We start from the raw sequence: 56958 nt of genomic DNA, 5'->3' as shown, positions 1-56958 counted from the left end.
TCCTGACAAGAGTTCGCCCTTTGGCAAGGGTAATCAACGCGCTATCTTGTTTAATTTCGGAGGAAATAATGAGTCTGATTCAAGAGTTCAAAGCCTTTGCCGCCCGCGGCAACGTCATCGATATGGCGGTCGGTATCATCATTGGTGCCGCCTTCGGCAAAATTGTCTCCTCTTTTGTCGGTGACGTGATCATGCCGCCCATCGGCCTGATCCTGGGCGGCGTGGACTTCAGCGACCTGGCGGTCACCCTGAAGGCCGCTGAAGGTGCAACACCCGCCGTGGTCATCGCCTATGGCAAGTTCATTCAGACCATCATCGACTTTCTGATCATCTCTTTTGCCATCTTTATGGGACTGAAGGCCATCAACACCCTCAAGAAAAAGCAGGAAGAAGAAGCCGCCGCTCCGGCAGGCCCGACCAAGGATCAGGAGCTGCTGACCGAGATCCGTGATCTGCTGAAATCCCAGCAAGGGAAATAAGCGCCATCTCCTGTCGTGTAGAGATAAAAAAACCGCCTGCTGGCGGTTTTTTGTTTTTGGGAGGACAGCCACTCAAGCTCTGGGGTGATGCTCCCCGTGCAGCGCCTTGAGTCGCTCGTTGGCCACATGGGTGTAGATCTGGGTAGTGGAGAGATCCGCATGGCCCAGCAGCATCTGTACCACTCGCAGGTCGGCGCCGTGGTTGAGCAGATGGGTGGCAAAGGCGTGGCGCAAGGTATGGGGGGAGAGCTCGCCATTAATCCCGGCCCGCAGGGAATAGAGTTTGATGCGATGCCAGAAGGTCTGGCGGGTCATCATACGGGCCTGCTTGGAGGGAAACACCACATCCGAGCTGGTGCCCCCCAGCAGCAGGGTGCGGGCCTCGCGGTAGTAACGCTCCAGCCAGTGCATCGCCTCCTCGCCCATCGGCACCAACCGCTCCTTGTTACCCTTGCCAATAACCCGCACCAAGCCCTGCCGCAGGCTGATATGCTCGGCGGTGAGCCCCACCAGCTCGGAAACCCGCAGCCCGGTGGCGTAGAGCAGCTCCAGCATTGCCTTGTCCCGCAACTCCAGCGGGTCATCCACCAGCGGCGCACTCAGCAACGCATCCACCTCCGTTTCGCTTAAATCTGAGGGGAGTTTTTTCGGCAGCTTGGGCCCCTCCAGCAGCACGGTCGGATCATCGCTGCGCAGCTTCTCACGGTTGAGATACTGATAGAAACGGCGCAGGGCCGACAGGAAGCGGGCGGTGCTGCTGGCCGCAAACTGGTGATCGACCCGCCAGGCGAGGTAGTGCTGGATCTCGTCCATCCCCGCCAGCAGCAGCGAGCTCCCCTGCTCGTCGAGCCAGAGGGAGAACTTCTCCAGATCGCTGCGATAGGAGCTGACCGTGTTGTCAGACAATCCCCGCTCCAGCCAGAGGGCGTCGAGAAAGGGTTCAATCAGGGGATGGGGGTCGGGTTTGCTCATGGTGCGCTGCAATCAGGGGATCGATGGCCCATTGTAACGCGCCAACTCCTTGGAAAGACAAGGCACTTTCATTGGAAAGATAAGGCACGTTTGCCACGCACCTTGCCGGGCGGTGAAGGTCGAATGGCAATCTGCTAGACTGGCGCCCTCCCCTTACGTTACCCATCGTGTTGCCAACATGGCGCAGCCCACACGAGCATGCGAGAACGCGCCAAAAGCAAGCGAGAAAGCGCCAACAGAGAGTAGAGCGATGAAGATTGGTCTGTTTTACGGTTCCACCACCTGCTACACCGAGATGGCTGCCGAGAAGATCCGCGCCCTCATCGGCCCCGAGCTGGTGGATATTCACAATATCAAGGATGTCTCCCTGCGCCGGATGGAGGATTACGAGATCCTGATCCTCGGCATATCCACTTGGGATTTTGGCGAACTGCAGGAGGACTGGGAGTCCCGCTGGGAAGATATCGCCGATCTCCATCTGGAGGGACGCATCGTGGCCCTGTTTGGCCTCGGCGATCAGCTCGGTTATGGCGAATGGTTCCAGGACGCCCTCGGCATGCTGCACGATCAGCTGGTGCCAAAAGGGGTCAAGCTGGTGGGCTACTGGCCCAACGAAGGGTACGAATTCGATGCCTCCAAGGCACTGATCGACGATGGCCGTCACTTCGTCGGGCTGGCGCTGGACGATGCCAACCAATATGACCAGACCGATCCGCGCATCGAGCAGTGGGTCGAGCAGATCCTGAGCGAAATCCACGCCCTGCTCTGACCTTTCCCACGTTTTGGCAAAACGACCCTGAGCGCCTGGCCCTGGCCGCCGGGCGCAGTTATCGCACCGATTTTCTCAATCGGTATCATCGCATGACGCTATAGCGACTTTTTTGTGCTGGTCTGCAACAATGGACTCGACATCCCATAACAATCAGAGCCGGATGTCGGAAGCAAACGGACAGACCAGAAAAGGATATTCTATGACTCCATTCTCCCTGTTGGCCCCCGCCATCGCCCGTGACGTGCTCGATCACGCGCTGGCGCTGGGTGCCGATTTTGCCGAGCTGTTTGTGGAGCGCAAGCGCCGCAGCCAGCTCAGCCTGCTCTCCAGCCAGATAGAGAACATCAGCGGCGGCCTCGATTTCGGTATCGGCGTGCGCCTCTGTTACGGCCACAAGGTGCTCTACGGCTACACCAATCTGGCCAGCCGCGACGAGCTGCTGCGCATTGTCACCCTGCTGGCGGCCAAAGACCGCCGCGACCCCGTGGTGACCGCCACCGCCTTCGATTTCACCCGCCTGAGCGATCGCAACCCGGTGGCGCTGCCCCTGTCGGCAGACAAGCTGCTGGAGCAGAAGATCGCCTATCTGCACGCCATGGATGCAGCGGCCCGCTCCGAGAGCGACAAGGTGAGCCAGTTCTCCGGCAACGTGCTGGGCTGGGAGCAGGAGGTGGAAATCTTCAACAGCGAAGGAGTGCAAGTAGCCGATCGCCGCCACTACAACCGCATCATGGCCCAGACCATCGCCATGGAAGGGAGCGAGCAGAGCGTCGGTTACGAGGCCCCCGGCGCCCTGATGGGGTGGGAGCATGCCGATCGCATCGATCCGCGCGAGATGGCGCTCACCGCCACCCGTCAGGCACTGGTGAAACTGGGCGCGGCTCCCTGCCCGAGCGGCACCCTGCCGGTCATCATGGAGAACGGATTTGGCGGCGTCATCTTCCACGAGGCGTGCGGTCATCTGCTGGAGACCACCTCAGTGGCCAAGAAGGCATCGGTGTTCCACGACAAGATGGGCCAGCTTATCGCCAATCCGGTGGTCAATGCGGTGGATGAAGGCTTGCAGAGCAACGCCTGGGGCTCCATCAACGTCGATGACGAGGGGATGGCTACCCAGCATACCCAGCTCATCAAGGACGGGGTACTGACCGGCTTTCTGGTGGACAGAATGGGTGCCCTCAAAACAGGCTACGCACGCACCGGCTCCGGGCGGCGCGAATCCTACAAGTACGCCCCCACCTCGCGCATGCGCAACACCTATATCGAGCCGGGCCACCACAGCCTCGACGACATGTTGGCCACGGTAGAGCACGGCATCTACGCCAAGAAGATGGGGGGCGGCTCGGTACAGCCCGGCACCGGCGAGTTCAACTTCAATGTGCAGGAGGCCTACCTCATCGAGCACGGCAAAATCACCAAGCCGCTCAAGTCTGCCACCCTGATCGGCACCGGCCCGCAGGTGCTGAAAGAGATCTCCATGGTGGGCCGCAACCTGGCACTGGCCGCCGGTATGTGCGGCTCGGTCTCGGGCTCGGTGCCCACCTCGGTGGGCCAGCCGGCGCTGAAAGTGGACAATATTCTGGTGGGAGGGAACGCCTGATGAGCCAGCTCGACATGAACCAACTGCTCACCCGCCTGCTCGACAAGGTGGCCGACCTCAACGCCGAGGCAGACATCATCGCCAATCAGGAGAAGGCCTTCTCCCTCAAGGCAGACAAGGGCGAGCTGGGTGAATACAAGGTCACCAGCAGCCAGCAGCTCGGCATTCGCCTGATCAAAGAGGGTCGGGTCGGCATCGCCTACTCGGAATCCCTCGATGAGCTGGCGCTGGATGCAATGCTGCAAGATGCGCTCGATGCCAGCCGCTTTGCCAAGGTGGATCCGGATCAGCGCATCTCGGTGGCCAATAGCCGGATCACCACAGATTGCGCCGAAATCAACCAGCCCGATACCACGCCGGTTGAGGAGAAGATCGCCCTGGCCCTGCGCCTCGAATCTGACATGCTGGCCATGCCCGATGTGAGCGGCGCCCCCTACAACAGCTTCTTTGAAGGGGAGAGCCAGCTCTGGCTCGCCAACAGTCAGGGCACCCTCTGCCAGCACGGCGAGTTTAGCGTCGGCTGCTACACCTCGGCGCTGGTGGAACGGGATGGCCGCCAGTCGATGCACTCGCAGGGGCAGTATGGCCGTCGCTTCGACGAGCTGGATAGCCAGCGACTCATCGAGCAGATCTACGCCATCGCCGATGGACTGCTGCCCGGTGAAGCGGTGCCGAGCGGTCGCTACAGCGTCATCTTCAGCACCAACTGCTTTGCCAGCCTGTTTGGCTGCTTTCAGGGCGTGCTGTCGGGCAAGTGGGCCCAGCAGGGGATCAACCCCTGGCGCAGCAAGGTCGGCCAGAGCGTGGCGTCACGCTGGCTCACTCTGGAGAGCAGGGTCTATATGCCGGGCGGCATGAACATCAAGGCGTTTGATGGCGAGGGGGCGGCCAGCTCGGATCTGCTGCTGATTGGCGAAGGGGAGCTGAAGACCCTGCTCCATAACAGCGCCACCGCCCGCCACTTTGGTGTGGCCAGCAACGGCTCGGCCGCCCGCGGTGCCCGCAGCGCCCTCGATGTGACCGCTCGCCATCTGGTGTTTGGCGCGGGCCCTCACTGTGAAGCGGAGGTGCAGAGCGGCGACTATCTGGAGCTGGTCAAGCTGGACGGTCTGCATTCGGGTGCCGATGCGGTGAGCGGTGACTTCTCCTTTGGCGCGTCGGGCTTCCTCTGCCGCGATGGGGTGCGACTGCAGCCGGTGCGCGGCATCACGGTAGCAGGCAACTTCTACCGCCTGCTGGGCGAGCTGGAAGCGGTCGGCGATACCCTGCACCACAACGACAGCAAGGGCTTCTACGCCCCGCTTATCCGTTTTGGTGGCCTCTCCGTCGCAGGCAAGTAAACGCCCCGACGAAACCTGCAAGCAAGAAAAAGGCGCCTGATGGCGCCTTTTTACTCGTTATCTCGTCCGCCTTGATGGCATGACTCAGGGCGAGAGCGGCTCGCGATGATACTCGGCGCAGCCGCATTCGGGGCAGGTATCGAGCTGCTGGGGATGCAGCACGGTATGGCGCCAGCCACACTGGTCGCACACCATGACCCCGAGCCCCACCCAGTCGCCCGCCTCATAGACCCCCTTGTGCTCCAGCTCGTCGGCCAGCTCCCGCCACTCCACCTGGGCGCGGTCGGTCACATCCGCCAGCCAGGACCAGGCGGTGTCTTTCAAGGCCAACATAAAGGCAGACTCTTCCACCTGCGCACTATCGTCATGGCGCCCCTCGTCATAGTTGCCCAGATCCCGCTTCACGTACTCGGCGATGAGCGCCAGTTCGTCCTGAGTGAGGTCACTTGCTGCCTCCAGATAGGCCTGCACCTTGGCAATCATCCGGTTGAGGCGCTCCCCCTGGAACTCTTCAGTCTCTTGCCACTGTTTTTGCAGCTCGGCAATGAAGGCTTCGTACCCTTTTTGACGTTTGTCCATGGCTCTAACTCCTCTACTAAACCCTGATCTGGCCCGGCTTAAGGCCCAAGGGACGCTGGCGGTTGTTGCCGCCGCAGGATATGGGTATTCTATTGCGATTTCCCAGCTGATTTATCTATTCATTTCACAGATCCGGATGTCACCAATGCAAGAGCAATACGTTCCCCAATCAATCGAACCAGCAGTGCAAAAGCACTGGGATGCCAAGAAAACCTTCAAGGCCGTGGAGAAGGTAGACAAGGAGAAGTTCTACTGCCTGTCCATGTTCCCCTATCCGTCTGGTCGACTACACATGGGGCACGTTCGTAACTACACCATAGGTGATGTGATCTCCCGTTATCAACGCCTCAATGGCAAGAACGTGCTGCAACCCATAGGTTGGGATGCATTCGGTCTGCCGGCCGAGAACGCCGCGATCAAAAACAATACCGCGCCGGCGCCCTGGACCTACGAAAACATCGAATACATGAAGAACCAGCTGAAGATGCTGGGTCTGGGTTATGACTGGGATCGTGAAATCGCCACCTGCAAACCGGATTACTACCGCTGGGAGCAGTGGTTCTTCACCAAGCTCTACGAGAAGGGTCTGGTCTACAAGAAGACCTCCTCCGTCAACTGGTGCCCGAACGACATGACGGTGCTGGCCAACGAGCAGGTGGTCGACAACTGCTGCTGGCGCTGTGACACCCCGGTGGAACAGAAAGAGATCCCCCAGTGGTTCATCAAGATCACCGACTACGCCGAAGAGCTGCTCAACGACATCGACAATCTGGAAGGCTGGCCGGAAATGGTCAAGACCATGCAGCGCAACTGGATTGGCCGCTCCGAAGGGGTCAACATCAGCTTTGCCATCGAGGGTCAGGCTGATCAGCTGGAGGTCTACACCACCCGTCCGGACACCTTCATGGGCGTCACCTATGTCGGTATCGCTGCCGGTCACCCGCTGGCGCTGCAAGCAGCCCAGAACAATCCGGAGCTGGCCGCCTTTATCGAAGAGTGCAAGAACACCAAGGTAGCCGAAGCAGAACTGGCCACCATGGAGAAGAAGGGCATGGCCACCGGCCTCTATGCCATTCACCCGCTGGATGGCCGCAAGGTACCGGTCTGGGTCGCCAACTTCGTGCTGATGAACTACGGCACCGGCGCCGTAATGGCGGTTCCGGCCCACGATCAGCGTGACTTCGAATTCGCCACCAAATATGGACTCGACATCAAGGCGGTGATCAAGCCGGTTGATGGCGACGTCGACGTGAGCGAAGCGGCTTACACCGAGAAGGGCGTGCTGTTCAACTCCGGCGAGTTTGACGGTCTCGACTTCCAGGGTGCCTTCGATGCCATCGCCAGCAAGCTGGAAGGGCTCGGCAAGGGCAAGCGCACCGTCAACTACCGTCTGCGTGACTGGGGTGTCTCCCGTCAGCGTTACTGGGGTGCCCCCATCCCGATGCTGACCCTGGCTGACGGCTCCGTGGTGCCGACGCCGGAAGACCAGCTGCCGGTACTGCTGCCGGAAGACGTGGTGATGGACGGTATCCAGAGCCCGATCAAGGCTGACGCCGAGTGGGCCAAGACCACTTACAACGGTCAGGAAGCGTTCCGCGAGACCGATACCTTCGACACCTTTATGGAGTCCTCCTGGTACTACGCGCGCTACTGCTCCCCGGACTACGACAAGGGCATGCTGGATCCGGCTGCTGCCAACCACTGGCTGCCGGTGGATCAGTACATCGGCGGTATCGAGCACGCCTGTATGCACCTGCTCTACGCCCGCTTCTTCCACAAGCTGCTGCGTGACGCGGGTCTGGTCAACAGCGACGAGCCGTTCAAGCGCCTGCTCTGCCAGGGCATGGTGCTGGCCGATGCTTTCTACTACAAAGACGAGAAGGGCGGCAACGTCTGGGTCAGCCCGACCGACGTCAAGGTAGAGCGTGACGAGAAGGGTCGCATCACCAAGGCCATCGACAACGAAGGCCGTGAGGTAATGCACTCCGGCATGACCAAGATGTCCAAGTCCAAGAACAACGGCATCGACCCGCAGCTGATGGTCGAGCGTTACGGCGCCGATACCGTCCGTCTGTTCATGATGTTCGCCTCTCCGGCAGAAATGACGCTGGAGTGGTCCGACTCCGGCGTAGAGGGTGCCCAGCGCTTCCTGCGTCGCCTGTGGCGCGTCACCTTCGAACACGTTTCCGGTGGCGCCGTTGCCGCACTGGATGTAGCGGCTCTCACCAACGAGCAGAAAGCGGTACGCCGTGAACTGCACAAGACCATCGCCAAGGTGAGTGATGACGTGGGTCGCCGTCAGACCTTCAACACCGCCATCGCAGCCATCATGGAGCTGATGAACAATCTGGCCAAGCTGGGCAACGACGAGCAGGACCGCGCCCTGATGCAGGAAGCGCTGGAAGCTGTGGTAGTCATGCTCTACCCCATCACTCCGCACATCGGCTTCGAGCTGTGGAAGATGCTGGGCAAGGGCGACGACATCGATCACGCAGCCTGGCCGGTGGCCGATGAAGCGGCCATGGTCGAGACCGAGAAGCTGGTGGTGGTACAGATCAACGGCAAGATGCGCGGCAAGCTGACCGTGCCGGCCGAGATCAGCCAGGCCGACGTCGAGAAGCTGGCGATGGCTGATGCCTCGGTACAGAAGTTCACCGACGGTCTGACCGTGCGCAAGGTGATCTATGTACCTGGCAAGCTGCTCAATATTGTCGCTAACTGATCGGCTGCCAACTGATCATTGCCAATCTGTGACAGCAAACGGATGATAACGGCGGGCCCTGCGCCCGCCGCTTTCCCTTAATGCAAAGAGGATTTTCTATGGGCACCATCTTCACCCGCTGGATGGCCATCGTGCTGGCTGGTCTGCTGCTGCAAGGCTGCGGTTTTCACATGCGCGGCACCGGCATTCCGGCCGAGCTGATGACCATGAAGGTCGTGGGCGACAACAAGAGCGACTTCTACCGGATGGTCACCACCCGCCTGAAGGCCTCTGGCGTAACTCTGGCCGACAAGGAGGGTATTCCGGTGCTCACTCTGGGCGGCATAGGCAGCACCAGTCAGGTCGCCTCGGTCAACGCGCTGGGGACGGACACCGAATATGTGCTGGGCTTCACTACCCAGTTCACCATCTCGGCCCCCGGCAAGCCGACCCAAGTCTTCCCCATCAACTTCAACCGCAGCTTCCTCAACAAGCCGGATGCCGCGCTCGCCTCCTCCCGTGAGCAGGAGCAGCTCAACCGCGAGATGCAGGAGCAGGCGGCCAATCAGGTGATCCGGCAGTTGAGCCAGGTCAGCTTCTGATGCGAGTATTTTGATGAGAGTCTACCCGGAACAATTTGGTGACCACCTCAAAGCAGGGCTTCGGCCCTGCTATCTCGTTTTTGGCGACGAGCCCCTGCTGCGACTGGAGGCCATCGATGCCATCCGTCAGGTCGCCCGCAAGCAGGGTTTCGATGAGCGCCACACCTTCGTGGTGGAACAGGGGCTGGACTGGAATCAGGTCTACGATGCCTGTCAGGCCATGAGCCTCTTCTCCGCCCGCCAGATCATCGAGCTGGAGCTGCCCGCCAAGGTGGACAAGGATCTGGCCGCCCGCATCAGCGAAATTGGCAAGCAGCTTCATCCCGACCTGCTGCTGGTGCTGAGCGGCGGTCGCCTCAACCAGACCCAGATGAAAGCAGCCTGGTTCGACAAGCTCTACCAGATTGGCACCTATGTGCCGGTCAACCATCCGGAACCCAAGTTCTTTCCGCGCTGGATGAGTGCCCGTTTTGCGCGTTTCGGCCTCAAGGCGCTGCCGGATGCCATCAACTTCATGTGCCACTCCTACGAGGGCAACCTGCTGGCCGCCAGTCAGGAGATCGAGAAGCTGACCCTGCTCTCGCCGCCCCAGCCCATCAGCGTCACCTATCTGCAAGAGACCATTATCCGCCACGCCCACTTCACCCCGTTCCAGCTGGTCGATACCCTGCTGGAGGGGAAGGTGAACCGGGCCCAGCGCATTCTGGCAGCTCTGCGGGCCGAAGGCACCGAGCCGGGGATGCTGGCCTGGACCCTCTGCCGCGAGCTGGAGCAGCTGACCGAACTGTCGCTGGCGATGCGCAACGGCCAGCCGCTGGGGGAGCACTTCAGCCGCCTGCGCATCTGGCAGAGCCGCCAGCAGCTCATTCAACAGGCGCTGACTCGTCTCCCCTTCGCCAAGTTGCAACAACTATGGCAGCTGATGGCGCAACTGGATGGCGCCCAGCGCCGCTTTGATACCGAACAGGCGTGGCTGATGCTGCAGACCATTGCCCTCGGCTTTCGTGATGGCACCCCGCTGCCGCTGGTGATGGAGAGCAGCCCGTGCTGAAGGCGCCTGTCGGTTTGCTTGGCGGCACCTTCGACCCCATCCATATCGGTCATCTTCGCCCGGCGATCGAGGCGCGCGATGCTCTCGGGCTGGCCGAAATGCGGCTGATCCCGAACCATATCCCGCCCCACCGCGCCAATCCGTTCTGCTCCAGCGAACAGCGTCTCGCCATGGTCAAACTGGCGGCGGCAGAGAACCACCACTTTGTGGTGGATGAGCGGGAGCTGAGACGGGACAAGCCCTCTTACACCATAGATACCCTCATCGAGCTGCGTCATGAACTGCCCGATACGCCGCTCTGTTTTCTGATGGGGATGGATTCCCTGCTGAGCCTGCCAAGCTGGCACCGCTGGCAGGAGCTGCTCGACCATGCCCATCTGGTGGTGAGCGTACGGCCGGGCTGGCAACCGGAGTATCCGGCCGAAGTAGCGCAGCTGCTGGCGCGCCATCACACCACGGATGCCAACGCGCTGCATCAGCGTCTGGCCGGTCATATCTGGCTGGCGGACAACCAGCCCATCGAACTGTCAGCCACCCGACTGCGGGCCTTGCTGGATGCGGGGAAAGACACCCGCTACCTCTTGCCCGAGTCGGTTGCGCACTATATTGATCAACAGGGGCTCTACCGCGCCAACCGCCGCTAGCCCCTGTCGTAATCCCGCCCCGCCCGATGGGAAACGGGAGTGACCATGATATAATCCGCCGCCCTGACGCAAACGCTGCGCGCCGGAATACAGGAGAGACTCATTGCAAGGCCAAGAATTGCATGCCTTTATCATCGACAAGATCGATGACATGAAAGGCCGCGACATCATCACCCTCGATGTACGCGGCAAATCCAGCATTACTGACACCATGATCATCTGTTCCGGCAACTCCAGTCGTCACGTCAGCGCCATTGCCCACCATCTGGCCAGCGAGGCCCGCCACGCGGGTCTGGATCTACTGAGCGTGGAAGGGCAACTGAGCGGTGAATGGGTGCTGGTAGATATGGGCTCGGTGATCGTGCATGTGATGCAGGATGAACACCGTGACTTCTACCAACTGGAAAAGCTGTGGAGCGGTGCCGCTCAAATGAATACGCAATAAGAGCACAAGTGTAACGACCATGAAGATCCAGTTGATTGCGGTGGGCACCAAGATGCCCGCCTGGGTAGAGCATGGCTTCGAAGAGTATCGTCGCCGCTTCCCCAAAGACATGCCATTTGAACTCGTCGAGATTGGCGCAGGCAAACGGGGCAAAAATGCCGACATTCCGCGCATCCTGCAGAAGGAAGGGGAAGCCATGCTGGCGGCTGCGGGGCGCTCGCGCATCGTCACCCTCGACATTCCGGGCAAGCCCTGGACCACGGAGCAGTTGGCTACCCAGCTGGAGGCGTGGAAACTCGATGGCCGCGATGTCGCGCTGCTGGTAGGCGGGCCGGAAGGCTTGTCCCCCGAGTGCAAGGCTGCAGCCGAACAGAGCTGGTCACTGTCACCGCTCACCCTGCCCCATCCGCTGGTGCGGGTGCTGGTGGCAGAGAGCCTCTACCGTGCCTGGAGCATAACGACCAATCACCCTTATCACAGAGAGTGAACCATGCCGCTCCTGCTGTTATTGCCCCCCACAAACCCGAGGTAAAGGCATGCTGAAACAACGCATCGAAATGCGCGATCACAGTGCCGAGGGCAATCTGTTCTTCCGGCGCACCCTGGTAGCCTACATCGGCATCGTCGTGCTGATGCTGGTGCTGCTGGGCAATCTCTATTATCTGCAGGTCGAGTCCTACGACACCTACCAGACGCGTTCCAACTCCAACCGCATCCGTGTAGTGCCGGTGGCGCCACCCCGGGGTCTCATCTACGACACCAACGGCGTGCTGCTGGCGGAGAACCGCCCTGTCTACAGTCTGGAAATCGTCCCGGAAGAGACTAGGGATCTTGAAAAAACCGCTGATCAGCTGATCACCCTGCTGGGTCTGCCGGAAGGCACCAAAGAGAAGTTTCTGACCGAGGTGAAACGCCAACGTCGCTTCAAGCCGGTCCCTCTCTACGAAAAGCTGACCGAATATCAGGTGGCACTCTTCTCGGTCAACCAGCACAACTATCCGGGAGCCAGTATCGAGGCTTACCTCAAGCGCTACTACCCGTTTGGCGACACCCTGACCCATGCGCTGGGTTATGTGGCCAAGATCAACACCCGCGACGTGGAGCGTCTCGAAAAAGAGGACAAACTCGCCAACTATGCCGCCACCAAGGATATCGGCAAGCAGGGGGTGGAGAAGTATTACGAGGATGAGCTGCACGGGGTGGCGGGTTATCAGGAGGTCGAGGTCAACAACCGCGGCCGGATTGTCCGCACCCTCAAGTTCCAGCCTCCGGTTCCGGGCAAGGATATCTACCTCAATATCGACGTCCGGATGCAGCTCAAGGCCCAGCAACTGCTGGCCGGCCAGCGTGGTGCCATCGTGATGATGAACCCGAAAACCGGTGCCATCCTGGCGCTGGAGTCGAGCCCGAGTTATGACCCCAACCTGTTCGTGACAGGCATATCCAGCGCCAACTACTCGGCACTGCTCAACGATCCGGCACGGCCGCTGGTGAACCGCACCACTCAGGGCATTTATGCCCCTGCCTCCACCGTCAAGCCCATGATGTCCATCATGGGTCTCAACGAGGGGGCCATCACCCCGGGCTACCGCTATTTCGGCGGCCCGAGCTTCTCCATTCCCGGTACCACCAAGAAGTTTCGCGACTGGCGCCGCTGGGGTCATGGCTGGCTCGACGTCTATCGCGCCATCGAGGTCTCGGCAGATACCTACTTCTACGATCTCGCCTATCGGGTCGGCATCGACAAGATCCACAGCTATATGACCAAGTTCGGCTTCGGCCAGTACACCGGGGTCGATCTCTATGAAGAGACCAAGGGTGTCATGCCGTCCCGTGACTGGAAAATGGCCCGTTGGCGCCAGCCCTGGTATCAGGGTGACACCATCTCGGTCGGTATCGGTCAGGGCTACTGGAGCGCCACCCCGCTCCAACTGGCCAAGGCGATCAGCATCCTGACCCAGAATGGTCACGACGTCACCCCGCACCTGCTCAAGAGCACAGCCTCCCAGGCGGGGGTAGTCGATGCCCCCATCAACCCCAATATCGCCCTCAAGCTCAAGAACGACAGCTTCTGGAAAGTGGCGCAGGATGGGATGTGGCGAGTCAACCATGGCAGTGAAGGCAGTGGCCGTCACTCGTTTGCCAAGGCGCCTTACTCCTCAGGCGGCAAATCGGGCACAGCCCAGGTAGTCGGTTTGAAGGAAAATCAGGTTTACAACATCAAGACGGTCAAGGCAGAGCATCGCGATAACGCTTTGTTCGTTGCTTATGCCCCCTTCGAGGCACCCAAAGCGGTGGTAGCTCTGGTACTGGAAAACTCCATCGGAGGTGGTGGTGGTCGAGCTGCATCGCCCATTGCACGCCAGATGCTGGATGCCTATCTGCTGCCCCCTGATCCGCAACTGCCACCGGCACCGGAAAAGCCGTCCCAACCGAGTGAGGTCGCTCCCAATGAGTAATTCTGCCCGCCAGCAGAGCATCTGGTACAAGCTGCATATCGACTTGCCCCTGCTGCTCGGTCTGCTGGCCGTGATGACCCTCTCCATGGTGGTGCTCTACTCCGCCTCCGGTCAGGATATGGACTCCATCGTGCGCCAGCTGGTGCGCGGCGGTCTCGCCTTTGCCCTAATGATCGGCCTAGCCCAGCTGCCCCCCTCCCTCTACGCCCGCTGGTCGGTGCCGCTGTTCGCCGTGGTGGTGCTGATGCTGATTGCGGTGGACGTGTTTGGCCACATCGGCAAGGGGGCCCAGCGCTGGCTCGATCTGGGCTTTATGAAGTTCCAGCCCTCCGAGGTGATGAAGCTTTCCATGCCGATCATGGTGGCGGCCTGGCTCAGTCGCCACTCGCTGCCACCCAAGTTCAGCCATGTGGTGATCGCCCTCATCATGGTGCTGCTGCCCACCCTGCTGATCGCCGCCCAGCCGGACCTTGGCACCTCCATTCTGGTGGCCGCCTCCGGCTTCTTCGTGATCTTTCTGGCGGGGCTCAGCTGGTGGCTGATCGGCTTGGCGGTTCTACTGATGCTGGCCTTTATGCCGGTGCTCTGGTTCTTCCTGATGCACGACTACCAGCGCCAGCGGGTGCTGATGCTGCTCGACCCGGAGAAAGACCCGCTCGGCCGCGGCTACCACATCATCCAGTCCAAGATTGCCATCGGCTCCGGTGGCGTCTTCGGCAAGGGGTGGCTGCAAGGGACCCAGTCCCAGCTGGAGTTCTTGCCAGAGCGCCACACCGACTTCATCTTCGCGGTATTTAGCGAGGAGTTTGGTCTGGTGGGGGTTGCCCTGCTGCTGGTGCTCTACCTCTACGTCATCAGCCGCTGTCTGTTTATCTCGATGCAGGCCCAGAACAGCTTCGAGCGACTGCTGGGCGGCGCCATCACTCTCACCTTCTTCGTCTATGTGTTCGTCAACATGGGCATGGTGAGCGGCATCCTGCCGGTGGTGGGGGTTCCCCTGCCGCTGGTGAGCTATGGCGGCACCTCCATGGTGACCCTGATGGCCGGCTTTGGCATACTGATGTCCATCCAGACTCATAGAAGACTGCTCGCCTGATGAGACGGGTTGGATTGCTGCTCTCGCTCGCCACCACGATGGCGACCGCCGCCGTGGCGCCGGATCGGTTGGCCCTGCTCGCCGACCAGCAGCAGGTGCCGCTGGCGGAGCTGCAAGCGGCCGTCGCCCGAGCCCAATTACGGCAGGAGGTGCTCGACACCATCAGCAAGCCGTGGGAGGCCAAGCCCTGGCATCGCTACCGGCCGCTGTTTGTTACCCCGGATCGGATCCGTGATGGCCAGCAGTTCTGGCAACAACATGCCGAGACGCTGGCCCGCGCGGAGCTGACCTATCGGGTGCCCGCCTCGCTCATCGTGGCCATCATAGGGGTCGAGACCTTCTACGGTCGCCAGATGGGCCGCCATCCGGTGCTCGATAGCCTCTACACCCTTGGATTTCACTACCCGGAGCGGGCGGACTTCTTTGCCAAGGAGTTTGCCCAGCTGGTGGTGCTGGCCAAAGAGGAAGGGTGGCAACTCGATGCCCTCAAGGGCTCCTATGCCGGCGCCATGGGGATGGGGCAGTTCATGCCCTCCAGCTACCGCCACTACGCCGTCGACTTTGACGGGGATGGCAAGCGGGATCTGTTTGCCAACCCGGTCGATGCCATCGGCAGCGTGGCCAACTATTTTGCCAGCCACCAGTGGCGCTGGGGCGAATCCGTGGTGGAACCGGCCCAGATCGGGTTGATGGCAGTCGAACCTCTACTCAGGCCTGAGCCCGAGTTAACACAACAGTGGTCAGAACTGGCGGCGGCAGGGATTGAGCTCGCCACGCCGCTGGCCCCACAGACGCCGGTCAAGTTGCTGGCGTTTGCCCAAGCCGATGGACCGGAATACTGGGTCGCACGGCATAACTTTTATGTGATCACCCGTTACAATCGCAGCCCACTCTATGCGATGGCGGTGTATCAACTTAGCCAAGCCATTCAGGAAGCGTATGCATCTTCGTCACAAACTCCTCCCGCTCAGCCTGAGCTTGTTGCTGGCCGCCTGTAGCAGCCAGCCGGAACAGAGCGCCCCCGTAAAGCCGCAAGCACCAGTCAGCAAGCCACCCGTTATCGAGATCCCGCAAGCCACCGGCGCCATTCCGCGCCCCGAGCCCCTGAGTGCCAGCGGCAACCGGGACTACTGGATCGGCAAGCAGAAGCACGAGGTGTGGCGCGACATCAAACACTACAGCGAAGAGGGCACCGCCAGCTGGCTGTCGCCGGATCTGGACGGCCAGAAGACCGCCAACGGCGATGTGCTGGACAGCAAGCTGTTCAGTGCCGCCCACCGCAACCTGCCCATCCCGAGCTATGTGAGGGTCACCAATCTGGACAACGGGCTGGAGACCATAGTGCGGGTCAACGATCGCGGTCCATTCAACAGCCCGCGCCTGATCGACCTCTCCTACGCAGCAGCCAAGCAGCTGGAGATGGTCGACAGCGGTGAGGCCCGAGTACGGCTGGAGCTGATCAGCGACACCCCGGATCAGATGGTGATCATGGAACCGATGAAGCCCATCGAAATGACTCCGACCACTCCGGCTGCGGCCTCCAACACGCTGTCGCAAGATGGCTTCCTGGGTGAACCAACCGCACTGGCGATGGCCACTCCCGCTGCCGAACCCGCTCCCGTCAAGGCGCCCGCGACCACGCCCGCCAAAGCGGCACCTGTCAAGCCAGCTCCCGCCAAGACCGCAGCTCCTGCCAGCAGTGGTGATGGCAAGATGATCCAGGTACTGGCCAGCGGCTCCCGGGATCGGGCCGAGGCGATGGGCAAGGTGATGACCCAGCGTTACGGCGTGCCCTACCGGATCGATGCTCATGGCGCCATTTTCCGGGTGCTGATTGGCCCGGTGGAGGCGGATAAACAAGCCGTACTGCTGGAAAAAGTACGGCAAGGGGGACTGGAACAGGCCTTTATCGTGCCCTGATCCCTCCTCTGACAGCGGTGGTGACCAATCTCCCGGCCCCGCCATCACGTCGCTTTATGGCGTGATGGCAGGGATTGATGGATAAAAAACCAGTCATGATCGCCATGTCGGACTATAACCTGCGGGCGCATCTGGTATAGTTAGGCCCGCATTTTATCCCCATCTGGCTCGCAGGAATTTCAAGATGTCCAAATTTGCCCGTTCAGTTCTTCTGGCCTCACTGATCAGCGTAACCGCTCAGGCCAATACGCCGGTGCCGACACCCACGCCGAACGCCAACCCAGTGGTGGTTCCCGCCGCGCCGGAGATCTCCGCCAAGGCCCATATCCTGATCGACTACTACTCCGGTCAGGTGCTGGCCGAGCAGAACGCCGACGAGCGTCTGCCCCCTGCCAGCCTGACCAAGATGATGACCTCCTACATCGTTGGCGACGAGCTGCACAAGGGGAACATCAAGGGCACCGACATGGTGACCATCAGCCAGAACGCCTGGTCCAAGAACTACTCAGACTCCTCCAAGATGTTCATCGAGGTGGGCAAGCAGGTCTCTGTCGATGACCTGAACAAGGGCATCATCATCCAGTCCGGCAACGATGCCTGCGTCGCCATGGCCGAACATCTGGCCGGCAGTACCGACTCCTTCGCCAGCCTGATGAATGCCTGGGCCGCCAAGCTCGGCATGAAGGACACCCAGTTCAAGAACCCCCACGGTCTGGATGAAGAGGGTCACTACAGTACAGCCCGTGATATGGCCCGCCTGGGTCAGGCACTGATCCATGATCAGCCGGAGGAGTACAAGATCTACTCCCAGAAATCCTTCGTCTTCAACGGTATCACCCAGCACAACCGCAACCGCCTGCTGTGGGATCAATCCCTGCAAGTGGATGGCATCAAGACCGGCCACGTCAGCCAGGTCGGCTATAACCTGGTCTCCTCTGCCACCAACAACGAAGGCATGCGCCTGATCGCCGTGGTACTGGGCGCCAGCAGCGAAGCCTCCCGCGCCGCCGAGAGCAAGAAACTGCTCACCTACGGCTTCCGCTTCTTCCAGAGCCTGACTCCGTACAAGGCAGGCACAGAGCTGGTCACCCAGAAGATCTGGATGGGCGACAAATCTGAAGTGAAACTGGGCGTCGACAAGGATGTCTCCGTGCTGGTCACCCGCGGTCAGGGCAACAACCTCAAGGCAGACTTCCAGCTCGACAGCGAGCTGAAAGCCCCGTTGGCCAAGGGTCAACGCGTTGGTACCGTGTTCCTGAAGCAGGGTGACAAAGAGATCAAGCAGGTACCGCTGGTCGCCCTGGAAGAGGTGCAGGAAGGTGGCTTAATGAGCCGTCTGTGGGACTACCTGGTACTGCTGGTCACCAGCTGGTTCAAGTAATCCGACGCACAATCCTCACCAAACAGCGGCGCCAACAGGCGCCGCTGCTGTCTGCGCCGGACAATGGCAGTGAATAACCCTGTAAACTGCTGGTTCCGCCTTACCCTGATTTGTGGTAAAAAGCAGCACTTCCATCCTTGTCTGACCGCTCCCGGCCTTGATCCCGGAGTGTGCGGCGCCCATATAGGGTTTAGCCGCACCCATACAGACTTGAAATGGCGGCCTCCACGGGCCATCGGCCACTAGCCATCCAAGATGAAGTCATCATGCTGATGACGAAAAAGGTGAGTAAATGAATACCAAGTTTGATGAACTGCTGGAGTTTCCCTGCAAATTCCCGTTCAAGGTACTCGGCATCGCGGATCCTGCGTTGCCGGATATGGTGGTTGAAGTGCTGCAGCAGCATGCTCCGGGCACCTACAGCCCGACCGTCCAGCCCAGCTCCAAGGGCAACTATCACTCGGTTCGCGTGACCGTGACTGCCCAGAGCAAAGAGCACATCGAAGCGATGTACACTGCGCTTGGCAAGATCGAGCTGGTGAAATACGTACTGTAATTTCTCTCTCGCCCCGTTCTGCGGGGCGACTGTTTTTGGCCGCAGCACGCCACGAGGACACCATGTCATCCCAGATCCCCGCTCAGCACAGCCTGATAGTCAGGCAGCTGGGTCGCCGCCCCTACCAGCCGGTATGGGACGCCATGAAAGCCTTCACCGACAACCGCACCAGCGACACCCCGGACGAGTTCTGGGTGGTCGAACATGACCCCGTCTACACCCAGGGCCAGGCCGGCAAGGCCGAACACCTGCTCAATCCGGGCAATATCCCGGTGGTGCAGAGCGATCGCGGCGGTCAGGTGACCTATCACGGCCCGGGCCAGCTGGTGCTCTACGTCCTGGTGGATGTCCGCCGCTGCAAATTCTCGGTGCGCGAGCTGGTGACCGCGCTGGAAACAGCCATCATCAACACCCTGGCCAAAAGCAATATCCAGGCCTATGCCAAGGCAGATGCCCCCGGGGTCTATGTGAAAAATGACCTTGGCATGGAGGCCAAACTGGCCTCGCTGGGACTGCGCATCCGCAAGGGTTGCTCGTTCCACGGGCTGGCCCTCAACATCAACATGGACATGACCCCCTTCCTGCACATCAATCCGTGCGGCTATGCGGGCATGGCCATGACCCAGACCAGCGCCCTGGGCGGCCCGCAGAGCGTGGCCGAGGCGCAATCCATTCTGGTGGCCGAACTGGCCAGCCTGATTGGCTATCAGACAATAACAAACACCGAGAGTGAATCATGAGCAAACCCGTTCGTATGGAGCCGGGCGTCAAGCTGCGCGATGGCGACAAGATGGCCCTGATCCCGGTGAAATTCATGCCGGATCCCAACGAAGAAATCCTTCGCAAGCCGGACTGGATGCGGATCAAACTCCCCCCTTCCAGCCAGAAGATCGAACACATCAAGAGCACCTTGCGCAAGAACAAGCTGCACTCGGTCTGTGAAGAGGCTTCCTGCCCCAACCTGGCGGAGTGTTTCAACCACGGCACGGCCACCTTCATGATCATGGGCGCGATCTGCACCCGTCGCTGCCCCTTCTGCGACGTGGCCCACGGCCGCCCGCTGGCACTCGATCCGGAAGAACCGAAGAAGCTGGCGCTCACCATCAAGGAGATGAACCTCAAGTATGTGGTGATCACCTCGGTGGACCGCGACGATCTGCGCGACGGCGGTGCCCAGCACTTCGCCGACTGCATCCGCGAGATCCGCGAGCACAGCCCGCAGACCCGCATCGAGATCCTGACCCCGGACTTCCGTGGCCGGATGGAGCAGGCCCTTGAGGTGTTCCGCGAAACGCCGCCGGACGTATTCAACCACAACCTGGAAACTGCGCCGCGCATGTATCGCGTCGCTCGCCCGGGTGCCGACTACAAGTGGTCGCTGGAGCTGCTGCGCCGTATCAAGGAGATGCACCCCCATGTACCGACCAAGTCCGGTCTGATGATGGGCCTTGGCGAGACCAACGAAGAGATCGTCGAGGTGCTCAAGGATCTACGCGCTCACGGCGTCAACATGCTGACCCTGGGTCAGTATCTGCAGCCAAGCCGCCACCACCTGCCGGTCAAGCGCTACGTGCCGCCAGCAGAGTTTGACGAGCTGAAAGATGTCGCCATGGAGCTGGGCTTTACCCACGCCGCCTGCGGTCCTTTCGTGCGCTCCTCCTATCACGCGGATCTGCAAGCCAAGGGCGAAGAGGTCAAGTAACCTCGCACGATAGAGCGGCCAGTAACCGCCACCCTCGCAATGAAAAAGAGCGCCTATTGGCGCTCTTTCTGTTGGTGTCACTGACCGTTGCAGCTTGATCTACTCATCAGCCGTGGTCGAAGACCCCCTGCTGATGCCAGCGTTGCAACTGGGCCAACACCCGGGTCTCTCGCGCCGTCCACTGGGGACAGGGCCCCGCCAGCTGGGTCTTGTTGGTCTGCAGCGCTTCGTCGAGGCCAAACCAGCCGGGCACGAAGCCAAGGCGGATCTCGTAGGGCTGTGGCTGTGGCTCCACCAGTTGATCACCAATCCGGCACAAGTAGTACAGCGAGCGGATGCAGTAGGCATCGAACCCCGGCTCGCGGGCGGCGCGGTATTCCCGGGTCTCGCCAAGCAGGGTCCCTACTTCCAGCAACTCTGCACCGCACTCCTCCTTCAGCTCGCGGGCCAGCGCCACATGGTGGTTTTCCCCCGCTTCAACGCCGCCGCCAGGAAACATCAGATCACCGTTGACCCGGGAGTGGACCAGCAGCAACTCGTCGCCACGGAGTACTACGGCACGTACCGTAAGGCGTTCCAGGGTATGGCCATCGGTGATCACCTCGCCATGGACAAACGAGAGGGAAAAAGGTGCGGGCCAGCAGCTGGCCGGGGATAGTGCAATCATCAGAGCCTCAGTGCCGATAGCTGCCATGTTTCAGTTGATCGACTATTTCAGCCGCTCGCACGTCGTAGGCATCCTGATCTGTTTTGCTCAGGGTGTGATAAATACCAAAACGCCTGGCAGAGACCTCTGGCGCATCCTGAAAAGACTCACTCACCTTGCCCCACAGATAGGCCAGCCCGTACTGCTTCTGGCCCATATAGAGGGTGCTGAGGGAGGTGAGCAGGCGGCTGTTTATCTTGTCACCTTCCCGATAGAGGGAGAGGCCGTGATGCATGATGGAAATAGCTTTCTCGGGGTCGCTCTTGGCGTAGGCTCCGCCAAGGGCCAGCTGAAGTTCCGGTTCGTCGAGCACCTTGTTACCTTCCAGCGCCATAAACTGCTGACGGGCCAGCTCGTTGGTGTTGTTGGTCCAGTGCCAGAGCAGCAAGTAGGGATCCTGCGAGTTGCGGGTGGCCACATCGAGCTGGGCCAGCTGTTCGCCAGCCGCCAGCATCCCCTCCACCCGTGGGCTCTTCTGCTCGCGGGCATTCTTATACTCGATGTTGGTAGAGCGCTCGGCACACTTAAGATAGCGCTCAAGGTTGCGCATCAGCTCGTACTTGCGCCGATCCGTTCTCTCCTCCTTGAGATAGAAGCGGCTGCGGATCACATCGGTACGCTCGTAGCGACACCAGCCATCGTCCACCAGATCCTGACAGAGCTCGGCATGGTTGCTGCAGATATTGTGGATCCGATCGTCATTGCAGCCAGCTACGGCAAGGCCGACTGAAAGCATGATGAAGGTCTGTCGCAGGAGGAAATTGGCCATGATTCACATCTTGTTGGTAACGCGGGTTGGTAACAACTGAAGCCTCTGTCGGCCACCACCGGCTAGCAAACCGGTTACATATCCATTACAATGCGCGCGCCATATAAGGCCGCGATTGCAGAATAATATAACGAAATATAGACCCCTACACTGATCTGCATTCGACGAATTTTCTATTTACACCAACAACGTGAAATAAAGGATCTGGTCAATGACCCACGAGCACTACTTGCAAGCGTGGCAGGAGAGCCAGGAGCTCGCCGAAACCATGCAGCCCTTGATTGGTCGCCTCTACCGACAACAAGGGGTCGAGATCACCCTCTACGGCCGCCCGCTGCAAAACGCCTCCACCATCGATATCCTCAAGGCCCACCGGGTCGTCCGCCGCCACCAGGGCGCGCCCCTCCCCATCCAGCAAAGCTTCCCCCTGCTTCAGGCCATCGTGGCCCTCAAACCCACCGCCGCCGAGGTTGACCTTGGCAAGCTGGCAGTCGGCTACTGGCAGGATCATCAGGATGAAGCGGGGATCGAGGACTATATGCAAGCGCGACTGGCACCGGCCCTTGGCCGCAACCAGATGCCGCAACCGACCGACGTGGTGCTCTACGGCTTTGGCCGTATCGGCCGCCTGCTAGCCCGCCTGCTGATCGAGCGCACCGGCGCTGCCAATCCGCTGCGTCTGCGCGCCATCGTGGTACGCGGTGGTCGCAACGGGGATCTGGAGAAACGCGCCAGCCTGCTGCGCCGCGACTCGGTGCACGGCCCCTTCAACGGCTCCATCGAGGTGGATGTGGAGCGCAGCGCCATCATCGCCAACGGCACCTTCATTCAGGTGATCTACGCCAATAGCCCGGCCGACATCGACTACACCGCCTACGGCATTCACGATGCGCTGATCGTCGACAACACCGGGGTATGGCGTGACGAGGCAGGCCTCTCCGAACACCTGAAAGCACGCGGTGCCGGCAAGGTGCTGCTGACTGCCCCCGGCAAAGGGGAGATGAAGAACGTGGTGTTCGGGGTCAACCATGAGGTGATAGGCCCGGATGACAGGATCATCTCCGCCGCCTCCTGTACCACCAACGCCATCACCCCGGTGCTCAAGGTAATGCAGGAGCGGTTCGGCATCCGCCACGGCCACGTGGAGACGGTCCACTCCTACACCAACGATCAGAACCTCATCGACAACTACCACAAAGGCGAGCGCCGCGGTCGCAGCGCGGCCCTCAATATGGTGATGACCAGCACCGGCGCCGCCAAGGCGGTGGCCAAGGCGCTGCCCGAGCTCAAGGGCAAGCTGACCGGCAACGCCATCCGGGTACCGACCCCCAACGTCTCGCTGGCGATTATCAATCTGTCGCTGGAGCAGGCCACCGATCGGGAGAGCCTCAACGCCTATCTGCAGCAGATGGCGCTAAGCTCGGCCCTCCATCGCCAGATCGACTTCAGCGCCAGCACCGAGCTGGTCTCCTCCGACATGGTAGGTTCCCGTTATGCGGGCATCGTTGACTCCCAGGCGACCATCGCCGAGGGGGATCACTGCGTGCTCTACGTATGGTATGACAACGAGTTCGGGTACAGTTGTCAGGTAGTGAGGGTGATGGAGCAGATGGCTGGCGTAGTCCGCCAGGATCTACCTGCATAGACCCCGATAGGGTTTACCTGCACAGCCCGCCAGGATCTGCCGGGCTAACCCCGCAGTTTATGGCTCAATAGTTCAAGGAGAGGTCGAATGTCGTTTCAACAGGGTGAGTTTTTGCAAGCAATCAGGCAGATGCCCGCAGAGGTGTACGAGCGGCTCAAGACCGCAGTCGAGCTGGGCAAGTGGCCCGATGGCAAGCCCCTGACCGACGAGCAGAAGGCCACCTCCCTGCAAGCCGTGATGGCCTGGCAGGCGATGCACATCGACAATCCCGAGCACATGAACATAGGTCGTGACGGCGAGATCGTGATGAAGAGCAAGAGCGAGCTCAAGCGTCAGTATCGCGACGAGGAAGAGATAGTGCGGGTCGACCTTAACCATTGAACCTGACTCGGCAGGCCGCTCGCGGCGGCCACAGCAAAGAGGGGAGCCATTATGGCTCCCCTCTTTTTTCCTATCGATGCCGGGTGACTCATCCCCCTCATCCCCAACCCTTCTCCCGCTAGGGGGAGAAGGGAGCAGGCTCGCACCTGCGAACAGTGAACGGGCCACCTGCCGGCGATCTTCATGGCAAACCTCGCCACCTCGATCTATCCCCTCTCCCCCATGGTAGGGAGGTCAGAAGCTGTTCACGACCTGTCGCGAGAAGGCGTCAGCAAGGTGAAGAGCAGCGCAGGAACCGGAGTGTATACGCATACATGAGGATTCCGAGCAGCACATGAGCCTTGATCACGGCTTCGCAGTAAGGTCATGGACAGTTTCTCAGGGGGTCAGCTCACCACGCAGGGATTGCTGCATCAACTCGCGAATGCGGTGGGAGGGCAAGTCCTGGCTCAGCAGGAAGTGCAGCTTGGTGAGCGCCGCTTCGGCGGTCATATCAAAGCCCGAGATCACCCCGGCCCGCGACAGGGCGTTGCCGGTGGCATAGCCCCCCATATTGACCTTGCCGTGCAGGCACTGGCTCAGGTTGACGATGATGACGCCGCGGGCCGAAGCCTCGGAGAGCAGCGCCAGCATGGCCGGGTTTTGCGGCGCATTGCCCACCCCGAACGAGAGCAGGATCAGCGCCTTCACCGGCTGTTGCAGGATGTTGGCGATCACCTCGCTGGAGATCCCCGGATAGAGGGTCACCACGCCGATGGGCTGGGGGGTGATGTCGTGCAGCACCAGCGGCCGCGCGGAGGGCACACCCAGCTCACCCGCTTCCAGCGAGATGGCGATCCCGGCATTTAGCAGCGGTGGATAGTTGGGGGAGTCGAAGGCGTGGAAGCCGTCGGCGTGCACCTTCTTGCTGCGGTTGCCGCGATAGAGCTGGTTGTTGAAGAACAGCGTCACCTCGTGGATCGGGTAGTTGGCCGCGATATAGAGGGCGTTGAGCAGGTTCTGCTGACCGTCGGAGCGCAGCTCGGCCAGCGGGATCTGGGAGCCGGTGATGATGACCGGCTTGTGCAGATCTTCCAGCATGAAAGAGAGCGCCGAGGCGGTGAACGACATGGTGTCGGTACCATGCAGGATCACGAAGCCATCGTATTTCTCGTAGTTGTCGCGAATATCCTCGGCGATACGCTGCCAGTCCGCCGGGGTCATGTCGGAGGAGTCGATGAGGGGCGCATATTCGTGGATATGGTAATCCGGCATCTCGGGGCGGTGAAACTCGGGCATCCGCGCCAGACAGTCTTCCATAAAGCCCGCCATCGGCACGTAGCCGTGATCGGAACGCTGCATCCCAATGGTGCCGCCTGTGTAGGCAATGTAGATAGACTTCTTCACACCCTCTCCTCTTGATGAAGTGAACACCGCCGGAACATGAACCATGTCGGAGTGAACCACAATGTCAACGCCCGCCAGCGCCTCTGCGTGCAGCGGAAACCGGCGAATTATAGAGACTGGCGCCCCAAATGACAGCCGTTCCATGCACCCTTTTCGGCTTTTCTGCCCTCTACCTACATAGTGCTAAATGTCACAATAAACCACTAAAACGAGCATTAATACGACAAAGATGGAATTAAACGATGCTTTTTGCTACAATCCGCCGAATTTTACTAAAATCTCATCTGGATGCCTGAGCATTTCAGGCCCGCACAAGCCCCATCTTTCCTGGGGCGGGGAGATGTTTCCCCTTCTTTGTTGGCGCATGAGCCACACTGTTTTCATCCCGGCTGAATCTGTAAGTCTTTTGCTATGAAAGACACAGCCAATCAACATGGGAGTACTGAATGTTACAACTTGATTCCTACGCAACGCTGGTCGCTGCCACTCTGGTATTGCTGCTTGGCCGGGTGTTGGTTACCCGAGTCGGGCTGCTGCGTACCTTCAACATCCCCAAACCGGTAGCCGGCGGCCTGGTGGTCGCGCTGGTACTGCTGCTGCTGCGCTCCACCCTGCAGATGGAGCTGCAATTTGATACCAGCCTGCAAACCCCGCTGATGCTGGCCTTCTTCGCCTCCATCGGTCTCTCCGCCGATCTCGCCAGCCTGAAACGCGGCGGCAAGGCGGTGGTTACCTTCCTGATGGTGGTCACCGGCCTGCTGCTGGTGCAGAACAGTCTGGGTGTCGGTCTGGCGACCCTGCTCGGTCTGGATCCCCATATGGGGCTGCTGGCCGGCTCCATCACTCTCTCCGGCGGCCACGGCACCGGGGCGGCCTGGAGTGCCACCTTCTCCGAGAAATACGGCGTGCAATCCGCTGCCGAACTCGCCATCGCCTGCGCCACCTTCGGTCTGGTGCTGGGCGGCCTGATCGGTGGCCCGGTGGCTCGCTATCTGGTGAAGAAAGTGCAGGTGCCCGGTGAGGAGCACAATCAGGATGAGGCCCCCCAGGGCTTCGAAATGCCAGATATGGAGCGCCCCCTCACCACTTTCAGCGTTATCGAAACGCTGGCATTGATAGCCATCAGCCTCAAGGGTGGCGAGCTGCTCTCGGCCTCTCTCAAAGGGGGCGCCTTCGAGCTGCCGATCTTTGTCTGCGTGCTGTTTGTCGGCGTGCTGCTGCGCAACGTCCTGACCCTGCTGAACTGGCATGAGGTGAGCGATCGCGAGGTCTCCCTGCTGGGCAACGTCAGCCTGTCGCTGTTCCTCGCCATGGCACTGATGAGCCTGAAATTGTGGGATCTGGCCAGCCTGGCCCTGCCCATCTTCATTCTGCTGGCCGCCCAGACCGTGGCAATGGCGCTCTACGCCATCTTCGTCACCTTCCGGGTCATGGGCAGCAACTATGATGCAGCCGTGCTGGCGGCAGGTCACTGCGGCTTTGGCCTCGGGGCCACCCCGACCGCCATCGCCAACATGCAGGCCATCACCCAGCGCTTCGGTCCCTCCCACCTGGCGTTTCTGGTGGTGCCCATGGTGGGCGCCTTCTTTATCGACATCATCAACGCCATGGTGATCAAGCTGTTTATGGCGATGCCATTCCTGTAATTCCCTTTCCGTCAGACGTATATGATCAGAGCCCACCTTTCGGTGGGCTCTTTGTTTGTTATCGACTCGCCAGGTGACGCAGGCAGAGCCGGGGCTCGTATCCGCCACCAGGGTGACCCGCGAGCAACCCGGAATCCCTATATCCCGCACTTCCCCGAACAACAAAAAGCCCCGCACTCGACAGAGGGCGGGGCTTTTTTATCTCAGCCGGAACAGGCCGAGAGTTGCACCTTACAGGATAAAGGTCGACACCTGCTGGTTAAGGTCAGCTGCCCGTCCCTTGAGACTCTGGGCCTGATCCAGATCGCGCATGGCGGCGGCGGTGATCTCGTCACTCACATCCTTGATGGCGGTGGTGTTCTGGGTGATCTCGCCGGTCACCTGGGTCTGCTCCTCGGCGGCAGTGGCGATCTGGCCCGCCATGTCGGAGATGAGGGAGATGGCACTGGTGATCTCTTCCAGTGCGCGCACCGCCTGATCCGCATCCTGCACGCTGTTGTCCGCCAGCCCCTGACTGGTCTGCATCAGGCTCACCGCGCGGGCGGTGGTCTGTTGCAGGGTCTCGATGGTGGACTGGATCTGCTGGGTGGAGTCCTGGGTACGGCGCGACAGCACCCGCACCTCGTCAGCGACCACCGCAAAACCACGACCCTGCTCACCGGCGCGAGCCGCTTCGATGGCTGCGTTCAGTGCCAGCAGGTTGGTCTGCTCGGCAATCCCCTGAATGGTGGAGAGGATGCTGGTGATCGCCTGCGCGTGGCGGCTCAGCTCGCCGATCACCTCGGTCGCCTGCCCTACCTCTTCGGCCAGACCATTGATGGACTGGCGGGTCTTGTTGACCAGCATCTTGCCCTGCTCACTGCTCTGGGCAGATTGCTGGGCAGCGGCGGCGGTGTTCTCGGCGTTGCCGGCGATCTCCATGGTGGCGCTCGCCATCTCGGTGACCGCAGTGGCGACCATGGTCACCTCCTGCTGCTGACGCTGCAGCTCGTCCACCGCGGCCTGGTTGGTCACCAGACTGCGCTCGGCATCGGCGTTCAACTCGTTGGCCAGCTGACGGATATTACCGATCAGCTGATGCTGGCTGCCGACGAAACGGTTGAAGCTGTTGGCCAGTTGGCCCACTTCGTCGTTGGCGTCGATCTTGATGCGCTGGGTCAGATCGCCGTTACCATCGGCAATGCGGGCCAGTGCCTGGGAGACCTTGGTTAGCGGGCCAAGCAGCATGCTGACCAGCCAGGAGATAGCGAGGATGCTGCCCACCAGCACCAGCAGCGCCATCCCCAGCTGGGTCATCAGCAGGGAGGAGAGCGGCGCTTCCAGCGCGGCCTTGTCCAGCACCAGCACCAGCTCCCAATCCGTGTCAGGGATATCAGCCGCCCACAGCAGCTTGTCACGTCCTTCGTTGTCGAAGTAGGCCGCCACCAGACCGTTGCTGGCCTTGCTCTGCTCGATCAGCGCATTGGTCAGATCGTTGTCGATCTCGGTGGCCGGTTTCATCGCCTTGGCGGCATCCTTGTAGGCGATGATGGTGCCATCCTTGTGCATCATGATGGCGAAACCGTCGGCAGGCAGCTGCATCTTGGTCACGTCTTCCACCAGCGAAGCGATGGAGAGGTCACCACCGACTACCCCGCCAGAAACCGGCTGGGCCAGGGTCACCACCATGATGTTGTAAGCCACGTCGAGATAGGGTTTGGTGACAATCAGGCCACCTTTGCTCATCGCCTCCTGATACCAGCCACGGGAGCGCGGGTCGTAGCCATCGCGGTTGATGGAGGGATCGGAGTCATTCATCTTGCCGCTGCTCTCACCGAAATAGGTGAGCTGGAAACGGCCGGAAACTTGTGCCTGTTGCAAGGCATTGAGGGGTTCGGCACCGGCCTTGTTGCCGAGCGCCTGGATCACGTCGCGACGGGCGGCGAGCCAGTCGCTGACACGCTCGGCCTGCTGGGTACCCAGCCGTTGCAACTGCTCCTGGCTGCCTTGCAGCAACAGGGACTTCTGGCTGCTATAGCTCTGCCAGGAGAGCAACAAAATCACCAACGAAAGGGCGATCACCACTGACAACAGTATCTTCTGCTTGAGTGACAGGTTTTTCATCATGTGTTCTTCTTATTGAGGTGAGGAGCGGGTTTTTCCCTAAATTGCACAACACTACACGTAGTCATTAGCGACCCGAATGGCCAAAACTGAACCTGAAAATGGGTCTGCGGGCGATATTTTCTACCGAGGTGGAGAAAAGTGCACCAGAAATTGACGGCATGAGCCGCACAAGCCAAGGCAACCCTGTTTATTCCTTCCACAATTGGCTAGAATATCCCGTTTTTAAATCACATCGACCCTGAGAGTTTTCACGATGTTCGAAGTTAATCCCGTATTAAATAAACTTAAGGAGCTGTCTGAGCGGACCGAGCTTCTTAGGGGGTACCTTTGACTATGACGCCAAGAAAGAGCGTCTAGAAGAGGTCAACGCCGAGCTGGAACAGCCGGACGTATGGAATGAGCCCGAGCGCGCACAGGCGCTGGGCAAAGAGCGCGTCGCGCTGGAAAACGTGGTCGGCACCATCGACACCCTGACCCAGGGCGTGGATGACGTCGAGATGCTGGTGAGCCTGGCCGTGGAAGGGGCAGACGAAGAGACCTTCAACGAAGCCATCGCCGAATCCGAACAACTGGAAGCCAAGCTGGTGGATCTCGAGTTCCGCCGCATGTTCTCCGGTCAGCACGACGGCTCCGACTGCTATATCGATATTCAATCCGGCTCCGGTGGTACCGAAGCACAGGATTGGGCCAACATGGTACTGCGCATGTACCTGCGCTGGGGCGATGCCCACGGCTACAAGCCCGAGCTGATTGAATGCTCCGAAGGCGACGTGGCTGGTATCAAATCCGCCACCATCAAGTTCACCGGCGAATATGCGTTCGGCTGGCTGCGTACCGAAACCGGCGTACACCGTCTGGTTCGCAAGTCTCCGTTCGATTCCGGTGGCCGCCGTCACACCTCCTTCTGTTCTGTGTTCGTCTACCCCGAGATCGACGACGATATCGATATCGAGATCAACCCGGCGGATCTGCGGATCGACGTCTACCGTGCCTCCGGTGCCGGTGGTCAGCACGTTAACCGAACCGAATCCGCGGTGCGTATTACCCACGTTCCGACCGGTGTCGTGGTACAGTGCCAGAACGACCGTTCCCAGCACAAAAACAAAGACCAGTGTATGAAGCAGCTGAAAGCCAAGCTCTACGAGCTGGAAATTCAGAAGCAGAACGCTGAGAAACAAGCCCTGGAAGAGACCAAGTCTGATATCGGTTGGGGCAGCCAGATCCGTTCCTATGTGCTGGATGACTCCCGTATCAAGGATCTGCGCACCGGCGTCGAAACCCGTAATACCCAATCGGTGCTCGACGGTGACTTGGACAAGTTTATCGAAGCCAGCCTGAAATCAGGTCTGTAAACAAGCAGGAATCACCATGTCTGAACAAACCATCACTCCGGAAGTCGACCAAACTCTCGAACTCAACAACGAGATGACCGAGCGTCGTTCCAAGCTGGCCGCCCTGCGCGCCCAGGGTAATCCTTTCCCCAACGACTTCCGTCGCGACAGCCTCTCTGGCGATCTGCACGCAGAGTTCGACGACAAAAGCGCCGAGGAGCTGACGAGCCTGGGTAAACGGGTGAAGATTGCCGGTCGCATCATGACCCGCCGGATCATGGGCAAGGCTTCTTTCGCCACCCTGCAGGACATGGCCGGCAAGATCCAGGTCTACGTCACCCGTGACGACCTGCCGGAAGGTTTCTACAACGAGCAGTTCAAGAAGTGGGATCTGGGCGACATCGTGGGTGTCGAAGGTACCCTGTTCAAGACCCAGACCGGTGAGCTCTCCGTTCACGTTTCCGATATCCGCCTGCTGACCAAGGCGCTGCGTCCGCTGCCCGAGAAGCACAAAGGCCTGACCGACCAGGAAGCTCGCTGCCGCCAGCGCTACCTGGATCTGATCGCCAACGAAGAGTCCCGCAAGACCTTCATGATCCGCACCCAGGTGGTTGCCGGTATCCGCAAGTTCTTCAACGAAAAGCGCTTCATGGAAGTGGAAACCCCGATGATGCAAGTCATCCCGGGTGGTGCCTCCGCGCGTCCGTTCGTCACTCACCACAATGCGCTGGACATCGACATGTACCTGCGTATCGCTCCGGAGCTCTATCTGAAGCGTCTGGTGGTCGGTGGTTTCGAGCGTGTCTACGAGATCAACCGCAACTTCCGTAACGAAGGTATCTCGGTTCGTCACAACCCCGAGTTCACCATGATCGAGTTCTACATGGCCTACGCCGACTACATCGATCTGATGGACCTGACCGAAGAGCTGCTGCGCACCCTGGCGCAAGACATTCTGGGCGACACCAAGATCCGTTACGCCAAAGAGGGCGAAGAGGGCCTGACCATCGATTTCGGTCAGCCGTTCCAGCGCCTCACCATGGTCGAGTCCATCCTGAAGTTCAACCCGGACGTAACTCTGGACGATCTGGCTACCCTGGAGAGCGCCAAGGCCGTTGCCAAGCGTCTGCACATCGAGCTGATGAAGGGATGGGAACTGGGCCACGTGATCACCGCGATCTTCGAAGAGACCGTGGAGCACATGCTGCTGCAACCGACCTTCATCACCGAGTACCCGGCTGCCGTTTCTCCGCTGGCTCGCCGCAACGACGTGAACCCGGACGTAACCGACCGCTTCGAATTCTTCATCGGTGGCCGCGAGCTGGCCAACGGCTTCTCCGAGCTGAACGATGCAGAAGATCAGGCCAAGCGCTTCCAGGATCAGGTTGATCAGAAAGAAGCTGGCGACGACGAAGCCATGTTCTACGACGCAGACTTCGTCACCGCACTGGAACACGGCCTGCCGCCGACGGCCGGTCAGGGTATCGGTATCGACCGTCTGGTCATGCTGTTCACCAACAGCCACACCATCCGTGACGTTATTCTGTTCCCTGCCCTGCGTCCGCAGAAATAAGGCCCGCAGAAGTTAGCTACATCCCTTGGGTCAATCCCAAGCGTGATAGCCCATAAAAACGCCCCGCGACTGCGGGGCGTTTTTCTATCTCCTTTACCGCCAAATCACTTTATAAATTCAATAATGGAATAAAGAAGATATTTTTATTCTTTGTTGTTATCCAAAACGCCCTTTAATCTGGCCAAAAATCAGACCATGGAAGACGCGTGTGATGCAATTGAAGGATTCCCCATTCAACCTCTCCCCCCTCTCTGACGAGCAGCAACGTCAGCTGGGCCAGGTACTCTCGACCCTCAATACCCAGCAACTGGCCTGGGTGAGCGGATATCTCTACGGCCTCTCCCAAGCGGGCGTCCAGCCCGTTGCGACCGCCGGCGCAGAAGTCGCGGCGCCCAGCGGCAGCCTGACCATTCTCTACGGCTCCCAGACCGGCAACGCCAAAGGTGTAGCCAGTGCCATCAAAGCGCAGGCCGAGGCCCGCGGTCTACCGGTCACCCTCGCATCGATGGCCGACTACAAACCCAAGCAGCTCAAGAAAGAGAGCCACCTGCTGGTGGTAGTGAGCACTTACGGGGAGGGTGAACCGCCGGAGAGCGCCGTCGACCTGTTCGAGCAGCTTAAAAAAGGCAAGATCGGCAAGCTGGACGGCCTCAAGTTCGCGGTGCTGGGGCTGGGTGACAGCTCCTACGAATTTTTCTGCCAAACCGGCAAAGATTTTGACAACTTCCTCGCCAGCGCTGGAGCCGAGCGCATTTATGAGCTCGCCAGCCTCGATGTGGATTATCAGGATGCCGCCAAGAGCTGGAGCGAACAGGCACTCAATGCCATTGCCGCGACCCTCTCCGCCGGTACGGCCAGCAGCAGCGTGACAAGCGCTGTGCAGCAGGCGGTTGGCCACAGCCAGTACAGCAAGGAGAATCCCTTCCCTGCCCGCCTGTCGGTCAATCAGAAGATCACCGGCCGGGATTCCACCAAGGATATCCGCCATATCGAGATCAATCTGACCGACTCCGGCCTCACCTATCAGCCGGGAGATGCCCTCGGTGTCTGGTTCGACAATGACGCCGAACTGGTGGGCGAACTGCTGGCCCTGACCGGCCTCTCTGGTGATGAAGCCACGGCCCACGGCACCTTGCGCGCCGCCCTGACCAGTCACTTCGAACTGACCCGGCTGCACGGCGGCTTTATCACAGGACTCGCTGACATATCGGACAACGCGGCGCTGAAAGACTTGGCCGGTGACAAGGCCCAGGTCAATGCACTGGTGGCCTCCGCTCAGGTGGTGGATGTGCTGAAACGCTTCCCGACCGCGCTCACTGCCGAGCAGCTGGTTGGCCTGCTGCGCCCCCTCACCCCGCGCCTCTACTCCATCGCCTCCGCCCAGAGCGAAGTGGAAGAGGAGGTGCACCTGACCGTCGGTGTGGTACGTTACCCGCAGGAAGATGGCACTGTGCGCTCTGGCGCCGCCTCCTCCTATCTGGCGGATCGGCTGATTGAGGATGGCGAGGTGCGGGTATTCGTGGAGCACAACGACAACTTCCGCCTGCCCGCCAATCCCGACACACCCGTCATCATGGTGGGCCCAGGCACCGGCATCGCCCCGTTCCGCGCCTTTATGCAGGAGCGGGAAGCTCAGGGCGCGGAAGGCAAGAACTGGCTCTTCTTCGGCAACCCCCACTTTACCCAGGATTTCCTCTATCAGGTGGAGTGGCAGCGTTATGTGAAATCGGGGCTGCTGTCGAAGATCTCCCTGGCCTTCAGCCGGGATCAGGCCAACAAGATCTATGTGCAGGACCGCCTGCGCGAGGCCGGGCTTGAGCTCTATCAGTGGCTGGAAGCAGGTGCTCACTTCTATGTGTGTGGTGACGCCAACCAGATGGCCAAGGATGTGCAGGAGGCCCTGCTGGAAGTGATTGCCGAACACGGCCACAAGAGCCGTGAGGAAGCAGAAGAGTATTTGAGCGAATTGCGTCGTGCCAAACGTTATCAAAGGGATGTCTATTGATGAGCAAACAACCTCTTTCTCACCCAAAAGCGGGACCGGTCGAAGGGCCGCTGGCCGACAACGAGCGCCTCAAGCGCGAGAGCAACTTCCTGCGCGGCACCATAGAGCAAGATCTGCAGGACCCGCTCACCGGCGGCTTTAACGGCGACAACTTCCAGCTGATCCGCTTTCACGGCATGTACCAGCAGGATGACCGCGACATCCGCCCGGAGCGCGCCGCCCAGAAGCTGGAGCCGCTGCACAACGTCATGCTGCGTGCCCGCCTGCCGGGTGGGATCATCACCCCGGCCCAGTGGCAAATCATCGACAAGTTCGCCGAAGAGCACAGCCTGTACGGCAGCATCCGCCTTACCACCCGACAGACCTTCCAGTTCCACGGGGTATTGAAGCGCGACATCAAGCTGATGCACCAGACCCTCAACAGCACCGGCATCGACTCCATCGCCACCGCAGGCGATGTAAACCGCAACGTGCTCTGCACCAGCAACCCGGTGGAGTCCGAGCTGCATCAGGAGGCCTACGAGTGGGCCAAGAAGATCTCCGAGCACCTGCTGCCCAAGACCCACGCCTACGTGGAGATCTGGCTGGACGGCGAGAAGCTGGGGGGTGACGAAGAGCCGATCCTGGGTTCCAACTACCTGCCGCGCAAGTTCAAGACCACTGTGGTGATCCCGCCTCACAACGACGTGGATATCCACGCCAACGATCTCAACTTCGTGGCCATTGCCGAGCATGGCAAGCTGGTTGGCTTCAACGTGCTGGTGGGCGGGGGCCTCGCCATGACCCACGGCGACACCAGCACCTACCCGCGCAAGGCGAGCGACTTTGGCTTTATTCCGCTCTCCCACGTGCTGGAGGTGGCGGCCGCCGTGGTCAGCACCCAGCGCGACTGGGGCAACCGGGTCAACCGCAAGAACGCCAAGACCAAGTACACCCTCGAGCGCGTCGGTGTCGAGGCCTTCAAGGCCGAGGTGGAGAGCCGCGCCGGCATCCAGTTCGGGCCGGTTCGCCCCTATGAGTTCACCAGCCGGGGCGATCGCTTCGGTTGGGTCGAGGGGATCGACGGCAAGCACCACCTCACCCTGTTTATCGAGAATGGCCGCCTGCTGGACTTCCCGGGCAAGCCGCTCAAAACCGGCATGCTGGAGATCGCCAAGGTGCATCAGGGGGATTTTCGCCTGACCGCCAACCAGAACCTGATCATCGCCGGGGTACCTGCCAGCGAGAAGGCCCGCATCGAGGGGCTGGCGCGCCAGTACGGCCTGCTGGATGACGGCGTGAGCGAGCAGCGCAAGCAGTCCATGGCTTGTGTGGCCCTGCCCACCTGCCCGCTGGCGATGGCCGAGGCGGAGCGCATGCTGCCAGCGTTTGTCACCGACATCGAGGGCTTGCTCACCAAGCATGGGCTGGCGGATGACGCCATCATCTTCCGGGTCACCGGCTGCCCCAACGGCTGCGGCCGCGCCATGCTGGCGGAAGTGGGTCTGGTGGGCAAGGCGCCCGGCCGCTACAACCTCCATCTGGGGGGCAATCTGGAGGGGACCCGCATTCCGCGCCTCTATCAGGAGAACATCACCGAGCCGCAGATTTTGGCCGAACTCGACGTGCTTATCGGCCGCTGGGCCAAAGATCGCCACGCTGGCGAGTGCTTCGGTGACTTCGTCATTCGCGCCGGCATCATAGCCCCGGTCATCGACTCCGCGAGGGACTTCTATGCCGCTTAATCAGCCGCTTAATGTCACTGAAGATGGCCGCCTTGACCTGCAGGCGCTGCTGGCCCTCGGCCGTGAGGAGCAAGTCGAGGCACTCGCGCCCCTCAACCGGGAGCTGGATACCATGAGTGCCCCCGAGCGGGTGCGCTGGGCCCTGGCCAATCTGCCGGGGGAGCATGTGCTCTCATCCAGTTTCGGCATTCAGGCGGCGCTGATGCTCCATCTGGTAAGCCGCGAGCGGGCCGACGTGCCCGTGGTGCTGACCGATACCGGTTATCTGTTCCCCGAAACCTACCGTTTCATCGACGAGCTGACCGAGCGCCTCGCGCTCAACCTGAAGATCTACCGGGCCGAGCTCAGCCCAGCCTGGCAGGAGGCGCGATTTGGCCTCTTGTGGGAGCAGGGCGTGGAGGGGATCACCCGCTACAACCAGCTCAACAAGGTGGAGCCGATGGACCGCGCCCTGCGTGAGCTGGGGGCCCAGACTTGGTTCTCCGGCCTGCGCCGGGAGCAGTCTGGCAGCCGTGGCAAGCTGCCGGTGCTGGGCATCCAGCGCGGCCGCTTCAAGTTCCTGCCGGTGATCGACTGGAGCAACAAGGATGTCTTCTACTACTTCAAAGAGTTCGACCTCCCCTACCACCCGCTGTGGGAGCAGGGTTATCTCTCGGTGGGCGATGTCCACACCACCGCCAAGTGGGAGCCGGGCATGAGCGAGGAGCAGACCCGCTTCTTCGGCCTCAAGCGCGAATGCGGTTTGCACGAGGAAAATGGCGAGAACGACGGCTCAGGCATCTAATTCCGTCTTGAAAACCCAACAGAACAACAAGGGCATCCGAAGATGCCCTTGTTGTTATTTGCCCATTAGCATTCGTCCGTCAGCGGCGCTGCCAGGTCTCGAAGCTATAGGGATGCGGGTTCTTCTCATCGGCAGGATGGCTCTCGCACTCAATCCGTTGCCACTGGCCATCGTCAAAAGCGGGGAAGCGGGTATCCCCCTCCACCGCCAGATCGATGCGGGTCAGGTAGAGACAATCCGCGCTCGGCAACATCTCGGCATAGAGATGACCACCACCGATCACCATCAACTCCTCCACCGAGCTGCCTGCCAACAGCGCCAGCGCCGCCTCGACGGAGCCCACCACCTCAATGCCCTCAGCCTGATAGTCGGGATTGCGGCTGATCACCAGATTGCGCCGTCCGGGCAGCGGTCGACCGATGGATTCAAAGGTCTTGCGCCCCATCAATACCGTTTTACCGAGGGTGACACGCTTGAAGTGGGCCAGATCGGCAGGCAGATGCCAGGGCATCTGGTTGTCCTTGCCGATCACCCTGTCGTGGGCCATGGCGGCAATCATGGAAATCTTCATGGGGCCTCTCACCGTCTGTCAGATTATGGGGCGGTTACGGTACACGACCAGAGAGGGGATCGCCAAACCGAAACTGAGGGCACCGACGATAAAGAGCGCCTTGAGGCCGTTCTCCACCGCACTCTGGATCAACTCCATGGTCACGCCGTTGATGTTGAGCTCTACCACCGCAATCATGGTCTTGAAGGCATAACTGCCCGGGATCATCGGAATGATGGAGGCAACGCTGAACACCGGACGCGGCGCCAGCAGACGGCGCGACCAATAGACGCAGACAAAGCCGACCGTGGTCGCTGCCGCCAGCGTCGCCCACTCGATGGGCATGCCGTAGTGGATCAGCAGGGTACGCAAGCTGTGGGCCAGTGCGCCGCCCATGGCGCAATACTTCAGCATCCGTGGCGGCACGTTGAACAGCATGGCAAACCCCACCGCTGGAATGGAGGACCAGAAGGCATCCTTGGCCAGTAGCCAGAGCAAATCCATCATACTTTCCACCCCCAGATCCCGGTGACCGACATGGCCAAAATGATACCTATGGCAGCGCTGATGGTCAGCAGGGTCGCGGTCCCCCAGCGGGCCAGCCCCATGTTGAAGTAGCCCTTCACCATGTCGGAGACGGCATTGATCAGCGGAAAGCCCGGCACCAGCAGCAGCACGCTGGCCGCCATGGCGAGATAGGGCTGGTCACCCCAGTTAAAGAAGGTGGCGCTGGAGGAGAGCAAGGTGGCAATAAAGCCGGTGGCGGCAAAGTTGATGAGCGGGCTGTGGTGATGGCGGGCCATCAGCTGGCGCACCCGCATCGCCACGGCAGACGAGAAACAGGTCACCAGGAAGATGGGCCAGTCACCGCCAAACAGCAGGCTGAAGGCGCCGCAAGAGAGCCCTACCATGGGGACCACCAGCCAGGGGTGATAGTGAAAGGGGGCGATGGCCTCGAGCCGCTGGCGCACTTCACGGGCACCGATCAGCTCTTTCTCCGCCATGATGCAGATCCGCTGGATCTCGCACACCACCTGCATGTTGATGCCATGCTCGCGCACCCGCCGAGTGGTGGTGACACAGCTGCCCTGATAGAGACTGGTGAGCACAATGGCGCTCGACGAGATAGCCATTTCGACACTCTCCAACCCCAGCGCCATCCCCAGTCGCACCGTGGTCTGTTCGATGATCCGGCTCTCCGCCCCGAACTGGGCCAACAACTGACCCACCTTGACGATAATGCGGGTGATCTCTGTCTGTTGCTCCCGCGACAACACCCGTCTTGGTGTGATACTTCTCATAATCCCTTCGAGTCGTAGCAATAAAAATTTCGGCCATATTAGCCTAACTTTTACCGTTATTCATCCACCTCAATCACAACCTGACTAATAATTTATTACAAGAAGGATAAAAGAGATTACATCACAAATACATTACGACCAACATTAAAAACCATAACAATCAGGTCGTCAGCAATTCCCTTTATTATGACCTCACCGATTTGGCTGAAATATCAACCAAGGAGTTTCTTGCAGATTATTTACGACGTCGATAGTCCGCCAGACGGATTATTTTACCACTGCCATCGTTTTCAGGCGGAGGCTCTCCCTCTTCTCTGAACTGGATCATTTCGCTGCGCATCAGATAAAAGGATTCCCGCATCATGTTGGCAATCCGGATACAGCTGTCTAGATTGTTTTTAGCCAGCCGACGCTGACCATCAATCTTGAACTGCAATCCGCGCAGACGGCGCTGCTGATCGGGGCTCGCACGGGCCATCAACTGGTCGATCTGCTGCTCCAGGATCGCATCCAGCCGGGAAGGCTCTCTCGCGGCCAACTCCTTCAGGGTGTCAAAATCAGGCAACTCCATATGCCCTCCTTGGCGACTATTGCTGGCAACACACTGCGGTACCACACCATCACGTCCCAGCCATATGAATCTGTATATACGACGCGGCTAAAAAGGGTTCAATCCATCCACTGGGGACTAAACCGGACAATGGTCACTACGAGGGTGTCTATCTATTTTAATTGTGTTTGGAAACAAGCGATTGTTTTTAATTCAGGCGAGATAAACACTTATACATTTTAGGTTGTGATTTTCTGTTTTTTATTGCAAATAAAAATCCGGGTGGCCTTATTTTGCTTCATTCGACACTTTATTCTTCCCTCACCGACCCGCGTCATCTCCTGACGGTTTAACATATCCCACTGATTATGTTATTTTAATTGCCACTTTTATCGGACATTCAAGAGCAGACCATGAGCAAGGCAAAAATCGGTATCGTCACCGTCAGCGATCGCGCCAGCGCGGGTATCTATGAAGACCTCTCCGGCAAGGCCATCATCGACACCCTGAACGCCTATCTGACCTCGGAGTGGGAACCTGTCTATCAGGTGATCCCCGATGAACAGGATCAGATTGAAGCGACCCTGATCCGGCTGGCGGATGAAGAGCAGTGTTGTCTCATCGTCACCACAGGCGGCACCGGCCCGGCCAAGCGGGATGTCACGCCGGAAGCGACCGAAGCGGTGTGTGATCGCATGATGCCGGGCTTTGGCGAGCTGATGCGGGCCGAATCCCTCAAGTTTGTGCCGACCGCCATTCTGTCGCGCCAGACAGCCGGACTGCGCGACGACACCCTGATCGTCAATCTGCCGGGCAAGCCCAAATCGATCCGCGAGTGTCTGGATGCAGTATTCCCCGCCATCCCCTACTGCATCGATTTGATGGAAGGGCCGTATCTCGAGTGCGATGAAACTGTCATCAAGCCATTTCGGCCGAAAAAATAGCAAAGCCGACCATAAAAAATAATGGCGAGCCACGGCTCGCCATTATTTTTAGCTCATCTGTTCGTGCAGACAAAATGCATCGATTATTTACGGCCGAATACTTTTACGCCCGCTTTGCTGCGCTCTGAATTACCGTACACTTCGATCTTTTTCACACAACGACGCGAACCCAGTGATTTCCACTCGGTCTCTTTATCACTGCTCATCTCCCGATCGAAGCGAATGGTTTTGGTACGATCACCACCATAGGTCACCACCACCCGATCCAGGGTCAAATCACGTTCCGCCTTCACCTTGATATATTTGGTCTGACGGCAAATCACCAAAGGAATTGTCGCACCATGATCACCGGCCCCCAGCAAAATAGTCCGCCCCAGCGTGAACTGATCATCGCCAGCATGGCTGGCTGACGCCACCACCAGCAAGACACCACCCAGCAGGGTGCGCGCGGAAAAACGGGAATTCCAGATAGACATCAGGGACATAACACCTCCAATAAAAAACGGAGTGCAATAATACGGACCGAACCATAACGGAAGCTGTACCCGAACGCGCATTTGCGGCGAAAGAGGGGCGATTGCCTGAGAAAATGGAGGAATTTGCCGGTAAAAATGTGAAGGGCCGCATATTGCGGCCCTGACTGCATATGAGCGCTCAACGCTCCATGATCTGGGTCACATCTTCTTTATTGATCATCACCTCACGCCCTTCATGATCGTAATAGCGATACATACCGGTACTCTCGTCCAGCTTGGGCTTGCTCTCTGTGGTGATCATCTTGCCATCCTTGGTGCTCATGATGTATTGGGAGCTGCATGCTACCAGCCCCAGGGCGCACACCAGGATCATCATCAGTTTTTTCATAGGCGCACTCTTCTCCTTTCACCCTCACCACGAGGGTGTCATATCCAGCCTACTCCAATCCGGCAGGCAGTCGGAAACTTGCACAATAAAGTGAGATCACCATCAAAAATCAGTTACTTGCGACCACCCGGTTTGCCACTGCTACCGGTACCGGAACCACAGCCAAGTGCCAGCCGATCTGCCGCGACTCTGGCCTGCACCAGACCATAGCCATAGCTGTTGTCCCGTCCGACAGCCCCCAGATCCTGGGCGCTGCTGCGCAGGGTCTGGCGCAGTTGATCATTGCTGCACTCCAGCCGCTGTGACCAGGCCAGGGTGGCGACCCCGACCACATGAGGGGTCGCCATCGAGGTACCGCTGTAGCTGGCGTAACCACTCGGCACGGTCGACAGCACAGCAACACCGGGGGCCGCCAGCTCCACCTGATCGTTGCGTTGCGAGAAATAAGCCAACTGCTTGCTGCCATCGATAGCAGCCACGCTCACCACACTGCTGTAAGAGGCGGGATAGGACTTGCTGGTGTTGCCCGCATTGCCCGCCGCCGCCACACTCAACACATTCTGGCTGTAAGCCTGATTGAACGCCTGCTCTTCCGTCTTGCTGGGCACATTGCCCCCTAGGCTCATGTTGATGACCATGCGAGTAAAGCCACGACTGCTCATCCCCTGCTTGCAGGCATTGAGAGCCCCCACCAGGTTGGAGGTATAGGCCCAGCCGTTGGCGCCAAACACCTTGATGATGTGCAGCGGGACACTCTGATTCGGCAAGACACCGACCACGCCCATGTCGTTCCCCCCAATGGCGGCTATGGTGCCTGCCACGTGGGTGCCGTGACCGTTTTCGTCACTGCTCCAGCTGCCTGTACCTGCGTTGTCACTACCCTGCACCTGCGCCCCATGGGGCAGATCCGGGTGATTGCCGCTATAGCCAGAGTCAATGATACACACCAGCACCTCTCCGGCCATACCATCGCTCAGTTGTGGCGCCTGTACCATGGGAATGCCATAAGGCAGGGTCTCGGCACTGGCATAACGCTTGGCATCCGGCTCCACCCACAGCACGTTGGGGTTGCGCGCCAGCGCTGTCGCTGCAGCAGCTGGCAACCAGAGCGCCAGCGCATGCTGCTCGGGCAGTTGCAGGGCCAGCTCGCCCCCCATCCCTTTGCTTTGGGCCAGCACAGCGGCCTCCGCCCCCGGCTTGAGTTGCACCAGATAACGAGCCCGTTCGGCAGCCATTACCCCCTGTGTCAGTACGCCTGCCACCAGCAGGCCTGTCCATATCCGTCTCATCAGTCACTCCTTCCATCGACCTGATAGCCACCAGCAAAGTGTAGTGGCAGGCTGGCGCAGGCCCGAGCGGATACAAAAAGGCCGGACATCTGTCCGGCCTCTTCTTTGAAGCGCAAGAGCGCAATCATGACTTGGCGGGCTGGCGCTCACCGGTCACGGTCGGGTTCTTGGGATCGGAACTCCACTCATACCAACCGCCGTCGTAGACGCTGATCCGTTTCCAGTCCATCAGCCAGGCGTAGAAGAAGGCCTCGGAGGCGCGCCAGCCGGTACCGCAGTAGAATGCGGCCTGCTGAGTTGGCTCGATATTCCACTGCTCCCACATGGCGAGGATCTCGCGGGCCGGCTTCATGGTGCCGTCCGGGTTGTGGAAGTCGCTCATGCTGTTGGCATCCACCCCACCGTGACCCCACTTGGCCCCCGGAATATCGCCCTTCGGCTTGATGTAGCTGTAACCTGAGGTGTTGCCGACAAACTCGTCCCAGGTACGCACGCTGACCAGTGCGCTATCGGGCTGCTTGAGCAGCTCTTTTGCCTGACTTAACGTGGTGTAGTACTCGGGGTGAGCGGGAATGGCCACGCCAAACTCCTTCACCGGCTCATATTTGTTGGGCAGACCGGTTTCGGTGCGCAGGTGCTGGATAAACCAGGCATCCAGACCACCGTCCAGCAGGCGTACATCTTCCACCCCCGCATACATCATCAGGTGCGCGGCACGGGCGGCCGCCATGGTGTTGCGACCGTAAAGGATCACTGTGGTGTCGTGACGGATGCCGTTATCCAGCAGCAGCTTCTTGAGCGCTTCGTCAGAGACCTTGTTCCACAGCGGCTCCTCTTCGAGGCTGTTGGTATCGATATAACCGGCCCCCGGGATGTGGCTGATGAGGTAGGCCTTGGGTGAACCCCAATCCACTTCAAACAGCTTCCAGTCGCCCTTGGGCGCCGCGGCAACTGGCTTGCCCTCTTGCAGATCCGCCAACCAGCGCGGATAGACCAGCTGCTGCCAGCGTGCCAGCGACTCGCGCGGTGCGGCTTGCCACCCTTGCAGCTCGAACAGCTGCTTGATCCCCTGCTTGCGCAGCAGACGGGCCACCTCGGCCACTTCGCGGGACGCACCGTAGAGGGCAACCGGACGATCGGCCTTCAGTCCCTTGATCTCGAGCGCCTTTGGCCACTCTTCATCGCTGTATTTCCACTCGGCTGAGAGGTTCTCGGCGCCCGCCACATGGCCGCCCTGCTTCTCCCCTTCCATCGGCCACCCCTGATAGAAGTAGCTGGCGCGGGTATCCAGGATGACCGCCTGTTTGGCCTTGGCATCGGCCAGCGAAAGCGGTGGCAACTCCCCAGCCACGGCGGGCAGGGCACACCAGAGCAGTAAGGTCGCCAGCGCGGCCTGCAGGAAGCGAAGATGTCGTTTCATGGTGATTTCTCGATTCATAGTGAACAAGGTTAAAAAATGGAGCGACCCAGCCGCTCGGCCAGCAGCTCCAGCGCCGCCGTGCCCGCCAGCGAGTTACCGGCTTTGTTGAGCTCGGGCGACCAGACACAGACGCAGAGCTCGCCCGGGATCAGGGCGATGATACCGCCGCCGACACCCGATTTGCCCGGCATGCCGACCCGATAGGCAAAATCGCCCGCCTCGTCATAAAGGCCGCAGGTGGCGAGCAGGGCGTTGACCTGCTTGGTGGTGCGGGCTGGCAACAGTGGCACGCTCTCGCCCAGTGGCACACCACGGTTGGCCAGATAGATGAATGCCCGCGCCAGATCGACGCAGCTCATGCGAATGGCACAGGCATTGAAGTAGCTTTGCAGCACCTTGTCCACTTCGTTTTCGAAGTTGCCATAGGCCTTCATCAGATAGGCGATGGCGGCGTTGCGGGCAGAGTGCTGATATTCGGAGCGGGCGACCACCTGATCCGCCATGATGGCCGGATTGCCGGAAAGACGGCGCACCAGCTCGAGGGTACGCTGACGGGGCGCAGTGAGGCGGGTCTCCAGCAGATCGCTCACTACCAGCGCCCCGGCATTGATAAAGGGGTTGCGGGGGATCCCCTGCTCGAACTCGAGCTGAACCAGCGAGTTGAAGGGCTGGCCGGAGGGCTCCTTGCCAACCCGGGCCCAAATCTCCTCCTCCTGATAGAGGGTGAGTGCCAGGGTCAGGCTCAGGGCCTTGGAGATACTCTGGATGGAGAAGGGTTCAAAAGCGTCACCGGCGGTGAACAGCTCCCCCTCGACGGTACAGACTGCGATACCAAGCCGATCGGCCGGTACCTGAGCCAGTGCCGGAATGTAGTCGGCCACCTTGCCTTGTCCCAGCAACGGGCGCACCTCTTCAAGGATGCTGGCCAGTAATTCGGATGACAACACCATAAGCAATAAGCGATTCCATGACTAAAACAGCGGTGGAGATCCCATCCCCACTGACAAAAATCCCGCCAGCGGCGGGATTTTTCAGTTACCCACAACAAGGCGCCAGATGCGGCAGCCTTGTATCAGGCCGGTTCACCGTACCAGAGGTCGAACAGCTCGGTAACGACCACGGCTTCCATCCCCTTGCCTTCCAGCCAGGATTTGACGGCAGCGCGGTCTTCTTCGGTACACTTGCCCAGTTGCTGGGTGCAGATCATCCCTTCCCAGGCCAGGTGACCGGAGCCGGCAAAAGCCAGTTTACGGGGTTCAACAACCTCATCGATCATCGCATCGACTACCGCATCGATGGTCTCTTCGGCAGTGCCGACCGGGAAGTTGAAACTGATGTCGAAACCCATTTCCTGGAATTCATCGACGCGCAGTTTCTTGCGCAGGCGGCGGCTACGATTGGCCATGATAGCTCCTCAAGTTAGTTGATACGCTAGGTGTGTTGACGTGCCAGCTTAGCTGACACGCTTGAAAATCAGATCCCAAACCCCGTGGCCGAGACGGTGGCCACGTTGTTCAAATTTGGTCAGCGGACGCCAGTCCGGACGAGGCACCCAGTTGCCGGTGGCAGAGGTGTTCTCGTAACCCTCGGCGGCGCTCATCACTTCCAGCATGTGCTCGGCATAGTTTTCCCAGTCGGTCGCCATGTGGAACATGCCACCGATGGCCAGCTTCTGGCGAATATCCTGGGCAAACGCAGGCTGTACAATGCGACGCTTGTGGTGACGGCTCTTGTGCCAGGGATCCGGGAAGAAGAGCTGCAGGCAGGAGAGTGAGCCGTTCGGGATCATGTGCTCCAGCACCTCGACCGCATCGTGGCAGATCACCTTCAGATTGGTGACGCCCGCTTCCTGAGCGGTACCCAGACAGGCGCCCACGCCCGGGGAGTGCACTTCAATGCCGATGAAGTTTTTCTCGGGGGCATTCTTGGCCATCTCCACCAGAGAGGCGCCCATGCCAAAGCCGATCTCCAGCACCACAGGTGCTTCACGGCCAAACAGTGCGACCAGATCGAGCTGCTTTGGCTCGAAATCGATGCCCATGACCGGCCAGAGCTCTTCCAGGGCCTTCTCCTGCCCTTTGGTCAGGCGGCCTTCGCGACGGACAAAGCTGCGGATCTTGCGCATGAACTTGCCGTCTTCGTTAAATACATCTTGGGTCACAGGCATAATGGTCTCGTTATTTCATCAATCCGGGTAATACATCTTGTGTCCGATCCCTAGCGGGACCGCTCGCGGCTCGGCATTTCATCGACCCGCGAAAACAGGGGAGCGAATTATCCCAAGATAGGCCCAAGGCGCAAGTGTTTCGCGAAACAAATCCCTCATCTCTCTCCATTTCATTGACAACAGTTGACAAATGCCGACCCGTTCACAGAATCGGTCACGCGTCGAGTACATGCTGCCTGCGCAAATAAAACCATACACAACAAAGGATTGCAGTATGAAATACAGAGCATTGGCGTTTGCCATCACCACTTTGCTTGCGGGATGCGACACATCAACAAATAACTCACAAACCCCTGCTGCCGCCGAGCAGGCCTATGAGTATCTGGTGCAGTTGAGCTCAACCGCAGAAGGGATTGGCGCGCGCCCCACGGGGACAGAGGCAGAAACTCGTGCCGCGGCATGGATCCAGGACCATCTGACCGGTTGGGGCTACGATGTGCAACGCCAACCCTTCACCTACACCAAAAGCGGCGCCAGTAAAAACTCCCAAAACCTGATCGCTGAGCTCAAGGGCACAAGTGACAAGGTGATCCTGATCGGCGCCCACTACGACAGTACGGGCGACAAGAAAGGTTCTGAAGGAGCCACCGACAACGGCGCTGGCGTCGCAGCCCTACTGGCAGTGGCTGAGGCGCTTAAAGGACAAACCTTGCCATACACGGTTCGCTTTGCATTCTTCGGGGCGGAGGAGAACGGTCTCAACGGCTCCAAAGCCTATGCCGCCAGCCTCGACAGCACCGCCGTCGCCAAGCTGCTGGCGATGGTGAACTACGACACCATCGCCGGGGGCGACATCGTCTACGTCCACTCAGCCCACTCGGACGTCGCCGAATACAACTGCACAGATCCGAGCCGCTACAGCTTCGATCCCAAGGTGCGGGATCGCCTGCTTACCCTCTCCAAACAGACTGCGACCCCGTTTGCCATTCATCCCAGCTACAGCGGTTATCCGGAAGGGGAGACTGGCAGCTGGTCAGATCACGCTCCCTTTGCCTGCCTGGGGGTGCCGATCGCCTACGTTGAAGCGACCAACTTCACCATCAACGGCGCTGATGGCTATGACGGCTACTCCCAAAGCACCAATCCAGCGCTGTGGGACTGCTATGACGCCACCACCAAGAGCGCCTGCGATCGTGACAGCGAAACCCAGTGGGGAAAAATCTGGCACACCCAGTACGACCGCCTCGACAAGATGGCGGAACTATTCCCAGGCAGAGTAGAAAGCCAACTTGGCGCCAACACCGACCTGATGATCCGCTTCCTCAAGGAACCGGGTTTGTAAGGTCAGTTGCTTGTCCACAAAACAAGATCGCCCTAACTCATTTCAATTCATGGGAGCCACACGGGCAGGTAAAATTCGGGCAGGTGCCAAACCTGCCTTTTTTGGCGATTTTTGTGACAATCATTGCCTCATTTCTGAAATCTGATACAAACGGATAACCTGGCGGTCGAATGGAGCGACCGCCCACATGCCGAGAGAATTGTCTATGCAGCCGTTTTTTGCCCAGCGCTTCGAGAAGGTTGAACCTTCCTTTATCCGTGAAATCCTCAAAGTTGCCGCCAATCCGGAGATCATCTCCTTCGCTGGTGGCCTGCCCAATCCCCACCTGTTTCCGGTCAAGGCGATCGATCAGGCCTGTCAGGATGTGCTACGCGAGCAAGGGGCTGCCGCCCTGCAATATGCGGCGACCGAAGGCTTCGCCCCGCTGCGCCAATATATTGCCGACCGCTATCTGACCCGCCACGGCATGCAGGTCAATCCGGACAACATCCTCATCACCAGCGGCTCCCAGCAGGCGCTGGATCTGCTGGGCAAGGTGCTGATCGACGAGGGTCAGGATCTCATCATCGAAGAGCCGGGTTACCTTGGCGCCATTCAGGCTTTCTCTGTCTATCAACCCACCTTCAAGCCGATCACCCTTGAAGAAGAGGGTCTGGATCTGGCGGCGCTGGATGCGCTGCTGGCAAGCGGATCCAATGCCAAGCTGCTCTACGGCGTGCCCAACTTCCAGAACCCGAGCGGTGTCTCCTACAACCGTGCCAACCGCGAGGCACTGGCCGAGCGACTGGTGCGCCACGAGCTGTTGATGGTGGAAGATGATCCCTACGGCGAGCTGCGCTTCGAAGGGGAGCATCTGCCCCCCATTGCCAAGCTGGCGCCAAACAATACCGTGCTGCTCGGCTCGTTTTCCAAAACCGTGGTGCCCGCCTTCCGTCTGGGCTGGATGCTGGTGCCGGAGTGGCTACGCAAGAAGGTGACCATCGCCAAGCAGGCCACCGATCTGCACAGCAACGCCTTAAGCCAGCAGGTGCTGCACCGCTTCCTGACCGACAATTCACTGGATGCCCATCTGGAGAAGATCAAGGAGGTCTATGGTCGCCAGCGTGCTGCCATGGAGGCTGCACTGGCCCGTCACTGCCCGCCCGGCGTCAGCTACACCAGACCGGAAGGGGGCATGTTCCTCTGGCTGACTCTGCCAGCCCACATCAGCGCCATGGCCCTGTTTGATGAGGCGATCAAGGAGAAAGTAGCCTTCGTGCCCGGCGCCCCCTTCTATGTACGCCCCGAAATCAAGAACACCCTGCGCCTGAGCTTCTCCTGCGTCGATGAGGCGACCATCGAGGAGGGGGTCAAGCGGCTGGCCTGCGCCCTCCAGCGGATGCTCTGAACGCCCAAGCCAAACCGTATTAACAAAAAACCAGCGAGCGCTCGCTGGTTTTTTTTATGCTCCCCATTCACCCGTTCAGCCAAACAGGGTCTTGCAAAACTGCTTCATCGGAATGGGGCGGCCGTAGCGATATCCTTGCAGATAGTCAACGTGGCGAGCCCGCAGGTAGTCCGCCTGCGACTGCTTCTCGACCCCCTCCGCGATCAGGATCAATTCAAGTCGCTTCGCCAGATCAATCACGTTTTCAACGATATGGCTGGAGAGTGCATCCGTACCGATCATCTCTACAAAGCTCCGGTCAATCTTGATTGCATCGACCTGAAACTGCTGCAGATAGGTGAGACTGGAGTGACCGGTGCCAAAGTCATCGATAGCGATCAACACGCCCAGTTTGCGCAACTCGGCAAACATCCGGGCGGTTGTCTCATCAGCCACCAGCAGCTCCCGCTCCGTCAGCTCCAACCCCAAATCAACGGGATTGTCCTTAAACGCGTCGAGAAAGGCCTTGCAGTCAGCCAACAGGTCGAGATCCTGGAAGTGCTTGGCGCTGATATTGAAGCAAAAATGAAACTTTGCCGGCAGCTTGCGGGCATAAGGGGAGAAGTGGTCACGCACCTCGGCCATCAACAGGCTGGTCATGGGCACGATCAGGCCGCTATCTTCCGCCAGCGGGATAAAGCGATCCGGCGAGATCATCCCCTGCTTGGGATGCTGCCAGCGCATCAGCACCTCACAGCCACGCCACTGCTCATCCTCACCGGAGACCACCGGCTGCAGGTAGGGGATAAACTCCTCCTCGATCAACGCCCGCTTGAGCTCCTCCGCTGGTGAGCTGCTACGCCCCATCAGCCTGAAGGTGCCGAATCCAATCAGCAGCGCCAGCAGTGGAGAGAGGATCAAGGTATCTCTGGAGTAGCGCCATGCGTGGCTCAAGTAATCATGCACCGTGATCCGGGTGACGACCTGATAGGGGAAATCGGCCGAAGCGAGGGCAATATAACCCTCTTCTGCCGGAGAGGGCGCCGCCCCGAACTGACCTGAGCCAAACAGTGCCCTCTGCCCCACCACCAGAGCCATCGGGGAGTTCTTGCTGGAGATCTCCAGGGTATTGCGCAGGTAGTAGCCATCCACACCGATCAGCACACTCCCCTTGTCCTTTTCGTGGCGCAGCACGATCAGGGGGCGATCCGGTGTGACCTCATTGCCTGGCAGCAGTTGCAGCCTGCCATCCACATAACTGTCAGGGTTGAAGGGGCCATCGTAGTCACCATAGAGCGAGGTGCAATAGATACGATTTCCTATAGCCAGATTGGCAGAGCGGACATCAGGCACAGTGGCAACCTGTTCGCGCAGCAGTTGTGCCGCCTCCTTGCAGGAGTGACCAAGCATCCCCTCCACATTGATGGCCGCTTGCCGGGCATGGCCGATGGAGCGATCAAACATCATCCGGGCATGCTGCAACCGTGAATCGGAATCATGCTCTATCTCGGTCACTGTCTGCCAGATAACGGCAACAACCCCCAGCAGCAGGATCCCGCCCCCCATCAGTAGTGCCACCAGAATCCTCGAGTAAAGCTGGCGAAGTTTCAAACGACGAAATGGCATGGCGGCCTCTTTGATGCTCGGATGGTGGGTGACAGCCCCGGTGGACAGGCGAAAGGGTCGCCATAATAGCGATTGAACAACAAATGTCCACCCGACAAAAATCAATCAATTCAAACTATTGTTCAACAATATGTCGCAAGAAGAGGATAGAGTTAACATCAGTCGAATGAACAAAACGTGTCAAACTCGTCCACTTGTTGAAGGAGGACGACGCCATTAGAGTAGAGCAAACGGCAGCAGGAGCGTGCAACGATGAAGATTCTGATTACCGGAGGAACCGGCTTTATCGGCCGCAAGCTGGTTGCCCATCTCAAGGTCAATCACGAGGTCGTGGTATTGAGCAGGCAGGGGAGCCGCGCCTACTCCCTGCTCGGTCACGATATCAAGGTATTGGATAACCTTGACCGGCTCGATGACCTCAATGACGTGGACGCAGTGATCAATCTGGCGGGTGAACCCATCGCCGCCGGACGCTGGAGCGAATCGCGTAAACAGCTGCTCTGCGACAGCCGCTGGCTGCTGACCGAGCAGCTGGTGGATCTCATCAAGCTCTCCACAACGCCGCCCAAGGTGCTGATCAACGCCTCCGCCATCGGCTGGTATGGCAGACAGGGCACCGAAACCCTCGACGAGCAGTGCCGCTCTCCCAACGACGAGTTCACCCACCAACTCTGCCAACAGTGGGAGACCCTGGCACTGGAAGCACAAAGCAAGCAGACCCGGGTCTGTATCGTGCGGATCGGGCTGGTGCTCGGCATGGATGGGGGAGCGCTACCCAAAATGCTCCCCCCATACCGACTCGGACTCGGCGGCCCCATGGGGTCGGGCAGCCAGATGATGAGCTGGATCCATGTGCAGGATCTGGTGCGCGCCATCCTGTTCATACTGGAGCACGAAGAGTGCAGCGGCATCTTCAACGGAACCGCCCCCCATCCGGTCAGCAACCGGGAGTTCAGTGAGACTCTGGCCGCGACCCTGCACCGTCCACACCTCTTCTTCGTCCCGGCGCCGCTGTTGCAACTGGTGATGGGGGAGGCGGCAGATCTGCTGCTGACCGGACAAAAGGTGATACCAACAAGGCTGCAACAGGCCGGTTTTCACTTCAGCTATCCCGAGCTGCCGAGCGCCCTCGCCAATCTGCTGCGCGAGCCCCGCTAACTCACACCTGTTCGCTGCGTCCACTCGTCAGCACCTCGCATAGCAAGCAGCCCGACCAAGGCCGGGCTGCTTGCTTATTGCGGCTGCGCTATTGCACCTTGTGTGTATCGGCTCGCGCTGGCGGGATTACAACAGTCCCTGACCCAGCCCCCGCAGCCGATCGCTCAGGGTGCCAGCCAGCAGCTGGCGCTGCATCCCCTGCCCCGCCAGCGTCACCAACAGCGCCCCCAGAGTCGGCAGACCGAGCCAGATGGCCCAGTGGAACTGCCACAACCCCTCGAACCACCACCACTGCAGGCCAAAGGAACAGAGCTCCACCACCATGGCGGCGCAGAGCCCCGCCAGCGCACCACTGGCCACCAGCTCCCAACGCAGCATCTTTTTCAGCAGTTCGCTGCTGGCACCCAGGGTGCGCATCAGCAGCAGTTCGCGCCGACGCTGAGCCATGCTGGCCTGGGTCTGGGTCAGCAGCACCAGCAGCGCGGCCACTGTCACCAGCCCCAGCATCAGCGCCAGTGCCCGGCTCACCTGCTCCGATACCTGAGTGAGCCGCGCAATCAGGTCATCCACATCGATAAGGCTCACCGTGGGGTGACGGCGGATCAACTCCACCTCGGCAGTGCGCCCCGCCTCGGGCAGCCGGTAGCTGCCAAGCCAGGTACGGGAGAAGGGTGCCAGCAGATCCTCGGAGAAGATCATGTAGAAGTTGGGCCGCATATTGTCCCACTTGATGCTGCGCAGACTGGTGACCCTGGCGCCGAAGCTGCGCCCCTCGATGGTAAAGGCGAGCATGTCCCCCAGCTTGATATCGAGTCGCTTGGCCAACTCGCTATCCACCGACACCTCGCCGGACCCGGCAAGCCACTTCCCGGCCACCAGCTTGTTGTCGGTTGGCAGGGTAGCCGTGGTGGTGAAGTTGAGCTCCCGATCTACCCCCTCGCGGCCACTGCTGGCCCCCTCGCCCACCGCCTCACCGGCAATATGGGTCAGCCTGCCGCGCACCATGGGATAGAAATCGGAGGTGGTGGCCCCGGCCGCCGCCAGTTCGCTCAGGATCCCCTCCCGTTCGTTCTCGGCCACATTGACCAGAAAACGGTTGGGCGCATCGACGGGGAGACGGGCCGAAAACTCATCCAGCAGATCGACCCTGGCCGCCCAGAGCAAGCCAAACAGCATCAATGCCAGCGCAAAGCCCGCCAACTGAAACAGGCCGCTGCTGCGCTCGCGCGACAGGTGGGCCAGAGCCAGCCGCAAGGCATGAGGCCCGTTCACTCTTGCTCCCAGCCGCAACATCAGCGCCGCCAGCAGGGCCAGCAGCCCCATCAGCAAGCCCATACCACCGACCAGACCCAGCGCCAGCCGCACATCGGCGGTAAAGCCCCAGACCAGCGCAAACAGCCCGAGCAGACCGACCGGCAGGGCCAGCCAGGGGGGAATCCCCGCCTCCAGCTCGCGACGCAACACCCGTAGCGGCGGCACCTTCAGCAGCCGCAAGAAGGGCACAAAAGCGAGCAGCAGGGTGATAAAGAGCGCCACTGCCACGCCCAGCACAAAGGGGCGCCAAGAGGGGGGCGGCAGATCCGGCGGCAGCAGGTCCCCCAGCAGTTGCAAGGTGATCCACTGCATGGCAGTGCCCGCCACCAGACCCAGCAACGCGCCGATCAGCGTCAACGACAGCAGCAGGGTTCCCATCAGTTGCCAGAGCGAGCGACGAGATGCCCCCAGGGTTTTGAGCAGCGCCACCATATTGGTCTGGCGCTCGGCAAAGTGGCGCACAGCGATCCCCATCGCCAACGCCCCCAGCAATACCCCGCTTAGGGAAGCAAGCCGGAAGAAACGCTCGGCATTGGCCAGCGAGCGGCCGACACGGGATTCGCTGTCATCCGGTTTGATCCACTTCTGTCCGGCCTGCAACTGCGGCAATAGCCACTGTTCGTAACGAGCAAGCGACTCTCGCGGCCCCTTGAACAGATAGCGCCACTGCTGGCGGCTGCCGGGGAGCAGAGCGCCGGTCGCCTCGATATCAGCGCTATGGATCAGTGCACGCGGCGCCAGCAAGAAGGGGCTGAAACCCTGATCCGGTTCCTCGCCAAGCAGACCGGCCACCTTGAGCACCGTATTGCCCACCTCCAGCTCATCCCCCGTTTTGGCCTTAAGCAGCTGCATCACCCGGGCGGAGAGCCAGATCTCGCCGGGGGCCGGGGCGCGGGCAGGTTCCAGAGTGAACTTGCCATAGAAGGGAAAACCATCGGGCACCGCCCGAATGGAGGCGAGCTGCAACGCATCGCCATGAAACAGCATGCTGTTGAAGCTGACGGTGATCTGCACCGCCAAGCCATCCTGTTTCGCTCGGGCCAGCCAGCCATCCGGCAGGGCGGCCGCGGTGCGCAGCACCCGATCCGCCCCGATAAAGTCGCGGCCTGAGGCCTTGAGTCCGGCATCGAGCCGATCCGCCACCAATGCCACACTCAAGACGCACGCCACGCTCAGGGCCAGCGCCAGCACAAACCAGCGCAGCTCGCCGCTGAAACCTTCCCGGCGAAGCAACCGCCATCCCAATCGCCACTGCATCATCCCTTGCATCTCCCGCTTGACCCGCAGCTCACCCCGTTACACCACATCATGGGCCACCTCGCGATCCAGCCGACCCGCCGTCATGACCACTTGCCGCTGACAGCGTTCGGCCAGCTGATGGTCATGAGTCACGACCACTAGCGTGGTGCCGTGCTTGCGATTGAGTTCAAACAGCAGCTCGATCACCTTCTCGCCGGTCTTGCTGTCGAGGTTGCCGGTCGGCTCGTCCGCCAGCAGCAGGCTTGGACGGGTCATAAAGGCGCGGGCGATGGCCACCCGCTGCTGCTCACCGCCGGAAAGCCGTGGCGGCAGATGGTGCAACCGCTCGCCAAGCCCGACCGCGGCCAGCAGCTCGCGAGCTCTTGGTTCGCAATCACGCTCGCCGCGCAGTTCGGCGGGCAGCATCACATTCTCCAGCGCCGTCATGGTCGGGAGCAGCAGGAACGACTGGAACACAAAGCCGATCTGCTCGGCGCGCAATCGGGCTCGCCCTTCCTCATCCAGCTCGCCAAGGGATTTGCCGAGGATTTCGATATCCCCCTGACTCGGCAGATCGAGCCCGGCCAGCAGCCCCAGCAAGGTGGACTTGCCGGAGCCGGAGGCACCGACCAGCGCCACCGTCTCGCCGCTATTGACTTGCAGATCGATCCCTTCAAGGATGGTGAGGCTTTCCTGGCCGAGGCGAACCGATTTGCCGAGGCCCTTGACGACAATAATGGGGGTTGAACTCATGCTCTGTATCCTTTGTTCCAATCCCTTGATGACAATCCATAGCGGGAGTTGAATTGATGGTGCGTATTCTGTTTGTCTTGTTCGTTGGCCTCGGCAGCCTGCTATCGTCGGCTCAGGCCCAGACCCTGCTGGTGCTGGGAGACAGCCTGAGCGCCGGCTATCAAATGCAGGTTGAGCAGAGCTGGCCTGCCCTGCTCAACCAGAAATGGCAGGAAGAGGGGGGCAAACACACTCTGCTCAATGCCAGCATCAGCGGTGAAACGACCCAGGGGGCGCTGGCCCGTCTGCCCGCTCTGCTGAAGGAGCACAAGCCGGACTGGCTGCTGATCGAACTGGGGGGCAACGATGGCCTGCGCGGCTTCGCACCGACCATTACCCGCCAGAATCTGGCCAGCATGATCGCGCTCGCCAAGGAGCAGCAGATCCGTGTGGTGTTGACCCAAATCCAGCTGCCCCGCAACTACGGTGCCCGCTATCTGCGCCAGTTCGAACAGATCTTTCCCGAGTTGGCCCAGGCTAACGATCTGCCGCTGCTGCCCTTCTTCATGGATGATATTGCGCTGCGCCCTGAACTTATGATGAACGATGGTATTCATCCCACCCCTGCGGCCCAGCCCAAGATCCGCGACAAGGTAGCCGGTTTTATTGAGCCCCTTATGGAGCCATAAGAAACATCTCCCCCTGTTTAACTCAGCAGCAGGCTGTTCATCAGGGCCCGCAGTTTGAGTGGTTTGACCGGTTTGCTGATGTAGCCATACCCCCGCTCGCGGATCTGCGCCTGCAACTCGCTCTTGCGATCAGCGCTGATGATGATGCCTCCCAGCTCGTCGCCACACACCCGCTGCAGGGCAGCGAGCGCCTCCAACCCGGTCTTGCCGTCGTCGAGGTGGTAGTCAGAGAGCACCAGCCGCGGCACAAACCCTTCTGTCACCAGCGCCTCGGCTTCGGCCAGATCGACGGCGCAGCGCACCTCGCAGCCCCAACGGCAAAGCAGGGTGCTCATGGCGGTCAGAATGTCCCGCTCGTTGTCGATGCAGAGCACGGCCACCCCCTCCAGCTGGCTGTCGCGCGCCACCGGCGCCGCCAGCTGATGGGCCGTGACCGGCCGGGTCGCCAGATTGAGGGTCACCGCAAAGACCGATCCCTTGCCCGGCCAGCTCTGCAATGTGAGCTGATGACCGAGCACCTGCGAGATGCCACGGGCGATGGCGAGCCCCAGACCCAGCCCCTGCTCCTTGGCGGTGCGGGAGTGATCGAGGCGGGAGAACTCGTCAAAAATAGCCTCCTGCTTGTCCTGCGGGATGCCGGGGCCGTTGTCCCATACCTCGATGCGGATCTTCTCCCCCATCCGGCGACAACCGAGCAGCACCCGGCCACCCGGGTTGTAGCGAAACGCATTGGTGAGGAAGTTCTGCAGCACCCGACGCAGCAGCCGCACATCGCTGTGTACCGCATGCTTGCTCTCCACCACCGAGAAGTGGATCCCCCCCGCCTGCGCCAGCACGCCAAACTCCGCCTTGAGGTTGTCGAGCAGATCGCGCAGGGCAAAGTCGAGCTTCTTGGCCTTGAACTTGCCCGCTTCGAGCCGCGAGATATCGAGCAGATCGGTGATGAGATCCTCGGTCGCCCCCAGCGCATCGTCGATATGGCGGGCGATGCGGGCCTGCTCGCCAGCATCTGGCAACATCTCCAGCAGGGAGGAGGTAAACAGCTTGGCCGCATTGAGGGGCTGGGTCAGATCGTGGCTGACCGCCGCCAGAAAACGGCTCTTGGATTGATTGGCCCGCTCCACCTGCTGGTTCACCAGCAGCAGCTGGCGGTTGAGTTCGGAGAGCTCACGGGTGCGCTCGGCCACCCGTGCCTCCAGATGTTCGTTCGCTTCGCGCAGCACCCGCTCCGCATCGCGAAACGGGGTGATGTCGGTAAAGGTCATGACGAAACCACCGGCGGGCATGGGGTTGCCCTGCATCTCGATCACCCGCCCGTCCGGGCGCTCCCGCGCCGAGATATGGGCGCTGCCGCGTTTCATAAAGGCGACGCGCCGCGCCACGTGATCCTCGATATCGCCGGGGCCGCAAAGCCCCTGCTGCGCGTTGTAGCGGATGATCTCTTCAATGGGGCGCCCAGCCTGAATAAGCCCCGGCGGATAGTGGAACAACTCGATGTAGCGGCGGTTCCAGGCCACCAGCCGAAGCTCCCTGTCCACCACCGAGATCCCCTGCCCGATATGCTCGATCGCCCCCTGCAACAAGCCTCGGTTGAAGCGAAACACGTCGGAGGCCTCATCGACGATGGTGGCGATCTCCTCGAGCTGCATGTTGCGCCCCTGCAGGGCAGAGGCAAGCACCAGCCGTGCCGACGAGGTGCCAAACACCCCCGCCAGCAGCCGTTCGGTGTGGGCAATCAGCTCGGCCGAGGCCTGCATCTGGGGCGCAAGGGTGCCGCCCCGCTCACCGGCGAAGCGACCAAAAGCGCGCTTGACCCGGCTTGAGCCGACAAAACGAGCCGCCAGCATCTCCAGCTCCTTGACCGAGACCCGCGCCTGATAGAGGGCGGCGGTATCGCGGCTCGGCTTGCCGACAAAGTTGGCCGCCTGCAGCCGCTCGCTCACCGCAGGGCGCGACAGAAGCGAGCCTGCCACATAGCCGAGCAGGTTGAAGAGCAGGCTCAGGAAGATGCACCAGGCCCCGAGACTCAGCTCGCGAAACGCGGGCCAGTCC

Annotated in this window: 52 protein-coding genes (1 of these 52 only partly in view); 31 read left to right on the top strand and 21 right to left on the bottom strand. The window is 60.2% G+C overall.

The window, feature by feature from the left end; genetic code table 11:
* The first annotated feature begins 68 nt into the window (after positions 1-68).
* On the top strand, positions 69-479 hold the full coding sequence (gene mscL, locus G5332_RS06740; RefSeq protein WP_047438040.1) for a large-conductance mechanosensitive channel protein MscL: 411 nt from the start codon (positions 69-71) through the stop codon (positions 477-479).
* Positions 480-551: 72 nt separating this feature from the next.
* Here mscL and xerD read toward each other — a convergent pair whose 3' ends face one another.
* Entirely contained in the window at positions 552-1451 is a 900-nt protein-coding gene (gene xerD, locus G5332_RS06735; RefSeq protein ID WP_216953023.1) for a site-specific tyrosine recombinase XerD, read from the bottom strand.
* Between the two features lie 250 nt (positions 1452-1701).
* Here xerD and fldB point away from each other — a divergent pair, with 250 nt between their 5' ends.
* The 3 genes from fldB (at position 1702) to G5332_RS06720 (ending at position 5163) form a co-directional block, all read left to right on the top strand.
* Positions 1702-2220, top strand: coding sequence for a flavodoxin FldB (gene fldB / locus G5332_RS06730; RefSeq protein ID WP_005335151.1), 519 nt, complete (start codon positions 1702-1704; stop codon positions 2218-2220).
* Positions 2221-2422: 202 nt separating this feature from the next.
* Complete coding sequence (locus G5332_RS06725; RefSeq protein ID WP_421311188.1) at positions 2423-3823, top strand: TldD/PmbA family protein; 1401 nt, start codon at positions 2423-2425, stop codon at positions 3821-3823.
* Complete coding sequence (locus G5332_RS06720; protein WP_227342069.1) at positions 3823-5163, top strand: TldD/PmbA family protein; 1341 nt, start codon at positions 3823-3825, stop codon at positions 5161-5163. The genes G5332_RS06725 and G5332_RS06720 overlap by 1 nt, the downstream gene beginning before the upstream one ends.
* A gap of 84 nt (positions 5164-5247) precedes the next feature.
* Here the strand turns inward: G5332_RS06720 and G5332_RS06715 are convergent, their stop codons facing one another.
* Positions 5248-5742 carry a zinc ribbon-containing protein gene (locus tag G5332_RS06715; protein WP_005335155.1) on the bottom strand — a complete coding sequence of 165 codons (495 nt, stop codon included), beginning with the start codon at positions 5740-5742 and terminating at the stop codon, positions 5248-5250.
* A 145-nt stretch (positions 5743-5887) separates the two neighbouring features.
* Here G5332_RS06715 and leuS point away from each other — a divergent pair, with 145 nt between their 5' ends.
* The 14 genes from leuS to lipA all read left to right on the top strand — a co-directional run bounded on the left by leuS (position 5888) and on the right by lipA (position 20299).
* Positions 5888-8464, top strand: a complete 2577-nt coding sequence (gene leuS / locus G5332_RS06710; RefSeq protein ID WP_216953020.1) for a leucine--tRNA ligase — start codon at positions 5888-5890, stop codon at positions 8462-8464.
* A gap of 98 nt (positions 8465-8562) precedes the next feature.
* Complete coding sequence (lptE, locus tag G5332_RS06705) at positions 8563-9045, top strand: LPS assembly lipoprotein LptE (protein ID WP_227342068.1); 483 nt, start codon at positions 8563-8565, stop codon at positions 9043-9045.
* A gap of 13 nt (positions 9046-9058) precedes the next feature.
* Complete coding sequence (holA, locus tag G5332_RS06700) at positions 9059-10096, top strand: DNA polymerase III subunit delta (RefSeq protein ID WP_227342067.1); 1038 nt, start codon at positions 9059-9061, stop codon at positions 10094-10096.
* A complete protein-coding gene (gene nadD / locus G5332_RS06695; protein WP_421172119.1) occupies positions 10090-10740 on the top strand; it encodes a nicotinate-nucleotide adenylyltransferase in 651 nt (216 codons plus the stop codon). The genes holA and nadD overlap by 7 nt, the downstream gene beginning before the upstream one ends.
* Positions 10741-10843: 103 nt before the next feature.
* The gene (rsfS, locus tag G5332_RS06690; protein ID WP_005335165.1) at positions 10844-11185 is read left to right on the top strand and encodes a ribosome silencing factor; all 342 of its coding nucleotides are present in this window, start codon (positions 10844-10846) and stop codon (positions 11183-11185) included.
* A 19-nt stretch (positions 11186-11204) separates the two neighbouring features.
* A complete protein-coding gene (rlmH, locus tag G5332_RS06685) occupies positions 11205-11672 on the top strand; it encodes a 23S rRNA (pseudouridine(1915)-N(3))-methyltransferase RlmH (RefSeq protein WP_005335166.1) in 468 nt (155 codons plus the stop codon).
* Between the two features lie 49 nt (positions 11673-11721).
* Entirely contained in the window at positions 11722-13644 is a 1923-nt protein-coding gene (gene mrdA, locus G5332_RS06680) for a penicillin-binding protein 2 (protein ID WP_421172120.1), read from the top strand.
* A complete protein-coding gene (gene rodA, locus G5332_RS06675; protein ID WP_005335170.1) occupies positions 13637-14740 on the top strand; it encodes a rod shape-determining protein RodA in 1104 nt (367 codons plus the stop codon). The genes mrdA and rodA overlap by 8 nt, the downstream gene beginning before the upstream one ends.
* On the top strand, positions 14740-15738 hold the full coding sequence (gene mltB / locus G5332_RS06670) for a lytic murein transglycosylase B (protein WP_421172121.1): 999 nt from the start codon (positions 14740-14742) through the stop codon (positions 15736-15738). The genes rodA and mltB overlap by 1 nt, the downstream gene beginning before the upstream one ends.
* Positions 15680-16660 carry a septal ring lytic transglycosylase RlpA family protein gene (locus tag G5332_RS06665; RefSeq protein ID WP_421172122.1) on the top strand — a complete coding sequence of 327 codons (981 nt, stop codon included), beginning with the start codon at positions 15680-15682 and terminating at the stop codon, positions 16658-16660. The genes mltB and G5332_RS06665 overlap by 59 nt, the downstream gene beginning before the upstream one ends.
* A gap of 184 nt (positions 16661-16844) precedes the next feature.
* Positions 16845-18041: a D-alanyl-D-alanine carboxypeptidase family protein gene (locus tag G5332_RS06660; RefSeq protein ID WP_216953014.1), complete on the top strand. Its 1197-nt coding sequence runs from the start codon at positions 16845-16847 to the stop codon at positions 18039-18041.
* A 292-nt stretch (positions 18042-18333) separates the two neighbouring features.
* On the top strand, positions 18334-18597 hold the full coding sequence (gene ybeD, locus G5332_RS06655) for a DUF493 family protein YbeD (RefSeq protein ID WP_005348100.1): 264 nt from the start codon (positions 18334-18336) through the stop codon (positions 18595-18597).
* A gap of 62 nt (positions 18598-18659) precedes the next feature.
* Positions 18660-19337 carry a lipoyl(octanoyl) transferase LipB gene (lipB, locus tag G5332_RS06650; protein ID WP_216953013.1) on the top strand — a complete coding sequence of 226 codons (678 nt, stop codon included), beginning with the start codon at positions 18660-18662 and terminating at the stop codon, positions 19335-19337.
* The gene (gene lipA, locus G5332_RS06645; RefSeq protein WP_139740976.1) at positions 19334-20299 is read left to right on the top strand and encodes a lipoyl synthase; all 966 of its coding nucleotides are present in this window, start codon (positions 19334-19336) and stop codon (positions 20297-20299) included. The genes lipB and lipA overlap by 4 nt, the downstream gene beginning before the upstream one ends.
* Positions 20300-20405: 106 nt before the next feature.
* On the opposite strand, the gene G5332_RS06640 is transcribed toward lipA, so the two are convergent.
* Positions 20406-20966, bottom strand: a complete 561-nt coding sequence (locus G5332_RS06640) for an NUDIX domain-containing protein (RefSeq protein WP_227342061.1) — start codon at positions 20964-20966, stop codon at positions 20406-20408.
* Positions 20967-20973: 7 nt separating this feature from the next.
* On the bottom strand, positions 20974-21774 hold the full coding sequence (locus G5332_RS06635) for a DUF2989 domain-containing protein (protein ID WP_216953011.1): 801 nt from the start codon (positions 21772-21774) through the stop codon (positions 20974-20976).
* Positions 21775-21985: 211 nt separating this feature from the next.
* Between G5332_RS06635 and G5332_RS06630 the strand changes: the two genes are divergently transcribed.
* Together G5332_RS06630 and G5332_RS06625 are read left to right on the top strand one after the other, a co-directional pair.
* Positions 21986-23419, top strand: a complete 1434-nt coding sequence (locus G5332_RS06630) for a glyceraldehyde-3-phosphate dehydrogenase (RefSeq protein ID WP_421249387.1) — start codon at positions 21986-21988, stop codon at positions 23417-23419.
* A gap of 87 nt (positions 23420-23506) precedes the next feature.
* Complete coding sequence (locus G5332_RS06625) at positions 23507-23800, top strand: YeaC family protein (RefSeq protein ID WP_043822177.1); 294 nt, start codon at positions 23507-23509, stop codon at positions 23798-23800.
* A gap of 378 nt (positions 23801-24178) precedes the next feature.
* Here the strand turns inward: G5332_RS06625 and ansA are convergent, their stop codons facing one another.
* A complete protein-coding gene (gene ansA, locus G5332_RS06620) occupies positions 24179-25186 on the bottom strand; it encodes an asparaginase (protein ID WP_042054747.1) in 1008 nt (335 codons plus the stop codon).
* 446 nt (positions 25187-25632) lie between these two features.
* Here ansA and gltS point away from each other — a divergent pair, with 446 nt between their 5' ends.
* Entirely contained in the window at positions 25633-26832 is a 1200-nt protein-coding gene (gltS, locus tag G5332_RS06615; RefSeq protein ID WP_108614086.1) for a sodium/glutamate symporter, read from the top strand.
* A 231-nt stretch (positions 26833-27063) separates the two neighbouring features.
* Here the strand turns inward: gltS and G5332_RS06610 are convergent, their stop codons facing one another.
* The gene (locus tag G5332_RS06610) at positions 27064-28935 is read right to left on the bottom strand and encodes a methyl-accepting chemotaxis protein (RefSeq protein WP_421172152.1); all 1872 of its coding nucleotides are present in this window, start codon (positions 28933-28935) and stop codon (positions 27064-27066) included.
* Positions 28936-29191: 256 nt separating this feature from the next.
* Here G5332_RS06610 and prfB point away from each other — a divergent pair.
* The 5 genes from prfB to G5332_RS06585 all read left to right on the top strand — a co-directional run bounded on the left by prfB (position 29192) and on the right by G5332_RS06585 (position 36355).
* Positions 29192-30290 (top strand): peptide chain release factor 2 gene (gene prfB / locus G5332_RS06605; protein ID WP_421249386.1). Its coding sequence is split into 2 segments (ribosomal slippage): positions 29192-29266 and positions 29268-30290, totalling 1098 coding nucleotides; the frame shifts between segments, so codons are not numbered across the junction.
* A gap of 16 nt (positions 30291-30306) precedes the next feature.
* A complete protein-coding gene (lysS, locus tag G5332_RS06600; RefSeq protein WP_005335201.1) occupies positions 30307-31842 on the top strand; it encodes a lysine--tRNA ligase in 1536 nt (511 codons plus the stop codon).
* A gap of 211 nt (positions 31843-32053) precedes the next feature.
* A complete protein-coding gene (locus G5332_RS06595; RefSeq protein ID WP_421172126.1) occupies positions 32054-33847 on the top strand; it encodes an assimilatory sulfite reductase (NADPH) flavoprotein subunit in 1794 nt (597 codons plus the stop codon).
* Positions 33847-35571 carry an assimilatory sulfite reductase (NADPH) hemoprotein subunit gene (gene cysI, locus G5332_RS06590; RefSeq protein WP_421172127.1) on the top strand — a complete coding sequence of 575 codons (1725 nt, stop codon included), beginning with the start codon at positions 33847-33849 and terminating at the stop codon, positions 35569-35571. The genes G5332_RS06595 and cysI overlap by 1 nt, the downstream gene beginning before the upstream one ends.
* Positions 35561-36355, top strand: a complete 795-nt coding sequence (locus G5332_RS06585) for a phosphoadenylyl-sulfate reductase (protein ID WP_115521878.1) — start codon at positions 35561-35563, stop codon at positions 36353-36355. The genes cysI and G5332_RS06585 overlap by 11 nt, the downstream gene beginning before the upstream one ends.
* 79 nt (positions 36356-36434) lie before the next feature.
* Here the strand turns inward: G5332_RS06585 and folA are convergent, their stop codons facing one another.
* From folA to G5332_RS06565, 4 genes are all read right to left on the bottom strand, one after another.
* Positions 36435-36926 (bottom strand): type 3 dihydrofolate reductase, encoded by a 492-nt coding sequence (gene folA / locus G5332_RS06580; RefSeq protein ID WP_421249385.1) that lies wholly within the window; start codon positions 36924-36926, stop codon positions 36435-36437.
* Between the two features lie 18 nt (positions 36927-36944).
* Positions 36945-37412, bottom strand: coding sequence for a threonine/serine exporter family protein (locus tag G5332_RS06575; protein WP_026035076.1), 468 nt, complete (start codon positions 37410-37412; stop codon positions 36945-36947).
* Positions 37409-38206 carry a threonine/serine exporter family protein gene (locus G5332_RS06570; RefSeq protein WP_421258059.1) on the bottom strand — a complete coding sequence of 266 codons (798 nt, stop codon included), beginning with the start codon at positions 38204-38206 and terminating at the stop codon, positions 37409-37411. Before G5332_RS06570 ends, G5332_RS06575 begins: the two co-directional genes overlap by 4 nt.
* 235 nt (positions 38207-38441) lie before the next feature.
* Positions 38442-38777: a DUF3135 domain-containing protein gene (locus tag G5332_RS06565; protein ID WP_421205075.1), complete on the bottom strand. Its 336-nt coding sequence runs from the start codon at positions 38775-38777 to the stop codon at positions 38442-38444.
* A 392-nt stretch (positions 38778-39169) separates the two neighbouring features.
* Between G5332_RS06565 and mog the strand changes: the two genes are divergently transcribed.
* Entirely contained in the window at positions 39170-39700 is a 531-nt protein-coding gene (gene mog / locus G5332_RS06560) for a molybdopterin adenylyltransferase (RefSeq protein WP_005354170.1), read from the top strand.
* 83 nt (positions 39701-39783) lie between these two features.
* Here the strand turns inward: mog and G5332_RS06555 are convergent, their stop codons facing one another.
* From G5332_RS06555 to trmB, 7 genes are all read right to left on the bottom strand, one after another.
* Positions 39784-40185, bottom strand: coding sequence for a DUF2541 family protein (locus tag G5332_RS06555; RefSeq protein WP_129503427.1), 402 nt, complete (start codon positions 40183-40185; stop codon positions 39784-39786).
* 169 nt (positions 40186-40354) lie between these two features.
* Positions 40355-40564, bottom strand: a complete 210-nt coding sequence (locus tag G5332_RS06550; RefSeq protein ID WP_129503426.1) for a YgdI/YgdR family lipoprotein — start codon at positions 40562-40564, stop codon at positions 40355-40357.
* Positions 40565-40677: 113 nt separating this feature from the next.
* Positions 40678-41853, bottom strand: a complete 1176-nt coding sequence (locus G5332_RS06545) for a S8 family peptidase (RefSeq protein WP_421208820.1) — start codon at positions 41851-41853, stop codon at positions 40678-40680.
* Positions 41854-41977: 124 nt separating this feature from the next.
* Positions 41978-43273, bottom strand: a complete 1296-nt coding sequence (locus G5332_RS06540) for a sulfurtransferase (protein ID WP_139730845.1) — start codon at positions 43271-43273, stop codon at positions 41978-41980.
* Between the two features lie 29 nt (positions 43274-43302).
* On the bottom strand, positions 43303-44223 hold the full coding sequence (gene glsB / locus G5332_RS06535) for a glutaminase B (protein ID WP_005348151.1): 921 nt from the start codon (positions 44221-44223) through the stop codon (positions 43303-43305).
* 122 nt (positions 44224-44345) lie between these two features.
* On the bottom strand, positions 44346-44678 hold the full coding sequence (locus G5332_RS06530; RefSeq protein ID WP_005348158.1) for a YggL family protein: 333 nt from the start codon (positions 44676-44678) through the stop codon (positions 44346-44348).
* A 48-nt stretch (positions 44679-44726) separates the two neighbouring features.
* Positions 44727-45440: a tRNA (guanosine(46)-N7)-methyltransferase TrmB gene (trmB, locus tag G5332_RS06525; RefSeq protein ID WP_144714313.1), complete on the bottom strand. Its 714-nt coding sequence runs from the start codon at positions 45438-45440 to the stop codon at positions 44727-44729.
* Between the two features lie 274 nt (positions 45441-45714).
* Between trmB and G5332_RS06520 the strand changes: the two genes are divergently transcribed.
* Positions 45715-46782, top strand: coding sequence for a M28 family metallopeptidase (locus G5332_RS06520; protein ID WP_216953001.1), 1068 nt, complete (start codon positions 45715-45717; stop codon positions 46780-46782).
* 205 nt (positions 46783-46987) lie between these two features.
* Positions 46988-48169 (top strand): PLP-dependent aminotransferase family protein, encoded by a 1182-nt coding sequence (locus G5332_RS06515; protein ID WP_421172133.1) that lies wholly within the window; start codon positions 46988-46990, stop codon positions 48167-48169.
* A gap of 75 nt (positions 48170-48244) precedes the next feature.
* Here G5332_RS06515 and G5332_RS06510 read toward each other — a convergent pair whose 3' ends face one another.
* The gene (locus tag G5332_RS06510; protein ID WP_421172134.1) at positions 48245-49774 is read right to left on the bottom strand and encodes an EAL domain-containing protein; all 1530 of its coding nucleotides are present in this window, start codon (positions 49772-49774) and stop codon (positions 48245-48247) included.
* A gap of 252 nt (positions 49775-50026) precedes the next feature.
* Between G5332_RS06510 and G5332_RS06505 the strand changes: the two genes are divergently transcribed.
* Positions 50027-50932 (top strand): TIGR01777 family oxidoreductase, encoded by a 906-nt coding sequence (locus G5332_RS06505; RefSeq protein ID WP_144714304.1) that lies wholly within the window; start codon positions 50027-50029, stop codon positions 50930-50932.
* Positions 50933-51058: 126 nt separating this feature from the next.
* Here G5332_RS06505 and G5332_RS06500 read toward each other — a convergent pair whose 3' ends face one another.
* Positions 51059-53506, bottom strand: coding sequence for an ABC transporter permease (locus G5332_RS06500; protein ID WP_421172135.1), 2448 nt, complete (start codon positions 53504-53506; stop codon positions 51059-51061).
* 36 nt (positions 53507-53542) lie between these two features.
* The gene (locus tag G5332_RS06495; RefSeq protein WP_064340783.1) at positions 53543-54238 is read right to left on the bottom strand and encodes an ABC transporter ATP-binding protein; all 696 of its coding nucleotides are present in this window, start codon (positions 54236-54238) and stop codon (positions 53543-53545) included.
* 56 nt (positions 54239-54294) lie between these two features.
* On the opposite strand from G5332_RS06495, the gene G5332_RS06490 reads away from it, so the two are divergent.
* The gene (locus tag G5332_RS06490; protein WP_421249424.1) at positions 54295-54906 is read left to right on the top strand and encodes an arylesterase; all 612 of its coding nucleotides are present in this window, start codon (positions 54295-54297) and stop codon (positions 54904-54906) included.
* A gap of 17 nt (positions 54907-54923) precedes the next feature.
* Here the strand turns inward: G5332_RS06490 and G5332_RS06485 are convergent, their stop codons facing one another.
* Positions 54924-56958: the 3' portion of a NahK/ErcS family hybrid sensor histidine kinase/response regulator gene (locus tag G5332_RS06485; protein WP_421249382.1), read on the bottom strand. The gene runs 1421 nt beyond the window's last position; the window shows 2035 of its 3456 coding nt (coding positions 1422-3456); the start codon falls outside the window, past its right edge — the gene reads right to left on this strand; the stop codon is at positions 54924-54926.

It is taken from the genome of Aeromonas sp. 603757, assembly GCF_049171255.1.
GTDB classification, from domain to species: Bacteria; Pseudomonadota; Gammaproteobacteria; order Enterobacterales; family Aeromonadaceae; genus Aeromonas; species Aeromonas veronii_A.
The sequence above is the reverse complement of the archived record's forward strand: the minus strand, read 5'-3'. Positions and strand labels throughout refer to the sequence as shown.

What these genes read in the sequence shown, in the direction of transcription:
- G5332_RS06550 (WP_129503426.1), bottom strand. Translation starts at nt 40,564, where the DNA reads ATGAAAAAACTGATGATGATCCTGGTGTGCGCCCTGGGGCTGGTAGCA.
- trmB (WP_144714313.1), bottom strand. Translation starts at nt 45,440, where the DNA reads ATGCCTGTGACCCAAGATGTATTTAACGAAGACGGCAAGTTCATGCGC.
- G5332_RS06640 (WP_227342061.1), bottom strand. Translation starts at nt 20,966, where the DNA reads ATGATTGCACTATCCCCGGCCAGCTGCTGGCCCGCACCTTTTTCCCTC.
- G5332_RS06610 (WP_421172152.1), bottom strand. Translation starts at nt 28,935, where the DNA reads ATGAAAAACCTGTCACTCAAGCAGAAGATACTGTTGTCAGTGGTGATC.
- ybeD (WP_005348100.1), top strand. Translation starts at nt 18,334, where the DNA reads ATGAATACCAAGTTTGATGAACTGCTGGAGTTTCCCTGCAAATTCCCG.
- folA (WP_421249385.1), bottom strand. Translation starts at nt 36,926, where the DNA reads ATGAAGATTTCCATGATTGCCGCCATGGCCCACGACAGGGTGATCGGC.
- G5332_RS06530 (WP_005348158.1), bottom strand. Translation starts at nt 44,678, where the DNA reads ATGGCCAATCGTAGCCGCCGCCTGCGCAAGAAACTGCGCGTCGATGAA.
- leuS (WP_216953020.1), top strand. Translation starts at nt 5,888, where the DNA reads ATGCAAGAGCAATACGTTCCCCAATCAATCGAACCAGCAGTGCAAAAG.
- lysS (WP_005335201.1), top strand. Translation starts at nt 30,307, where the DNA reads ATGTCTGAACAAACCATCACTCCGGAAGTCGACCAAACTCTCGAACTC.
- G5332_RS06715 (WP_005335155.1), bottom strand. Translation starts at nt 5,742, where the DNA reads ATGGACAAACGTCAAAAAGGGTACGAAGCCTTCATTGCCGAGCTGCAA.
- rodA (WP_005335170.1), top strand. Translation starts at nt 13,637, where the DNA reads ATGAGTAATTCTGCCCGCCAGCAGAGCATCTGGTACAAGCTGCATATC.
- G5332_RS06570 (WP_421258059.1), bottom strand. Translation starts at nt 38,206, where the DNA reads ATGAGAAGTATCACACCAAGACGGGTGTTGTCGCGGGAGCAACAGACA.
- lipA (WP_139740976.1), top strand. Translation starts at nt 19,334, where the DNA reads ATGAGCAAACCCGTTCGTATGGAGCCGGGCGTCAAGCTGCGCGATGGC.
- mog (WP_005354170.1), top strand. Translation starts at nt 39,170, where the DNA reads ATGAGCAAGGCAAAAATCGGTATCGTCACCGTCAGCGATCGCGCCAGC.
- G5332_RS06720 (WP_227342069.1), top strand. Translation starts at nt 3,823, where the DNA reads ATGAGCCAGCTCGACATGAACCAACTGCTCACCCGCCTGCTCGACAAG.
- gltS (WP_108614086.1), top strand. Translation starts at nt 25,633, where the DNA reads ATGTTACAACTTGATTCCTACGCAACGCTGGTCGCTGCCACTCTGGTA.
- G5332_RS06725 (WP_421311188.1), top strand. Translation starts at nt 2,423, where the DNA reads ATGACTCCATTCTCCCTGTTGGCCCCCGCCATCGCCCGTGACGTGCTC.
- G5332_RS06625 (WP_043822177.1), top strand. Translation starts at nt 23,507, where the DNA reads ATGTCGTTTCAACAGGGTGAGTTTTTGCAAGCAATCAGGCAGATGCCC.
- G5332_RS06565 (WP_421205075.1), bottom strand. Translation starts at nt 38,777, where the DNA reads ATGGAGTTGCCTGATTTTGACACCCTGAAGGAGTTGGCCGCGAGAGAG.
- G5332_RS06545 (WP_421208820.1), bottom strand. Translation starts at nt 41,853, where the DNA reads ATGAGACGGATATGGACAGGCCTGCTGGTGGCAGGCGTACTGACACAG.
- G5332_RS06665 (WP_421172122.1), top strand. Translation starts at nt 15,680, where the DNA reads ATGCATCTTCGTCACAAACTCCTCCCGCTCAGCCTGAGCTTGTTGCTG.
- G5332_RS06585 (WP_115521878.1), top strand. Translation starts at nt 35,561, where the DNA reads ATGCCGCTTAATCAGCCGCTTAATGTCACTGAAGATGGCCGCCTTGAC.
- fldB (WP_005335151.1), top strand. Translation starts at nt 1,702, where the DNA reads ATGAAGATTGGTCTGTTTTACGGTTCCACCACCTGCTACACCGAGATG.
- G5332_RS06490 (WP_421249424.1), top strand. Translation starts at nt 54,295, where the DNA reads ATGGTGCGTATTCTGTTTGTCTTGTTCGTTGGCCTCGGCAGCCTGCTA.
- G5332_RS06595 (WP_421172126.1), top strand. Translation starts at nt 32,054, where the DNA reads ATGCAATTGAAGGATTCCCCATTCAACCTCTCCCCCCTCTCTGACGAG.
- cysI (WP_421172127.1), top strand. Translation starts at nt 33,847, where the DNA reads ATGAGCAAACAACCTCTTTCTCACCCAAAAGCGGGACCGGTCGAAGGG.
- G5332_RS06575 (WP_026035076.1), bottom strand. Translation starts at nt 37,412, where the DNA reads ATGATGGATTTGCTCTGGCTACTGGCCAAGGATGCCTTCTGGTCCTCC.
- mltB (WP_421172121.1), top strand. Translation starts at nt 14,740, where the DNA reads ATGAGACGGGTTGGATTGCTGCTCTCGCTCGCCACCACGATGGCGACC.
- G5332_RS06630 (WP_421249387.1), top strand. Translation starts at nt 21,986, where the DNA reads ATGACCCACGAGCACTACTTGCAAGCGTGGCAGGAGAGCCAGGAGCTC.
- G5332_RS06540 (WP_139730845.1), bottom strand. Translation starts at nt 43,273, where the DNA reads ATGAAACGACATCTTCGCTTCCTGCAGGCCGCGCTGGCGACCTTACTG.
- mrdA (WP_421172120.1), top strand. Translation starts at nt 11,722, where the DNA reads ATGCTGAAACAACGCATCGAAATGCGCGATCACAGTGCCGAGGGCAAT.
- G5332_RS06520 (WP_216953001.1), top strand. Translation starts at nt 45,715, where the DNA reads ATGAAATACAGAGCATTGGCGTTTGCCATCACCACTTTGCTTGCGGGA.
- G5332_RS06635 (WP_216953011.1), bottom strand. Translation starts at nt 21,774, where the DNA reads ATGGCCAATTTCCTCCTGCGACAGACCTTCATCATGCTTTCAGTCGGC.
- G5332_RS06505 (WP_144714304.1), top strand. Translation starts at nt 50,027, where the DNA reads ATGAAGATTCTGATTACCGGAGGAACCGGCTTTATCGGCCGCAAGCTG.
- mscL (WP_047438040.1), top strand. Translation starts at nt 69, where the DNA reads ATGAGTCTGATTCAAGAGTTCAAAGCCTTTGCCGCCCGCGGCAACGTC.
- G5332_RS06555 (WP_129503427.1), bottom strand. Translation starts at nt 40,185, where the DNA reads ATGTCCCTGATGTCTATCTGGAATTCCCGTTTTTCCGCGCGCACCCTG.
- xerD (WP_216953023.1), bottom strand. Translation starts at nt 1,451, where the DNA reads ATGAGCAAACCCGACCCCCATCCCCTGATTGAACCCTTTCTCGACGCC.
- lipB (WP_216953013.1), top strand. Translation starts at nt 18,660, where the DNA reads ATGTCATCCCAGATCCCCGCTCAGCACAGCCTGATAGTCAGGCAGCTG.
- rlmH (WP_005335166.1), top strand. Translation starts at nt 11,205, where the DNA reads ATGAAGATCCAGTTGATTGCGGTGGGCACCAAGATGCCCGCCTGGGTA.
- G5332_RS06500 (WP_421172135.1), bottom strand. Translation starts at nt 53,506, where the DNA reads ATGATGCAGTGGCGATTGGGATGGCGGTTGCTTCGCCGGGAAGGTTTC.
- G5332_RS06510 (WP_421172134.1), bottom strand. Translation starts at nt 49,774, where the DNA reads ATGCCATTTCGTCGTTTGAAACTTCGCCAGCTTTACTCGAGGATTCTG.
- G5332_RS06515 (WP_421172133.1), top strand. Translation starts at nt 46,988, where the DNA reads ATGCAGCCGTTTTTTGCCCAGCGCTTCGAGAAGGTTGAACCTTCCTTT.
- G5332_RS06660 (WP_216953014.1), top strand. Translation starts at nt 16,845, where the DNA reads ATGTCCAAATTTGCCCGTTCAGTTCTTCTGGCCTCACTGATCAGCGTA.
- G5332_RS06495 (WP_064340783.1), bottom strand. Translation starts at nt 54,238, where the DNA reads ATGAGTTCAACCCCCATTATTGTCGTCAAGGGCCTCGGCAAATCGGTT.
- glsB (WP_005348151.1), bottom strand. Translation starts at nt 44,223, where the DNA reads ATGGTGTTGTCATCCGAATTACTGGCCAGCATCCTTGAAGAGGTGCGC.
- holA (WP_227342067.1), top strand. Translation starts at nt 9,059, where the DNA reads ATGAGAGTCTACCCGGAACAATTTGGTGACCACCTCAAAGCAGGGCTT.
- lptE (WP_227342068.1), top strand. Translation starts at nt 8,563, where the DNA reads ATGGGCACCATCTTCACCCGCTGGATGGCCATCGTGCTGGCTGGTCTG.